At 41.0% G+C, this 56382-nt stretch carries 61 protein-coding genes; 4 read left to right on the top strand and 57 right to left on the bottom strand.

Going from position 1 to position 56382, the window contains the following annotated elements; translation table 11 throughout:
* The 7 genes from DL92_RS21340 to DL92_RS0116825 form a co-directional block, all read right to left on the bottom strand.
* The coding region (locus DL92_RS21340; protein ID WP_026668365.1) for a hypothetical protein at positions 1 to 282 on the bottom strand (282 nt) is incomplete at its 3' end.
* 548 nt (positions 283 to 830) lie between these two features.
* Complete coding sequence (locus DL92_RS0116850) at positions 831 to 2402, bottom strand: GH25 family lysozyme (protein ID WP_034469616.1); 1572 nt, start codon at positions 2400 to 2402, stop codon at positions 831 to 833.
* A 45-nt stretch (positions 2403 to 2447) separates the two neighbouring features.
* Positions 2448 to 2954: an O-acetyl-ADP-ribose deacetylase gene (locus tag DL92_RS0116845; RefSeq protein ID WP_026668363.1), complete on the bottom strand. Its 507-nt coding sequence runs from the start codon at positions 2952 to 2954 to the stop codon at positions 2448 to 2450.
* 28 nt (positions 2955 to 2982) lie between these two features.
* Positions 2983 to 3768 carry a formate/nitrite transporter family protein gene (locus DL92_RS0116840; RefSeq protein ID WP_026655533.1) on the bottom strand — a complete coding sequence of 262 codons (786 nt, stop codon included), beginning with the start codon at positions 3766 to 3768 and terminating at the stop codon, positions 2983 to 2985.
* Positions 3769 to 3882: 114 nt separating this feature from the next.
* Positions 3883 to 4656, bottom strand: coding sequence for a type III pantothenate kinase (locus DL92_RS0116835; RefSeq protein ID WP_026668362.1), 774 nt, complete (start codon positions 4654 to 4656; stop codon positions 3883 to 3885).
* 16 nt (positions 4657 to 4672) lie between these two features.
* Entirely contained in the window at positions 4673 to 5320 is a 648-nt protein-coding gene (locus tag DL92_RS0116830) for an ECF transporter S component (protein WP_026668361.1), read from the bottom strand.
* A 264-nt stretch (positions 5321 to 5584) separates the two neighbouring features.
* Entirely contained in the window at positions 5585 to 6127 is a 543-nt protein-coding gene (locus DL92_RS0116825) for a glutathione peroxidase (RefSeq protein ID WP_026655536.1), read from the bottom strand.
* 166 nt (positions 6128 to 6293) lie between these two features.
* Between DL92_RS0116825 and coaBC the strand changes: the two genes are divergently transcribed.
* Positions 6294 to 7493, top strand: a complete 1200-nt coding sequence (gene coaBC, locus DL92_RS0116820; RefSeq protein WP_026668360.1) for a bifunctional phosphopantothenoylcysteine decarboxylase/phosphopantothenate--cysteine ligase CoaBC — start codon at positions 6294 to 6296, stop codon at positions 7491 to 7493.
* Between the two features lies 1 nt (position 7494).
* Here the strand turns inward: coaBC and DL92_RS0116815 are convergent, their stop codons facing one another.
* The gene (locus DL92_RS0116815; protein ID WP_026668359.1) at positions 7495 to 8022 is read right to left on the bottom strand and encodes a hypothetical protein; all 528 of its coding nucleotides are present in this window, start codon (positions 8020 to 8022) and stop codon (positions 7495 to 7497) included.
* Positions 8023 to 8548: 526 nt separating this feature from the next.
* Positions 8549 to 9529 carry a helix-turn-helix domain-containing protein gene (locus DL92_RS0116810; RefSeq protein WP_026668358.1) on the bottom strand — a complete coding sequence of 327 codons (981 nt, stop codon included), beginning with the start codon at positions 9527 to 9529 and terminating at the stop codon, positions 8549 to 8551.
* A 294-nt stretch (positions 9530 to 9823) separates the two neighbouring features.
* Between DL92_RS0116810 and DL92_RS0116805 the strand changes: the two genes are divergently transcribed.
* Positions 9824 to 11578, top strand: a complete 1755-nt coding sequence (locus DL92_RS0116805) for a methyl-accepting chemotaxis protein (RefSeq protein ID WP_026668357.1) — start codon at positions 9824 to 9826, stop codon at positions 11576 to 11578.
* A gap of 49 nt (positions 11579 to 11627) precedes the next feature.
* Here DL92_RS0116805 and DL92_RS0116800 read toward each other — a convergent pair whose 3' ends face one another.
* The 25 genes from DL92_RS0116800 to DL92_RS0116670 all read right to left on the bottom strand — a co-directional run bounded on the left by DL92_RS0116800 (position 11628) and on the right by DL92_RS0116670 (position 35144).
* The gene (locus DL92_RS0116800; protein ID WP_026655542.1) at positions 11628 to 12224 is read right to left on the bottom strand and encodes a hypothetical protein; all 597 of its coding nucleotides are present in this window, start codon (positions 12222 to 12224) and stop codon (positions 11628 to 11630) included.
* Positions 12225 to 12252: 28 nt separating this feature from the next.
* A complete protein-coding gene (locus DL92_RS0116795) occupies positions 12253 to 13455 on the bottom strand; it encodes a glycosyltransferase (protein ID WP_026655543.1) in 1203 nt (400 codons plus the stop codon).
* Positions 13456 to 13628: 173 nt separating this feature from the next.
* Positions 13629 to 13943, bottom strand: coding sequence for a hypothetical protein (locus DL92_RS0116790; protein WP_026668356.1), 315 nt, complete (start codon positions 13941 to 13943; stop codon positions 13629 to 13631).
* A gap of 78 nt (positions 13944 to 14021) precedes the next feature.
* Positions 14022 to 14789 carry a response regulator transcription factor gene (locus DL92_RS0116785; protein WP_034469613.1) on the bottom strand — a complete coding sequence of 256 codons (768 nt, stop codon included), beginning with the start codon at positions 14787 to 14789 and terminating at the stop codon, positions 14022 to 14024.
* A gap of 710 nt (positions 14790 to 15499) precedes the next feature.
* A complete protein-coding gene (locus DL92_RS0116780) occupies positions 15500 to 16261 on the bottom strand; it encodes a MerR family transcriptional regulator (protein ID WP_026668354.1) in 762 nt (253 codons plus the stop codon).
* 105 nt (positions 16262 to 16366) lie between these two features.
* Entirely contained in the window at positions 16367 to 16672 is a 306-nt protein-coding gene (locus DL92_RS0116775; RefSeq protein ID WP_026655548.1) for a type II toxin-antitoxin system PemK/MazF family toxin, read from the bottom strand.
* Entirely contained in the window at positions 16672 to 16914 is a 243-nt protein-coding gene (locus DL92_RS0116770; RefSeq protein WP_026655549.1) for an AbrB/MazE/SpoVT family DNA-binding domain-containing protein, read from the bottom strand. The genes DL92_RS0116775 and DL92_RS0116770 overlap by 1 nt, the downstream gene beginning before the upstream one ends.
* 140 nt (positions 16915 to 17054) lie before the next feature.
* Positions 17055 to 18176 carry a hypothetical protein gene (locus DL92_RS0116765; RefSeq protein WP_026655550.1) on the bottom strand — a complete coding sequence of 374 codons (1122 nt, stop codon included), beginning with the start codon at positions 18174 to 18176 and terminating at the stop codon, positions 17055 to 17057.
* A gap of 75 nt (positions 18177 to 18251) precedes the next feature.
* The gene (locus tag DL92_RS0116760) at positions 18252 to 19409 is read right to left on the bottom strand and encodes an MFS transporter (protein ID WP_026668353.1); all 1158 of its coding nucleotides are present in this window, start codon (positions 19407 to 19409) and stop codon (positions 18252 to 18254) included.
* Between the two features lie 194 nt (positions 19410 to 19603).
* Positions 19604 to 20740, bottom strand: coding sequence for a hypothetical protein (locus DL92_RS0116755; protein ID WP_026668352.1), 1137 nt, complete (start codon positions 20738 to 20740; stop codon positions 19604 to 19606).
* A gap of 92 nt (positions 20741 to 20832) precedes the next feature.
* Positions 20833 to 21675, bottom strand: a complete 843-nt coding sequence (locus DL92_RS19810; RefSeq protein ID WP_051199041.1) for a DUF3431 domain-containing protein — start codon at positions 21673 to 21675, stop codon at positions 20833 to 20835.
* A 300-nt stretch (positions 21676 to 21975) separates the two neighbouring features.
* Complete coding sequence (locus DL92_RS0116740) at positions 21976 to 23271, bottom strand: erythromycin esterase family protein (RefSeq protein WP_026668351.1); 1296 nt, start codon at positions 23269 to 23271, stop codon at positions 21976 to 21978.
* A complete protein-coding gene (locus DL92_RS0116735) occupies positions 23192 to 25270 on the bottom strand; it encodes an FtsX-like permease family protein (RefSeq protein ID WP_026668350.1) in 2079 nt (692 codons plus the stop codon). The genes DL92_RS0116740 and DL92_RS0116735 overlap by 80 nt, the downstream gene beginning before the upstream one ends.
* Complete coding sequence (locus DL92_RS0116730; protein WP_026655557.1) at positions 25263 to 26030, bottom strand: ABC transporter ATP-binding protein; 768 nt, start codon at positions 26028 to 26030, stop codon at positions 25263 to 25265. Before DL92_RS0116730 ends, DL92_RS0116735 begins: the two co-directional genes overlap by 8 nt.
* Before the next feature lie 306 nt (positions 26031 to 26336).
* Positions 26337 to 27257 carry a sensor histidine kinase gene (locus tag DL92_RS0116725; RefSeq protein ID WP_242845879.1) on the bottom strand — a complete coding sequence of 307 codons (921 nt, stop codon included), beginning with the start codon at positions 27255 to 27257 and terminating at the stop codon, positions 26337 to 26339.
* Positions 27247 to 27921 carry a response regulator transcription factor gene (locus tag DL92_RS0116720; protein ID WP_026655559.1) on the bottom strand — a complete coding sequence of 225 codons (675 nt, stop codon included), beginning with the start codon at positions 27919 to 27921 and terminating at the stop codon, positions 27247 to 27249. The genes DL92_RS0116725 and DL92_RS0116720 overlap by 11 nt, the downstream gene beginning before the upstream one ends.
* On the bottom strand, positions 27918 to 28175 hold the full coding sequence (locus tag DL92_RS0116715; RefSeq protein WP_026655561.1) for a hypothetical protein: 258 nt from the start codon (positions 28173 to 28175) through the stop codon (positions 27918 to 27920). Before DL92_RS0116715 ends, DL92_RS0116720 begins: the two co-directional genes overlap by 4 nt.
* A 175-nt stretch (positions 28176 to 28350) precedes the next feature.
* The gene (locus DL92_RS0116705; protein WP_026655562.1) at positions 28351 to 29493 is read right to left on the bottom strand and encodes a tyramine oxidase subunit B; all 1143 of its coding nucleotides are present in this window, start codon (positions 29491 to 29493) and stop codon (positions 28351 to 28353) included.
* Entirely contained in the window at positions 29490 to 30929 is a 1440-nt protein-coding gene (locus DL92_RS19805; protein WP_051594130.1) for an APC family permease, read from the bottom strand. The genes DL92_RS0116705 and DL92_RS19805 overlap by 4 nt, the downstream gene beginning before the upstream one ends.
* 19 nt (positions 30930 to 30948) lie before the next feature.
* Positions 30949 to 31326, bottom strand: coding sequence for a P-II family nitrogen regulator (locus DL92_RS0116695; RefSeq protein WP_081670574.1), 378 nt, complete (start codon positions 31324 to 31326; stop codon positions 30949 to 30951).
* A 23-nt stretch (positions 31327 to 31349) separates the two neighbouring features.
* A complete protein-coding gene (locus DL92_RS0116690) occupies positions 31350 to 32492 on the bottom strand; it encodes an NAD(P)/FAD-dependent oxidoreductase (RefSeq protein ID WP_330365429.1) in 1143 nt (380 codons plus the stop codon).
* Positions 32493 to 32495: 3 nt separating this feature from the next.
* A complete protein-coding gene (locus DL92_RS0116685; RefSeq protein ID WP_026515551.1) occupies positions 32496 to 32816 on the bottom strand; it encodes a (2Fe-2S)-binding protein in 321 nt (106 codons plus the stop codon).
* Positions 32817 to 32839: 23 nt separating this feature from the next.
* Positions 32840 to 34417: an FAD-dependent oxidoreductase gene (locus DL92_RS0116680; RefSeq protein WP_026668348.1), complete on the bottom strand. Its 1578-nt coding sequence runs from the start codon at positions 34415 to 34417 to the stop codon at positions 32840 to 32842.
* Between the two features lie 13 nt (positions 34418 to 34430).
* Positions 34431 to 34745, bottom strand: coding sequence for a (2Fe-2S)-binding protein (locus DL92_RS0116675; protein ID WP_026668347.1), 315 nt, complete (start codon positions 34743 to 34745; stop codon positions 34431 to 34433).
* Positions 34746 to 34757: 12 nt separating this feature from the next.
* Entirely contained in the window at positions 34758 to 35144 is a 387-nt protein-coding gene (locus tag DL92_RS0116670; protein ID WP_330365430.1) for a Rid family hydrolase, read from the bottom strand.
* A 374-nt stretch (positions 35145 to 35518) separates the two neighbouring features.
* Here DL92_RS0116670 and DL92_RS0116665 point away from each other — a divergent pair, with 374 nt between their 5' ends.
* Positions 35519 to 36406, top strand: a complete 888-nt coding sequence (locus DL92_RS0116665) for a LysR family transcriptional regulator (protein WP_026668346.1) — start codon at positions 35519 to 35521, stop codon at positions 36404 to 36406.
* A gap of 57 nt (positions 36407 to 36463) precedes the next feature.
* Here the strand turns inward: DL92_RS0116665 and DL92_RS0116660 are convergent, their stop codons facing one another.
* The 21 genes from DL92_RS0116660 to DL92_RS0116550 form a co-directional block, all read right to left on the bottom strand.
* The gene (locus DL92_RS0116660) at positions 36464 to 37054 is read right to left on the bottom strand and encodes an HD domain-containing protein (RefSeq protein ID WP_026668345.1); all 591 of its coding nucleotides are present in this window, start codon (positions 37052 to 37054) and stop codon (positions 36464 to 36466) included.
* Positions 37055 to 37203: 149 nt separating this feature from the next.
* Complete coding sequence (locus DL92_RS0116655; protein WP_242838943.1) at positions 37204 to 37542, bottom strand: DUF3784 domain-containing protein; 339 nt, start codon at positions 37540 to 37542, stop codon at positions 37204 to 37206.
* 103 nt (positions 37543 to 37645) lie between these two features.
* The gene (gene ltrA / locus DL92_RS0116650; RefSeq protein WP_026668344.1) at positions 37646 to 38947 is read right to left on the bottom strand and encodes a group II intron reverse transcriptase/maturase; all 1302 of its coding nucleotides are present in this window, start codon (positions 38945 to 38947) and stop codon (positions 37646 to 37648) included.
* Between the two features lie 829 nt (positions 38948 to 39776).
* Positions 39777 to 39935 carry a hypothetical protein gene (locus tag DL92_RS21175; protein ID WP_155841213.1) on the bottom strand — a complete coding sequence of 53 codons (159 nt, stop codon included), beginning with the start codon at positions 39933 to 39935 and terminating at the stop codon, positions 39777 to 39779.
* Between the two features lie 127 nt (positions 39936 to 40062).
* The gene (locus DL92_RS0116630) at positions 40063 to 40593 is read right to left on the bottom strand and encodes a GNAT family N-acetyltransferase (protein WP_081811874.1); all 531 of its coding nucleotides are present in this window, start codon (positions 40591 to 40593) and stop codon (positions 40063 to 40065) included.
* A 655-nt stretch (positions 40594 to 41248) separates the two neighbouring features.
* Positions 41249 to 41683, bottom strand: a complete 435-nt coding sequence (locus DL92_RS0116625) for a helix-turn-helix domain-containing protein (protein WP_026655571.1) — start codon at positions 41681 to 41683, stop codon at positions 41249 to 41251.
* 10 nt (positions 41684 to 41693) lie between these two features.
* A complete protein-coding gene (locus tag DL92_RS0116620) occupies positions 41694 to 42761 on the bottom strand; it encodes an acyltransferase family protein (RefSeq protein ID WP_034469609.1) in 1068 nt (355 codons plus the stop codon).
* A 125-nt stretch (positions 42762 to 42886) separates the two neighbouring features.
* Positions 42887 to 44278 carry an FtsW/RodA/SpoVE family cell cycle protein gene (locus tag DL92_RS0116615; protein ID WP_026668342.1) on the bottom strand — a complete coding sequence of 464 codons (1392 nt, stop codon included), beginning with the start codon at positions 44276 to 44278 and terminating at the stop codon, positions 42887 to 42889.
* A gap of 61 nt (positions 44279 to 44339) precedes the next feature.
* Positions 44340 to 44672 carry a PadR family transcriptional regulator gene (locus tag DL92_RS0116610; protein ID WP_026655574.1) on the bottom strand — a complete coding sequence of 111 codons (333 nt, stop codon included), beginning with the start codon at positions 44670 to 44672 and terminating at the stop codon, positions 44340 to 44342.
* Positions 44673 to 44801: 129 nt separating this feature from the next.
* The gene (locus DL92_RS0116605; protein WP_034469606.1) at positions 44802 to 45659 is read right to left on the bottom strand and encodes an AAA family ATPase; all 858 of its coding nucleotides are present in this window, start codon (positions 45657 to 45659) and stop codon (positions 44802 to 44804) included.
* A 198-nt stretch (positions 45660 to 45857) separates the two neighbouring features.
* Positions 45858 to 46484 carry a methylated-DNA--[protein]-cysteine S-methyltransferase gene (locus DL92_RS0116600; protein WP_026668340.1) on the bottom strand — a complete coding sequence of 209 codons (627 nt, stop codon included), beginning with the start codon at positions 46482 to 46484 and terminating at the stop codon, positions 45858 to 45860.
* Positions 46485 to 46663: 179 nt separating this feature from the next.
* Entirely contained in the window at positions 46664 to 47692 is a 1029-nt protein-coding gene (locus DL92_RS0116595) for an NAD-dependent epimerase/dehydratase family protein (protein ID WP_026668339.1), read from the bottom strand.
* Between the two features lie 46 nt (positions 47693 to 47738).
* Positions 47739 to 48419 carry a RhuM family protein gene (gene rhuM, locus DL92_RS19800; RefSeq protein WP_081816940.1) on the bottom strand — a complete coding sequence of 227 codons (681 nt, stop codon included), beginning with the start codon at positions 48417 to 48419 and terminating at the stop codon, positions 47739 to 47741.
* Positions 48420 to 48578: 159 nt separating this feature from the next.
* A complete protein-coding gene (locus DL92_RS0116585) occupies positions 48579 to 49331 on the bottom strand; it encodes an N-acetyltransferase (RefSeq protein WP_026668338.1) in 753 nt (250 codons plus the stop codon).
* Positions 49332 to 49333: 2 nt separating this feature from the next.
* Positions 49334 to 49969 carry a GyrI-like domain-containing protein gene (locus DL92_RS0116580; protein ID WP_026668337.1) on the bottom strand — a complete coding sequence of 212 codons (636 nt, stop codon included), beginning with the start codon at positions 49967 to 49969 and terminating at the stop codon, positions 49334 to 49336.
* Positions 49970 to 49973: 4 nt separating this feature from the next.
* The gene (locus tag DL92_RS0116575; RefSeq protein WP_026668336.1) at positions 49974 to 50393 is read right to left on the bottom strand and encodes a VOC family protein; all 420 of its coding nucleotides are present in this window, start codon (positions 50391 to 50393) and stop codon (positions 49974 to 49976) included.
* A 5-nt stretch (positions 50394 to 50398) separates the two neighbouring features.
* A complete protein-coding gene (locus tag DL92_RS0116570; protein ID WP_026668335.1) occupies positions 50399 to 51310 on the bottom strand; it encodes a helix-turn-helix transcriptional regulator in 912 nt (303 codons plus the stop codon).
* Positions 51311 to 51604: 294 nt separating this feature from the next.
* Positions 51605 to 52216, bottom strand: coding sequence for a cyclophilin-like fold protein (locus DL92_RS20540; RefSeq protein WP_051625400.1), 612 nt, complete (start codon positions 52214 to 52216; stop codon positions 51605 to 51607).
* Positions 52197 to 52739: a flavodoxin family protein gene (locus DL92_RS0116560; RefSeq protein ID WP_026655585.1), complete on the bottom strand. Its 543-nt coding sequence runs from the start codon at positions 52737 to 52739 to the stop codon at positions 52197 to 52199. The genes DL92_RS20540 and DL92_RS0116560 overlap by 20 nt, the downstream gene beginning before the upstream one ends.
* Before the next feature lie 12 nt (positions 52740 to 52751).
* The gene (locus DL92_RS0116555; protein ID WP_026655586.1) at positions 52752 to 53753 is read right to left on the bottom strand and encodes an alpha/beta hydrolase; all 1002 of its coding nucleotides are present in this window, start codon (positions 53751 to 53753) and stop codon (positions 52752 to 52754) included.
* 15 nt (positions 53754 to 53768) lie between these two features.
* A complete protein-coding gene (locus DL92_RS0116550) occupies positions 53769 to 53993 on the bottom strand; it encodes a hypothetical protein (RefSeq protein ID WP_026655588.1) in 225 nt (74 codons plus the stop codon).
* 146 nt (positions 53994 to 54139) lie between these two features.
* Between DL92_RS0116550 and DL92_RS0116545 the strand changes: the two genes are divergently transcribed.
* Positions 54140 to 55015: a LysR family transcriptional regulator gene (locus tag DL92_RS0116545; protein WP_026668334.1), complete on the top strand. Its 876-nt coding sequence runs from the start codon at positions 54140 to 54142 to the stop codon at positions 55013 to 55015.
* 232 nt (positions 55016 to 55247) lie between these two features.
* Here DL92_RS0116545 and DL92_RS0116540 read toward each other — a convergent pair whose 3' ends face one another.
* Together DL92_RS0116540 and DL92_RS0116535 are read right to left on the bottom strand one after the other, a co-directional pair.
* Positions 55248 to 55805 (bottom strand): ATPase, encoded by a 558-nt coding sequence (locus DL92_RS0116540; protein WP_026668333.1) that lies wholly within the window; start codon positions 55803 to 55805, stop codon positions 55248 to 55250.
* A 4-nt stretch (positions 55806 to 55809) separates the two neighbouring features.
* A complete protein-coding gene (locus DL92_RS0116535) occupies positions 55810 to 55989 on the bottom strand; it encodes a hypothetical protein (RefSeq protein ID WP_022754341.1) in 180 nt (59 codons plus the stop codon).
* Positions 55990 to 56382 lie beyond the last annotated feature (393 nt).

The raw sequence follows: 56382 nt of genomic DNA, 5'->3' as shown, positions 1-56382 counted from the left end.
CTCGGCTTCTCTTATCATCTTATCTATGGCACTTCTAAGCCGCGTACACTCGCCCTTTGCTCCGTCCATTCTAAAAACGCAGACGTTCTTAGCCTTAACTGCGTTCTGCTCGTTAACGCCAATCCACTCGCCTGCTCTGCTTAAATCTATTCCATCAAGTGTATCTTTCTGGGTCTCAATCTGTCTGATATATCCGTCGATAACTGTCTGTTTCTCCCTCATTGCTCTGATATCTTCTCTGATTTTTTCAATCTTTCTTCTGCAATCCCCGATTCTGCTCACTATAACCTCCAATACGTTATTGTTACATATTTTTTACATAGCAAATGCGCCACATGCTAACTTTTTCCATTTTTGTGAATATTAATTTATTATAGTTTAATAAATATTCACAAACATTATTGCATAATCCGGATAAGATGTAAATCAAAAATAGTAAGACCTTCAAGTACATCATATTGTAACACAATATTCAATTTTTTGTAGACAGCCCTGCTCCAAAGCCATCCATTTAGAAGTGTAGATATTTCACTGTGAGGCAATAAGGCGGTTTTTCGCAGTATTTAAGTATGTTGCTATATTCAAGAGCAATAAAAAGACTTAAGTTTTCATTCTGTTCTCGCTCCAACTGTTTGAGCCCATTTATGGGCGAGTTTTGGAGCGAAGAATGAAAGCTTAAGTCTTTTTATGCCTTGAATATCAACATACGTGGCAACAAGAAAAACCGCCTTATTGCCTCATGGTGAAAAACAACAACCTCCAAACGGATGGCTTTGAGATAGGGCGTGAAAAAGGCTGTAACACTGACTTGTGCTACAGCCTTTTCTATTTTATTCCACCACTTTAAGCAAGCTGCTTACGCAGTAAAGTGTCTGTCCGTTATACTCAACCCTTGACCAGCCGACATCATTATTGATACCTGTTCGGGTAGCGTTCTCACCTGCTTTGAGCGTTGCTGCAACAGTTGCATCGGGATCGGTAACGCTGGGCTTCGTTCTGAGGTTAGCCTCTTCTTTGGCTGTTACCGTCTCGTTGCAAGAAGCAAACTTAGTCTTAAGACCCGAGTTATCTTCTACAGGTGCAGCTGCCGACTGCTGCTTAGGTGCACTTAAGTCGGTCGTCAAAAAGCTTGATACCGCGTAAAGATTCCTGCCGTTATAAGTAACCCTTGACCAGCCGCTCGAACTTACTCCCGTGCGCTGCGCTGTCTGGCCGTTCTGAAGCGTCTCAGCAACATTACTGTCTGCTCCCTGGCTCGGCTTATCTCTTAAATTCGTCACGCTCTTAGCTGTGACTGTTTCATCCACAGGATCAAACTTCATAAGTGCTTCAACATCGGCAGAAGCAACTTCTCTCTCAGAAGTATCTTTTGCGGTCTCAGTTCCGTCATATCCAAAATATGCTACGTCTACGTCAACCTTCTTGCTGATTCCGTCAACGTCACCCTGATTGGTGTACTGCCACATTGCGCACTGACCGCCGTAAGCAGGTCCCTTTGCAATATTTGAAGTATCCTGGTTGTACCATGCCATCCAGATCTTATAAGACTTCTCAATCTGTGATGTATTCCACTTCGCATCCTCGGCAAGTTCTCCCTTTGATGCGTAGAAAATAGGCGTATATCCTGACTTATGTATCTGCTCAAGGAATGCAATCGCAATATTACTTCTATCGTCCTTGGTAAGATTAAACTGTCTGCTCGTCTCTTTTTCAAAGCCCTCGCAGTTATATCCTACGGGATATGTGATCGAATATTTTGCGATATAATCTTTTACCCAGTTAGCTTCTTCTATCGCTTCGTCCTTGGTTACAGCTGTGGAAAAAAAGTATGCTCCGACCTTAATACCGTTTTTCTCAGCTTCCTGCATGTTGAACTTTGCGTTGGTATCCGGCTTGATCTCCCCCGATGCAGAATCTCTGTAACCGACTCTTACCATGGCAAAATCAATTCCTGTTCCCGCAACCTTGGCCCAGTCGATAGTTCCCTGGAACTTTGATACGTCTATTCCGTAAGTCACCTTGGAATTCTCACCGACACTGCTTGCACTCACAAGCTCTTTGATATTGACATTTGCTCCCGTCTCCTTTGGTGCCGTAGTCTGAGGATCCGTTGCAGCCGGTTCTTCCGAAGATGCTTCTGTTGCTGCTTCTTCCTCTTCAGAAGCTTCCGTAGTAGCCTCAGCAGCAACCTCCTCTTCGGGAACTGATTCCTCGACCTCTGCTATATCAAGTTCTTCCTCTTCATCCTTTGAACCCTTAGACAACAAAGAGCCAAGTAAAATACCTACAATAAGTAAAAGAATCGCTCCGCCCGCGATATAGATCTTTATAAGATCCTCTTTTCTAAGACCTCTTCCCCTGCGATTTTTTCTGCCCCCTGCACTTTCAAAACTGTTCTTCATATATGCTCCTATACTTTCAGCGTGATGTTAGAATAAAAAGTTACATCAGTTACCGATTACCGATTGATAAACTTCATAGTCGTGTTCCGAGAAGTTTACTATCGTTATCTTCATATCATACTCCGGATTTTCCGAAAGCCATGTCGTTATCGCATTAAGCGCCGTTTTTGCGGCAGCTTCTTTGGGATAACCGTAAACTCCCGTAGAGATTCCGGGAAAAGCGATGCTGTGAACATCATTTTCTTTTGCCAGCGAAAGCGAATTATAGTAGCAATTATACAGGTCAGTCTCGTCGCTCTCTGCACCTGAATAAATCGGTCCGACCGTGTGAATAACATATTTGGCGGGAAGATTGTATCCCTTCGTAATCTTCGCTTCGCCAGTTCTGCATCCGTTAAGCCCTCTGCACTCGTTAAGAAGCCCGGGGCCTGCCGCTCTGTGAATCGCACCGTCTACTCCACCGCCACCAAGAAGGCTTGAATTGGCGGCATTTACAATGGCATCAACTTTAAGTTTTGTGATATCTCCAACGTAAAATTCAATATTTTTCATTTTCAATGTCCCTCAGTGAAACAAAAGGTCAATCCTTCTTAAGATAGATCAAATGGTAAGCCGCACCTACGCAGATACCTCCGCCTACGATATTTCCGAGCGTTACGGGTATAAGGTTGGTGACAAAAAATCCCAAAACAGACAGTCCGTCTGCAGGAATACCATGAACGTATGATGCAAGAAATCCTGCAGGAATAAAGTACATATTGGCAACGCAGTGCTCAAATCCGCAAATAATAAAGAGCATAACGGGAAGCCAGAGCGCAAACACCTTGCCGGCAAGCTCATCTGCTGCAAAAGAGCACCAAACAGCCATGCATACAAGAACGTTGCAAAGGATTCCGCGTAAAAAAGCATCTCCAAATGAAATAGTTGATTTTGTGACAGCTGTTTTTACCACCTGAGTTGCAAGATTGCCGTCATTAAATGAATATATATGGCTAAATGCAGCAAGTGCCGCGATCAAAAAACCTCCGACCATATTTCCGATATATACGATTATCCAGTTTCTGATCATTCCTTTAGCTGTAGCTTTCTTTGATAAAACAGGGATTGTAATAAGACAGTTTCCTGTAAAAAGTTCAGCTCCTCCAACAAGCACCATAAAAAGACCGATTGGGAATACAACAGAGCTGATAACCCTTGCGCTTGACGGATCTGCTGCGCAGCTTGATGCAATCTGACTTCCGAGACCGCCGAGTGCTATAAAAGAGCCCGCAAGAATGGCAAGCATAAAAGTTTGCAAAAATTTTCCTTCTGTCTTTCCCTTTCCGACTACTTCATACTTTGCTGCTATCTCTGCAGGTGATTTCATTATAATTTTCCTCCAAAAAAACTTTTCTTCATAATTCGACTATCTGATTATAGACCTCTTTTGCCATATTGAAAAGAAGCCGCACCCTGTTTTTTTCAAGGTACGGCTTCTTAATTATCTGTTCCTATTATATACCGTCAAAAGCCCGCGCATCAGTAGATCCGGATCTCTTATAACTTCCGCGTCCATCCACTCTGCTACAGCTTCTGACCATCCCCCTGTTATGACAACCTTTAAGTCATCAAAACCATGCTCATTAATGACTTTTTTTATCAGCCCCGTGAGCATTATTCCTGTTCCTGCCACGGCTCCCGATATCATATTCGATTCGGTATCCGTTCCAAGAAGCTTATCTGTCTTACGTGCAGTAAGTTGTGGGAGTTTCGAAGTTCTCTGTGCCTCTGCATCAAGCGACAACTGAACTCCGGGACATATCATCCCCCCTACGAGTCTTGCTTTCTCATCAGCAACCGTTACTGTCGTACATGTTCCCAGATCACATACCATTACAGGGCATCCATACTCTGAAACTGCAGCCGCAAGATCTGCAACCCGATCAAATCCCAAGCAGGAAGTGTCATATCTTGATACGTCTATTCCTGTGTTCATTGTGGTGTTTGGAATCATTGCATCTTTACCTGTTATCTTCTTCAGTGCCCCTGCTGCCTTATCCGTCATCTCAGTGACAACGCTTGATAAAACTGAGCCGTCAAATGATCTGTCTTTTAATCCTGCCTTACTTATCAGGTCTGCAAATCCTTCCGCAATCTCATCTTCAGAAAAATCCCTGTCAGACTTAAGTCTTCCAAGTTCTCTATATTCAGATCCGTCAAAAAAACCTATGACAATATTTGAGTTACCGATATCTACAGCCAAAACTCCGCTCATGAAAATCGCCTTTTAATTAACCCCTGTGAAGTGCCTTGGAAAGTACCATTGCAAGAGTGCCTCCCAAAACGCATCCGACAACAGCCTCAATTGCTGCCTGAACGCCTACCATCCCGATAACGAATGCCATAGGTGTTGTAGCATTGTAATTGGCTGCAAGTCCCTGTACAAATTCAGTATTAAAGAAGAACAGGCAAAGTGAGCCCATGAAGAATGCCGTATTAAGAAGAGGCATAAGGGCGCCTGTTATATAGTAGGAAGCTGTCTTGAGCTTGCCCTTGTGTATAAGCTTATAAACAAATGATGTAACCGCTGCATCAAGAAATCTTGCAACAACCGCTGTCACAAACACTCCGAAAGGATTGATGTTAAAGAGTGTTGAAAGAAGTCCGCTTGATCCGTTGAGCGCACCGATAAAACTGTTGATACCAAATGCAAGACCACAGATAATGCCTGCAACAGGTCCAATCAGCATAGATGCAAGTGCAACCGGAACGGTTACGATTGAAACTTTCAATAAAGGTGTGGGAATTGTGCCTAAAAAAGTGTTACCCATGATGATGGTAACGGCAACAAGAAGTGCAGTCTCTACCATGTACTGCGTCTTTTTGCTCAGTCCGCCTAACTCCTCAGTCTTGCGGCTAAGTGATGATGTACTATCCATTTTTAATTCTCCTTAAATAATGCTGCAGTTTCAGTTCCTACTAAATACCGCGCACCATAAATATATCACAGAAAAGTTTTTTTGCAAGCAGAAAAAAATGTACCGAATTTTAATACAAAAAATCTCATCGGACGGGAGATATGTAATCCGATGAGATTTTTTATGAGATTGTAATGAGATAATATATTATAAAAAGCCTGTAAAAGCTTCTTATAAGCTGTTTTGTTTCTTTTATATTATATACTTTTCTTTACATTAGTCGCTTCAGATGAGCTTCTCTACATAAGCCGCTACATCTTCCATCTTCTGTGTAGGCTCAAAGCGGGCAACGACATTGCCGTCTCTGTCAATGACAAACTTAGTGAAATTCCACTTTATATCAGGATTATTCTTGTAATCCTTATCAATTTTCTTAAGCATTACATTCATAGCCAGTGCAGCTGCGCCCTTACCGAATCCTTCAAAGCCTTTCTGCTCCTTTAGGAACTTGTAGAGTTCAAGCTGGTTTTCGCCGTTTACATCAGATTTTTTCATCTGCGGGAACTTTGTATTGTAGTGAAGCTGGCAGAATTCATGGATTTCCTCATCGGTTCCGGGTGTCTGTCCCGCAAACTGGTTGCAAGGAATATCGAGAACTTCAAATCCGTTATCGTGAAACTTCTCATACATAGCCTCAATATCCTTGTAATGAGGTGTGAATCCACATCCTGTAGCGGTATTAACAACAAGAACAACTTTTCCTTTATATGCATCAAGCTTAACTTCATTGCCCTGAGCATCGGTTACCGAATAATCATAAAATCCCATGATATTACCTCCGTTTTGAAACAATGTTAATGGTTTTTTGTTTTGATTTAATAAAATTATATTGTATGCAATCTAAAATGTCAACAACTTTTTTCCATACTTTACATTCCTCACAAAATCGCGGTATACTCAAAGCGAATTTACTGATATTGTGATTGGAGAAACGATGTTAAAGGGAAAAAATGTAGTTCTGGGTGTTACGGGCGGAATTGCCGCATATAAATCAGCAGATCTTGCTTCAAAGCTCATAAAAACACATGCAAATGTAGATGTTATCATGACAGAGAATGCGACAGAGTTTATAACTCCGCTTACATTCGAAGCACTTACTCATACAAGGTGCATCACGGGCACTTTTGAAAGAAATCATCCTATGGAAGTTGAGCACATCGCACTTGCGGACAAAGCAGACGTACTTGTAATTGCTCCCGCAACTGCCAATTGCATCGCAAAGCTTGCAAACGGAATCGCAGATGACATGCTGACAACAACAGCTCTTGCATGCACCTGTAAGAAGATCATCGCTCCTGCCATGAACACCAAGATGTTCGAAAATCCCATAACACAAAAGAATATAGAAACTCTTAAAAGCTACGGCTATATTATAGTAACTCCGGGCGAAGGTTTCCTTGCCTGCGGTACTGTCGGAAAAGGCCGCATGGAAGAACCTGCAAAGATCCTTGATGAGATAATATATGAAATAGCCTGTCCCAAAGACATGGAAGGCATAAACCTCCTTGTTACAGCAGGTCCCACAAGAGAAGCACTCGATCCCGTCCGCTATATCACCAATCACTCTTCCGGCAAGATGGGCTACGCCATTGCTACCGCTGCCGCACGCAGAGGTGCAAATGTAACTCTCGTATCGGGAAAGACCAATCTGGAAGTGCCTTCTCACCTTAATTTCGTGAGCATCACTTCCGCAAAAGACATGTATGAAGCCGTTACACAAAGAGCAAACGATCAGGATATCATCATCAAAGCCGCTGCAGTTGCTGACTACACTCCCGCCAACTACGTAGATGACAAAATAAAAAAGAGTGCTCAAAAAGGCGACTTTGCGATTCCGCTTAAGCCCACCGACGATATACTTGCGTATCTTGGAAAAAACAAAAAGAAAGGCCAGATATTATGCGGCTTTTCAATGGAGACAAAAGACCTTCTTGAAAACTCAAGAAAAAAACTTGAAAAAAAGAACCTTGATATGATCTGCGCCAACAACTTAAAAGTCGAAGGCGCAGGCTTTGAAGTAGATACAAACGTACTTACTCTTATAACATCGTCCGATGAAAAAGAACTCGGAATCATGAGCAAAACAGACGCAGCAAATGTTCTTTTATCGGAACTTTTAAAAATGCGATCATGATTTAATTTACAAATATATTTTCTCTGTTCTTGAAATAGATATTATTTACAAAGATCATGATCACACCGACAACCGTACTTGCAACCATAGTTGTAATTTCACCATTCGATGAAAGCGCAAACGCGATAGCAATCAGATTAACCACCACAACCAGTGAATATGCGATAAGCACAAACTTTCTTGCATCTCTTTTTCTCTTAATAATCTTGATTGCTGCAATAAAGTCGATGGCGCCTGTTATTAAGAAGAGAATCGCAAGCACCATATATGCAGAAGACACTCCGGTCAGCGCAAAACAGCCAAGTCCTGAAACAACATTGGCAAGTCCTCCAAGCCACAACGCAAAATATCCAAGGAAATCTGCCCACTTAGTTCCAAGTCTTGGCTCTGCCTGAACATTCTGATAAGCACCATTCTCCATCATTGGCTGCGAAACCACCTGCTCATTCCCCTTAAGCGGCGTCTGACAACTCGGACATATAGCAATCCCATCTTCAACCATCGCTCCACATCTGTTACATACTCTCATACGAATCCTCCTCATGTAAGTTTAAGTTGTTATACGAGAAGCCCCTCAGATAGCCATAGCATCCTGCCCGCCCCCCGCATTTTCAATCATAACTCTCGCATTTATGATAATTATTCTACGTTATATTAATATGCTACCATACCTATTTCCCTCAGAAAAGCAATTCTTACAACATTCCGCATCTTTTTGCATTTTTATTCATATCCATAGCAAAGCTTTTTTCTATATAAGAAAAGCAACTACCCATTATTGCACTCAGAAGAAGTACTGCCGTATCCTGCGTAGGCTGGGAGGGTATATTGCCGATTTTTTAGTATGTGAGTATTTTGCCATATTCATGAGTGTAAAAAAGTAGAACTGCTTGTTCCGCTTTCGCTCCACCTGTCTGAGCCCATTTATGGGCGAGTTTGGAGCGAGGAACAAACAGTTCTGCTTTTTTATGCCATGAATATCAAAATACGAAACCACTAAAAAATCAGCAATATACCCTTCCAGCCTGCGCAGGATACGGCAGTACTTCCCCCTTTTACTTATCACGCACAGCCTTGATGATCCCTGCGATAGCTCCAAAGAGTACGGCTGCAACAGGCCAGATGATCCATGTTGTTTCCCACTTATCGGTCAAAAAGCTTACTCCAAGGAATACAGCTACGATTATAGGCCAGTATATTGATGCAACCTTACCTGTAATCTTATTAAGTCTTTTTCCGCTCGGAGTATAGTCCTCTTCCTGAAGCACCTTATTGCATGCATCAACAACCGCATTTCCCCTGATTATCATATTTACACCGACAGATACCATGATAAGAAGCACGCCTACCATAAGACTTGTAAGCTCTCCGCCGGAATTCATCATACTTGTTGCAAGAAGCGGCACACAACTAAGGATGCACATAATAACACCAACTGCGATAAAGCTGCTCTTTCTCTTTTCAAGGCGGGATTTCTTTTCCCTGAGCATGCCGTCTACGCCGTATGCAGTGTCAATCTCCTCTTTTTCAATATACTCAAAAGGCTTAAGGTCTTTGTCTGTTGTAATAAATATAAATACACCTGCCGCTACCATGAACAAAAGAATCACTATTCCGCCGACACTTGCGATATTATCGGAACACCTTCCATACTGACTAAGAGTTGAAAGTGCCATCATTACCGCAGGAGATGCTATACAAAGAGATACGCCAAGCGCTATGAACGGATTGGTTCTTTCCACCGCATCTATATATGATGTTGCGGTTTCCATTGTCACAAGCTTTTTGGGGCTGTAATCTCCCTCATATTCCGTAAGTTCGCCGTCGCCTGCCTGCTCAATCTCATCTTTTAATAAGTAATCCGTGCTGACGCCAAAAATCTTGGACATCATAAGTATTCTGTTAAGATCGGGTGTCGACTGTGCACTTTCCCATTTTGAAACAGCCTGTCTTGATACTTCAAGTTTATCTGCAAGTTCTTCCTGAGATAATCCAAGTTTTTTTCTTTCATTGATAATCTTATCCGCTAGAATCATTTTCTTTTCCTCCAAAATTTTTTTCGGTTGTTTGTTATGGGTAAAGATTACAAAAAACCACGGTTGCAATCTATAAAGTCTACTTTGAAATTTGTCAACCGGCAGTTGCATATAGCGCAAATAGTGGTGTAGGGGCATCTTTCTCTTTTCCGGAATCTGTCCCAAATCTGTATAAATGATAAAACAATTAAAAAAAACAAAAATTACTTTTACATCTATTGATATCATAAAAAAACGATGATAATGTGAAATTATAACAACATAAAATCTCATCCCCCTTTAAGGAGGCACCATATGATGAAAAGTCTCAGAACCAAAATTCTTTCTTGTTTCTTCCTTTTAGCCTTAGTTATGGTAATAGGCGTAGTTCTTATTGCAATAAGTTTCCAGGACGCCGTCAATGCGGCAAACACCATGTCAGGCACATATCTGTCCATCGAAAGAGACTTTGGAGACGCCAATACCAATCTGCAGAACCTGGTAAAAAGATTCTTTCTTGTCCAGGCAATGGCTCCGACAGGCGCCATGGATACAGATGACGGTGTCGCAACAATGGTAGACCCCGGCAAGCCCGAACAGGAAGCATTGAAAGCTGCACTCGACGATCTGGGTGTTCAGGTTCAAAAAGTAAACGATCCGGATTTTTCTGCAGAATACGAAACAATGAATTCAGCAGGAAATCTTTTCCTTTCCACATATAAAGAAATGGAAACAATGTTCTATGCAAAAAAATTCTCAGAATCCTATGACCTTTATTTTGCAAACTGCCACGAAGCAATACTTACATACGAGGACAATGTCACTCTTATGAAAGAACAGCTTCAGGCTCTCGTAGATAAAAACACCGCAACCTTAAAGGCGGCTGAGAAAAGCGTTCACAAATCTATTATAATAGGTTCCATCCTTTCCACAATTGTAGCTGTGATCGGAGTTTATGTAGTAAACAAGACAATTTCTCCTTTGCGTGCAGCTTCAATAGAACTTGACGAAATACTTTCCGCTATGAATGCAGGAAATGCAAATCTTTCACGTCGTATCAAAAATAGCTCAACAGACGAAGTCGGAGTACTTGTTTCAGGAATAAACAATTTCCTTACGACCCTTCAGGATATTATCGTAAAGATAAAATCCGAGTCGGGACATATTTATTCATCTGTTGAAAATACCGTCGGTCTGGTAAACACTTCCAAAGAAGATGTCAGCAATGTATCCGCAGTTATGGAAGAACTTACGGCAAGTATGGAGACCGCAAACAATACGCTTATTTCTCTTAATAACGGAGCAAAAGATGTAAATACCGCTGTCGGACAGGTTTCCGATCAGGTAGCAGCCGGTAACCAGCGCGTATCGGATATCAAAGATCATGCAACAGTCATCCGCGAAAACACCGAAAAGAAGAGAAATTCCACAAACGAGATGGTTTCTTCCATAAAAGACGGGCTTGAAAGCTCTATCGAAGACAGTAAGAACGTTGCACAAATCCAGACTCTTACAGAAGATATCCTCTCCATCGCTTCGCAGACCAATCTCCTTGCTCTCAACGCATCCATAGAAGCCGCAAGAGCAGGCGATGCAGGAAAAGGATTTGCGGTTGTTGCAGATGAGATCAGACAACTTGCCGAGCACAGTAAAGATACCGCAAACTCCATTCAGGAAATCAGTAATCAGGTTATTTCCGCAGTTGAATCACTTGCAAAAGATTCAAACGAGATGCTCACATATGTAAGCGAATCGGTACTTGCGGACTACGATGAATTTGAAGATGTTGCACAGCAGTACTATCAGGACGCAGAGGATATCAACCAGGTACTTAAGTCAGTAAACGAAAACACTGTTGTCCTCAACAACACAATCGGTGAAATGGCAGAACAGATTGACAACATCTCACACGTTATCAGCGACTGTACAACCGGAGTTTCAGATGCAACAGAAAGCACTACCGGAATCCTTGCTTCCATCACTACGATTCACGATGATTCCGAGAGTAACAGAGAAGTATCTGAACGTCTTCAGGAAGAAGTTAACCGCTTCTCTTCCTCCGAAGAATAATAAGAAGACTTATAGAAAAGACAAGGTTTTTTGGACCTTGTCTTTTTTCTTAATTACTAATATATTCTCCATCCGGCGTAACATCATTTCCCATATCCGGAAGTTCACCCGTATGCGATACGTACATTGAACTGCCAACTTTATGGAATGCCACATATGCTTCCGAAGCCTCATCAACACATGCTATCGCCGTATCCTCCGATACAAAATACGCTGTACCTGAACAATCTCCGGTATTTACGGTATAGATAAAAAATCCTTCAAATGAAAAACCTTCTTTGGTCTGATCACTTATCTCAATATCACCTGCGGAATTCTCAATTTCTATTCTCTGCCAATCACCTTCAAAATTCTTGGCCTTGGAGACGGATTTTCTTTTGGCATACAAAGAAGGAATATCTTTTTCTACAATGTAATCCGATGACAGGCTGCCACCTTTACCTGTTCCGTTAAGATCTCGCTGCGAAACCACTCTGACTGAAGAGTCTTCCTCCGCTTCCTCTGTTTCTTCTGTTTCCTCTTCCCCAACTACCAATGCATTCTCAAATGAATACATATCGTCGTCCGAAGAATCGGATTTACCCGCGCATCCACAAACTAGCATCGCGGAAATAACTGATGTCAAAATTACTTTACTACATTTCATTCCGACCCCCTAGAAACAAATCGGCCCATCAGTGCAAAACATCTTTTATACGTCGTACAGCGTCATCCAAGCCATTCTCGGCTCTGACTTTCTTAGAAATCTCCTCTGCTCTTTCTTTTTTGAAATAATATGAAGAATTCATTTCGTCAAGCACATCCATTATTGCTCTCTTGCTGACTTTGCTAACTTTTACCATCTTGGTCGCTATTCCGAGATCGTTTAACTTGATCGCGTACTTAACATGCTCCGCCATGTACGGAATAGGTATCGACGGAACCCCATAAACCATTGAAGCAGCACAAGTGCCAAAGCCGCAATGATGAATAACATATCTTGAACGACTAAATAACCAGCTATGCGGAACATCTCCGCATGACATAATACTGTCAGGAAGCTTGTAATTGGTCGCTATACTCTTCTGGAATCCCTGAATGATCACCTTTGTATCAGTTGCTTCGAATGCCTTAATGAATTTATCAAGCTTATCAGCAACAACATCATCCTCATAGGACATTGAACCAAATGACAGGACTACAGGCTTATCACCTGTTTCCATAAAGTTCTTAAGCTTCTCATCGGGAACAAAATCAACATCATCTTCATACCAAAAACCTGTAACAACGTTCTTGGCTTCCCAGTAAGGATTTCTGTCATTAACAGTCCTGCTGATCGGCATAAGATTGAGCCTGTCTGAAAAGAGCTCATCTACAGATTTAATTGGTCTGAGACCATATATTTTTCTCAGATTATTAAAGGGTTTTATTGCCCTGTTAGATCCAAAATTCTCCAAAACCTTCTCTGATACGGTCTGCTGTCTGAGTTTCTCGGGAATTGATTCTTTCTGAAGCGTTACATTTATCGTGGGAATACCTAAAGCCTCGGCTTCTACAGCACCGATCATAGTGTGGCCTACAATAACCATATCTCTTCCCTTGCAAGCATTCAAAATATCATGAGTTGCATTCTGGAAGAAATCAGCAACAAATTCCTGCTCCCTCATTGCACTCATGGGATTGGTACCGTTGCCTCTTATCGCAGCCATTTCTCTCTCAATATTTATATTGGAACCTATGGGAACAAAGTTAACTCCTGCCTTTTCGACAAGATCCTCCCAGTAAGGATGTGTTCCAATAGTTGTATCGATTCCCTCATCTATCAGCTTCCTTGCCAAATAGATATACAGCTGTACATCCCCACGCGTTCCCATTGTAAAAATCGCGATTTTGCTCATTTCAGTTTCCTTTATAAATTTTTTTATCCAATGTTTTTACACCGGATAGCTCAAAACAACAGATTCCGGCAAACCTATTATCAGAGCTTAACATGTATAATTATGATACCCGTCTTCTTCCAGTAAATCAAATACTTTATCGCTGATTTCCTTACTTTTTTCAGTTACAACGCTCAAATCGCATGAAATATTCGCTTTTTGGGTTCATTTTCGGCATTTTCGCATAAAATAAGGATTTTTGCGCATAGACAGCAAATCATTTCTTTGGGAATGAGTTTATAAATATACTCATTTTTATCATACCCCACAAAATCACTCACTTCAACTACCGGATAATTTTCGTCCGGAAAACCATCGTAAAAAAGTTTTTCATCTATTATTTTATCATCAAAAATGAAATTTGTCAGATTATTGGCACATAGTGAAAATATCAATGTGCCTGCAAAACCTAGAAGTATTAAGTTTCGGAAATCTTTGTTTTTTAGCATGTTTTTGGTCTCTTGGGGACGGGGGTTGCGGTCCATTAAGCATGGTTTGGTCGCTTTGGGGACGGAGTTTGTGGTCCATTACATCACAATATATCCAAGTCCGCGAACAGTTTTAATGATCTGCGGATTTGCCGGATCTTCTTCTATCTTGTCGCGGAGTCTCTTTATGTAAACCGTGAGTGTGTTGTCGTTCACGAAATCGCCGCTGACATCCCACATATCTTCCAAAAGTGTTTTCCTTGAAAGAACTATTCCTCTGTTATTGCAAAAAGCAAGAAGGAGTCTGTATTCGAGCGCTGTGAGCTCGATTGTTTCTTCGGTTTCGGTGCCACTTTTTAGTCTTGTGACTTTTGCTTCATTTGTATATATGGTGATGTTGGCAAGTTTTATTGCGGCCATGGTGGTTGCTGTTCCCATCGCCGGATTGCTGTTTTGTGCGTTATCGCTTTGGCCGCTGTCACCTTGATTATTGGCATTCGCAGCACTGCTTCTTCGAAGAACCGCTCTGATCCTCGCCATAAGCTCATTTATCCTAAACGGCTTACATATATAGTCATCCGCGCCAAGTTCAAGTCCCATGACTACGTTTACTTCCGCATCGGATGCAGTCAGGAAAATAACGGGAACATCGCCGCTTTTCTTTATCATCTTGCAAATATCATAGCCGTTTCCATCAGGCAGGTTTATATCAAGGATGGCGAGTCCATACTCATCGGGCTTCCAGTTATTTCGCGCTTCTTCGCAAGTTGTTGCATGCGCAACCACGTAGCCTTCCTTCTCAAGCGAATACTTAAGCCCCATACCTATGGCATCATCGTCTTCCAGCAAAAAAATCGTTGTATTCATGTTCATTTCTCCTACCCACTACTTTATCACAATACCGATGCAGGCGGAAGTTCTTTGCACCGTACAGTATCTTCACTATGATTCTATACGGTACAAGTTCTCATCTTCGCACCATACAGTTCTTCTACGATGATTCTGTACTGTACACATTCTCTTTTTCGTACCGTACAACTTATCTACGATAATTCTGTGCGGTGCATATTCTTTTTTTCACACCGTACAGCTTCTCCACAATAATTCTGTGCGGTGCATATTCTTTTTTTCACACCGTACAACTTCTCCACAATAATTCTGTGCGGTGCATATTCTTTTTTTCACACCGTACAGCTTCTCCAAAATAATTCTGTGCGGTGCATATTCTTTTTTTCACACCGTACAGCTTCTCCAAAATAACTCTGTGCGGTGCATATTCTTTTTTTCATACCGTACAGCTTCTCCAAAATAACTCTGTGTGGTGTATATTTAGCCTGCGTGACCTTACAAAGGATGATTTGCATAATAATGTGCCATACATGAAGCTATCATGCCAAAAATCGCCTGCTCATATAAGCATTTTAAAAAGAATGGTCAGTATAAACTTTTTCATTTGACCTTTTTTCATTTGCCCCCATCTGACATCATTAGCCTCATTATCTCCTGGCTACCAGCTTTTTATTGTTCTCAATTATAACGAAACGTACTATCTAGGCAATTCCCCAGGTCTCTTGCTCTCAATCCCCAAGTATATTCAAAAATACTACAAAGAGAACCAGCACCACAGCGAAAGAGCACATTGCCAAAAGCATGTATCCGTTCCTTTTCCGCGCTATCTTGGGATGTTTTTTTCCAAGGAAGTATATCGGGATCATAAAAACTGATTCAAATATAATCATGCCGATTATGAATCTGACAGCTTCCTTCAAATTGCCAATGCCCCAATTTCCGCTAAACAAGCCAAACACCGTGCCGATCAGTACGATAGCGCAGACAGTTCCTATAACACACTGTTTCAGATCATATATATTACCGTCTCTGTCAATTCCCCAGCCAAGATGGCTTGCAATTATCTTCTTCTCTTCATGCGCAAGTTCTATTGCGATATCGATAAACGCATTGCCCTTCTTCTCTTCTTCCTCAATATAGTTCCAGTAAACTTCTGAGTTAAAAGAATCTATTTCGGGCGAATCTTCTTTTATCTTCTTGCAAAGGTTTATTGAGCCTTTCAGCTCTTCCATCTGCTTATTAAGGTTTTCTAGGTTTTCTTCGAGAACCGCATCAATCTGCTTTGCTCCGTCAAAAAGATCTGCAATATCACTTACAGATAAGCCTGCCTTACGAAATATGATTATCTTCTTAAGTTGCTCAACATCTTCTGCTGAATAATCTCTGTATCTGTTCCCTTCTCTCTGAGGATTTATGAGTCCTTCTTTTTCATAGAATCTTACAGTAGCTCTCGGAACCTCCAGTAATTTCTCGACTTCTTTAATTGTCATCAGTGCAGCCTCCTTAGAATTTATGCCATAACTCTAAGCTGTAAAGAAGGTTTACAGTCAAGTTTTTTTTGCAAAAGCACATATTTGACATATGTTTTCATCGAATTAGATGTAATCAAAGATTCCCTGAATAGCATCTGTAATATTTATGATATCAGAATAATGTATCGTATCGATTTTTGAATATCCTCTAATTCCCATATCCAACAATGCCATTTTTTCACATTGTACATATCCTTCAACATCGTTTGTACTTATGTGTATGTGTAAAGGTCCTGCTTCTCCTTTTTCATATATAGGGCAACCAATTATCTCATGCGTCTGATTAAAGAAATCCTTACTAACAACAAGAACCGGTTGTTTGATTCGTTCAATCTTGAGTATATCTCCCTGATGTAGTTCTTCTTTCATTACCAAATCTCTCTTCCTACCGGTTCACCCCAGTCAAATTCTCCATCAAGATTGAGTTTTCCGCCAAATTCAGCAGCACGCTCTTCCAATGTTTTATGTCTAAAAGGCTTAACAAGCATTATCATTCCATTTGAAACCTTAACATCCAAAACATCATCTACAGAAATAGCTGCTTCTTGAAGCACCTCTTTTGATATTCTAATTCCTTGACTGTTGCCCCATGCTTTAACTTGAGCCTGCATAAACAACACCTCCTTTATGTGTATACATTGTATATCCATCTTCAGAAAAAATCAAATTATCATCTATTCTCAATAACTATGCATTGACTTGGTATCAACATTTATATATTCAACGAAATCTTCCATAAGCTATAGAAGTATCAATCATTAAGATATTTCTCAAAAGTATCAAGGTTGATGTAAGCAAATGATACTATATCTCCATCTTTAGAATTGCGATGGAACGCGATCTCATATTGTCCAAATTTGTAGCACATAGAAAAATCATTTTTGTCGGTAGGTGGAAGCGGATCGCCATAAGCAGCCAAAACATCTGCTGTTGTGCATCCAACTCCAATACCTTTATTTGTTTTTATGGTCTTATCATTTATAAATAGGGATTTGGTAAGCTCTTCACCGTTATATGTGTACGTTTCTAACCTGATATGTTCTGTTTCGGAACCAAAATAATATAAAAAGACACCTTCCGGACTAAGGTCATCTATTCGAAAAGGTGCGCCAAGATTGGGAATTACCTTTTCATGAGGTTTATCTAATACTGATATTTCCTTTCCATTATATAAAAACTCTTCACCTGCCAATCCATTGGCAGAATCTCCTGAAGCAGGGACTGTATCTACATCGCTGCTCAATCTCTTTTTGGAATCAAAATTGTATTTTGACCTGGTATCAACATTTATAAATTCAATGCTCTTTACCTCATCGACAGGGTCCATTTCAGCGCCAATCATGAATGAAAGCTCATATTTTTCATTTTCATAGCACATAAAATATGCAGCTTCTGTATAGGTCTTGCTTGGTTCACCATATGCTGCTTTTACTTCCTCTTCCGTACATCCGATATGAACTCCTTTAGGTAATTTCACGTTTTCATCACTGATACGAATATAAAAAGGAAGCTCCTCACCGTCAACTTCGACAGTATTTAATTCAATCTTCTCTGAGTCAAAATAATAAGAAAATCTGCCTGACTGATATTCCGGCTGGAAAGGTTCTTTTTTATCAGGTGTTCCAAACTTTTCCAATATGCTTGGCACATCATTTAAAACAGAAATTGTTTTTCCGTTATATTCAAATTCATCAATTGCAAGGGAATTTTCAGAACCGGATGTAGCCGATGTGCTTGCTTCCTCCTCTGAAGAATCCACCACATCAGCCGTAGAAGAATCAGTAGACACCGATTGATAATCACTTGGAATCGGAGTGCACCCAGTCAAGACAACAACAGTTAACACCACACAAAAATTCATCTTTTTCACCATAAGCCCGCTCCTCAAGTAGTATTTACTTTAAATATAGCAAATAAGCATGAAAAAAGTGTGTAATAAATCTACAGATTATTTTCCCGTAACTTTGTAGGAATATTCCAAAAGTCCGATATTGAGGCATGCGAAGATCAAAAGATACCAAGGCATGATACCGATCCCAATATGCTGCTGGATGATTCCGAAAACGGTGGGCATGAAGGTGCTGCCGACGTAGGCGGATGACATCTGAAGACCGATGACGGCAGCGCTGTATTCTTTGCCGAATTTCTCGGGAGCCATGTGCTGTATCGAAGGATAGACGGGCCCCATGCCGGTTCCGATTATCACAAAGCCTGCTGCCGCGAGAACATATCCGCTGACAGGGAGCATAATAATTATTATTCCCAGGATTTCTATTGCGATTCCGACTCTGATAAGCAGCTTGTCACCCAGCCTGTCAGACACAAAGCCTGAGATCAGTCTTCCAAGCATGAGGCCTGCGAAGATCAGTGACCCGAAAGATGCGATCATTCCGTCGGAAAGCCCCTCTTTTGTCCCCGCAAAATAACTTGATGTCCAGAGAAAGCATGTACACTCCCCCGAACAGTATGCATAAAATGCGATAAGCGTGGGGATTACCCCCGGAACAAAAATTGTCTTTCTGATACCTACTGATTGCACACTATCTTCGCCTGTCTTGCTATCATTTTTTGCCCACAAAGGCAAAGACAGCACTACCACGATCATTATCGCCGTCTGAATATACGCCGTCCATCTGTAGCCCTGATTCCACTTTGCATGCTTCAAGGCAAGCGCCATGATGTTGGGGCTTATAACGGCTCCGACTCCGTAGAAGCAGTGTAAAAAATTCATCACGGACGACGGGTAATTATTTGCAACATAATGGTTTATTGAAGCGTCGATCGCGCCGGCTCCAAGGCCGTACGGTATCGCAAACAGAAACAATATCGCATATGAGTTTGCAAAAGAAAATCCAAAGAGTCCCACGATCGAAAGAAAAATCGAGAACACCACTATGTTTTTTGTATGAAACTTCCTGATAAATCTGGGGCTGAACAGTGCAGAGATTATGGTCAAAAAAGAAATCGACATTGAAACATATCCCGCATAAGATGAGGGCACGCCAAAAGCGACCTGCATAGTCGGCCAGCCCGAACCAAGGAGTGAATCGGGAAGTCCCAGACTTACAAATATAAGATAAATTACAGCCAATAATAATGAATACATAAAAACTCCACCTCATTAAATTCGATATATGTATCATATTATAAAAAGAACATTTTTCCCAATATATTAAAAACTTTTATTCTCCATAGCGAAGCGTTTTTATATTATAAGAAAGCAATTTCTATAATATAAAAAACTCCCAAGCATAGGCTTTTTGCCTTACTTGGGAGAATCCAAACATTCATTTTTTCTTTTTATACCTGGTTATCAACAGCGCTTCCCTTTATATCATCCGTAACAAGAAAGTTACTGTTAAGGATATTGGTAATTGCCGAATTTACCGCACTCTGCGCATTTTCAAGTGAAGTTGCATCCGGAATCACTATCTTCTGCGACACATTATCGGGATCCAGCAAAAGAGCTTCCGTCCGCTCTCTTCTTGCGATAGCTTTTTTCACATCAGCGCTTGTCTTCTCGCTCAATTCAGCATGTTCTCTTATATTGGCGATCATCTCCTGTTGCATTGCTTCTTTTTCAAGCTTTCTGGCTTCTTCCTTCTTCTCTTCTTTCTTTTCTTCCGCAGCTTTCTTTGCCTCTTCTTCGCGCTCTTTTTCTTCTTCTTCAAGGTGGTTTACGGCTTCATTTGCAAGAATTTCGATTACTTCTCTTGTGGAAGTATTCATAATTTTCTCGGCCTCCTTCTGTGCTTTCAGCATATTGAGAGACTCTGCGCGTTTAATCTTTATAGCCTTATGAGTCAGAACATTCTGTGTAATTTCATCATTAAGATTCTTAATTGCTCCAACCACTGTTTCAAGGCTATCTACCACTGCTTTCTGGAATTCGGTCAGATCGGATACCACCTCTGCATCGACTTTATTTATAACAATTTCATCGTAGCTCTGTTCCTGTTCCTGCTCCTGTTCCTGTTCCGCTTCCTCTACTTCAACAATTTTCGGAAACTTATATTTCATATATTCTTCGGGATGTGCCATGACTTCATCCGCAATATCCATTGCCTTTTTGGCTTCTTCGCTCTCGGGATCGACGCCAAATCCTATCATCATGGACTTTATTCTGTCTCGCGCATTTTCTTTAACTTCGGCCAGCTCGTCTTTTAAACTGTGTATTTTGTCTCTGATGCTTTTTAGCTGTGCATCGATTCCGAGCTCGCCTTTAAAAGCATCCGCTACAACTTTAAGCGCCTGCTTTCTGGCAATTTTTCTTCTCTGTACGACAAGACTTTCCCCTGTAAGATCTGCCCCTGATATCGACTGAGTATTATCTTTTTCTTTCCCTTTTCCTTTTGGAGTTTCTGCGTTATTTTTTGAAAAATAATCTTGGTTCTGAACATTACTCATCTGAACATCCGTGTTCTGCTGAACTTTCATAACCTACCTCCATATGATATTTGATCGGTGTTAAAAGAAATAGTAACCCGTTTCCATATATATCGGCAGAATTCCAAAAATCTTTATTATTCTCAATCTTCAAGGAACACCGGCTCTTTTGTACCAAGAAGGAGTCTGAATCTCTTAAGTCTCAGATTGTTCCACAAGCGGTGCTTCTCTACGCTCTTTTCACACTTCTCAAGCATATTCGCAAATTCTTCTTCGTCTTCCATCCAGGAATTTACTTCGTATCTTGATGTAAATATCCAGGGCATCAGTCTCTCAACGAGGTATGCTTCTGCCGGGAAGTTTACTTCTTTTCGGTACTCCATAAGGTTGTTCAGATTCTTGTAGAAAGTCTTGGAATTCTTTAGAATCTGCTCCCTGTTTATTATGTAGCAGCCTCCGGGACTGAAATTGCAGTATCTCGGGATAACGGGATCCTTGTAAACAAATCTGTAGAAGTCGTCCATGTCATAGAAGTACCTGTATGAATGACTTTGATTCATGTACCAGGAGCTGTCGAGCTCAATATAGCCTTCCTCCGAAAGAAGCGAAGCGATTGAATTCTCATCGCCGCCTTTTTTGTACCTCTCCCACATTTTCTTGTCCTGATAGAGATACGTAAACCATTTGTTGTTGTAAACTCGGTCAAAAAACTCTTTTGAAACATGTCTTCCTATAATATTGCCCTTCAAAAGAGCCACAAACTCAGGAAGATTATCGTAGTTATCTATAAAATAATGAAAATAACTTGTAAGGTTGTGTCCGGTATTCTCAACATGAATGAAATTGTAGCCTGCAGCCTTAAGCTTATCAGGTGTCATTCCGTCATCCGAACAATCGATTATAAGATGATCGTTGCAATATTCGATCAGTTCCCCCGGCACAGTATTATAATTGTGCACAAGAAAAAAAGTGTCCGTCCTGTTCAAAATATTTCTATCCTTCCTTTTAAAGCACGGTCGATTTCCCCTCTTTTTATCAACCCGATAATACATCATGTAACGTCTTGCATTTCATATCTTCATCACTATGAAATATTATTTGTAAATTATAATTTATAGTTAACTTTTAGTCAATATTCGTTAACATTACAACAATCTTTCCCACATTCGCATCGCTCGCATCCATAGCGTAGCGATTCTTATTTGGTAGGAATTTCCTATATAAAAAAAGAAGCAATGCACCGTTAAGCACATTGCTCCTCCTTGATATATTCGGAAACAACAAATTTAATATTGTGGATCTATCGCTCCCACTTCATAGTAGAATATCATTCCGTCATAAAGATCTGTAGGCGCCATCTCAACACGATAACTTGAATGCATAAGATAATATATTCCTGAAAAGCCTTCTCCGAGAGAACCCATTGAAACTTTAGAGTTCACAATAGAATGGAGCTTAGCGTTGTTTTCAGGTGAAAGAGATCCAAAGTCAATGAAGAATCGCTTTCCGTCAACATACTTGGCCTGATAAGCAATAGGATCCGCTGTTGTCACATAATAGTCCTTACGCTTATATTCACCGGGGCCTCCAAGATAAACTCTGATATTGGATTTTCCTTTAAAGAAATCTGTTCCGAGGCTGTAATATGCATCACCGTATTTTTCCTTAAGAACACCGCCCATTGTGACCTTCATAAACATGCTCTGTCCCTTCTTTGCAATGTGGCCGTCGTGTCCCGCTAGCATTATCTTGCCCGATCCGATTTCTTTTTCAAGATCAAGGATCCAGCTTACATTCTCAGCCATTGCTGCGTCTCTGAAATTGTTCATTTCCTGAGTATCCTGCATTCCGTAGTCCATTGCGGTACATACATTGTCAGTAATCTTAAGAGCGCATATTGTATCAAAATCGCGTTCGCTTCCGGCAACACCTTCAATAGCCGACTTAAGTTCAGCCATTTCGCTCTTAACCTTATTGCGCTGGTCATCTGATAAGGGTTCTGTACTGTTCTCATCAATAAGAAGGTTTGTAGCGGAAAGATCTACGCCTGTTATTGTGCTCTTTGCAATGTAGTCCAAAAGGAATTGTATGCCCTGCTCGGGATTCTGCATATCAAAGCCGTAAAATCTAAGTTTCTTATCCTCAGGTACCGATGCGTTGTACTGCTTCATCCAATCTAGGATATCCGCCATCTCCTTGGTGTGATAGATTGTAAAACTCATGTTGTTTACGATTTCCCTTGCATCGCCGTCGCCGCCCTGAACATAGGCATTTGCGGCAAGACAATCACCAAAATCCGCTTCAACCACGATCGCACGATAGTCTTTCTTTTCCACAAGCATCTTGAGCATCTCAAGCTTAGACTCCTGAAACTCTTTGCTTCCGTGACTTGCTTCTCCAAGACCAACGATCTGAACGTTATCCGGAATCTCGATTTCTTCAACGGGAACCGCCGCATCAACAACTTCCTTGATCTTGTGACTTGCAAATACTGTCTTGTAGTTAAGCCCTATTACCAGAGCCACACTCACCGTAACTATAATTACCAACAAAACTTTCGCGATTTTCTTTAATACTTTCATTATACTTATTCTCCCCGTAAACTATGTTGTAGTATTGCTTTGAAGTAATTCTGTAAACAAGGGTATAAATTAACAAAAACACCAGACAGACTATCGCAATCGCACAGCAAAAAGTAGACATTTTGACATATAGGATCATACCCATAAACAATTTTAAGATTTTGCTTGCGAACATCATATGCACGATTGCAGTGCATACCGGCAAAAAGAACATGAGCATTACCTGACTCTTTATTACTCCTCTTGCCTCTTTATCTGAAAGTCCTGCATTTGACAGGATCTCAAATCTCTTTTTATCCTCCATGCCTTCAGACATCTGCTTGTAAAAAATGAGCATAACTGTCGCGATAAGGAAAAGTATCGTGAGGAATATTCCAACGAAGAAAACTCCACCGTAAAGACTGTAGAACAATTCTCTTTCCTCGTTTTTATAAGAAAAGGTGCTAAATCCGTATTTTCCGTTTATCTCATCTTTTAAAATCTGTATCTGTTCATCAGTAGTTTTTTCGTCTACATCAAACGAGATTGTAAGTGTATTGGACAACTGAGGAACATCGGGATTATTTTGAATTATCAAATCTTTTTCTGCTTCATTTGCAATAACTATATATTCAACGTCACAAAAATTGGCATAAGAATCATCATCCCCTATAACGTTTCCATCTATGCTCTTTTTTACATAAAACTCTGTTCCGAATATTGAAAAGTTCTCACCCTCTTTTACTTTATTATCTGTACTGTATCGTAAAATCTCTCCGGGACTAAGAGTTTCTTTCTCTCCGGTATATAGATAATAATCATCCAAAGTCACTATATATAAGCAACATGTATTGCTTAAATCTTCACGCGGAAAGCAATCCGGTTCTACCCCTTTTTCTGTTATTTCACCAAAAGAAATACTATATCTTCTACCAATCCTGTTTTCGGCCTCAATACCTGATTTATCAAGTGCTTCATCAACTGACTTTCCTACTTCCTCCAAGGATAAACCATCATCAGATGCCAGACTTATAGCAACATCGTGGGGATACATGATATCAATATTCTGCTCACCAAGCATCATAAGTGATGAAGTACAAGCAAGTAACAGAATCACTCCCGTCGAAAGAATACATATAGACGCAAGTCCCGCAGCATTATGTTTCATCCTGAACATAAGATTTGAAACACTTATAAAATGCTTTGTTTTGTAATAATAATCCTTATTCTTTTTAAGCATTTTCAGAACAAAAATACTTCCGGATATAAAAAGTGCATATGTTCCCACAGATACAAGTACTATCGCTTTAAAAAGACTTGTCATTGCAACCAGGGTGCTCTTAGCTGTAAGAGCCATATAGTAACCGTAAGTAATTGCGACAACACCGATAATAAGCAATATAATCTTTACTTTAGGCTCTTTTTCTCCGACATTCTCACTCTTCAGAACTGATATCGGATTTGCCATATTAACAGTAAGAATATTGTAGATAAGACATACCGCAAAAATAACCATAAAAAATACAAGTGTGATCAGCGTTGCTTTAAGCGAAAAATCCAGTCCTTTCACAAATGGTTGCTTTACAATCTTGAAAAGAAAAAGGACTGAAATCTTATTCAAAAAAGCTCCTGCAAAAATACCACCCCCTATTGAACATGTACTCTGAACAAGACTCTCGATTAACATGACAAAAGTAACATTCTTTTTACTAAGTCCAAGTACGCCGTAAAGACCAATTTCCTTTCTGCGACCTTTCATTACAAAACTGTTTCCGTAGAAAACAAAGATTACCGCAAATATTCCAACAGCTATACAGCCTATCGTCATGCAGAAACGAAGAAAATCTGCTCCATAAAATGCCGGATTTCCATTTTGTATAAGAAACTTACTGTTCACCAATGACAACAATATATGAAAAACAGTAATTGTAACGGAACACAAGGCAATATAAGGAATTACTGTCTTCTTATTATTCTTAAGTCCCGTAAACGCCAGTCTTGTAAGCAAGTTGTTATTCACTGTCCTCTCCTCCTCTCATCAGTACTGTAACTGCATCGCAGATCTTATCAAGCATTTCGCTTCTCTTGAGGTTTCCTCTGTAGATCTGGTGGAACACTTCGCCGTCTCTTATAAACATAACTCTGTCTGCATAGCTTGCCGCAACATTACTGTGAGTTACCATAAGGATTGTCTGTCCGCTCTTGTGGATGTCACGAAGCTGGTGCATTAGGTTTGTAGCTGCCTTTGAATCAAGCGCTCCTGTGGGTTCATCTGCAAGAAGTATCTGAGGTTTGGTAATAAGTGCTCTTGCAACTGCTGTTCTCTGCTTCTGTCCGCCTGAAACTTCATAAGGATATTTGTGAATTAGATCCGCAATTCCAAGCTCTTTTACAAGAGGTGCAACCTTATCGTCCATTGTTCTGTGGTCTTCGCCTGCAAGAACAAGCGGAAGCTTTATATTGTCCTCGATTGTGAAATTATCAAGGAGATTGAAATCCTGGAAGATAAATCCAAGGTTGTTTCTTCTCATAATCGCTCTCTCGTTGTCTTTAAGAGCCGAGAAGTCTTTGCCGTTAACCAGTACTTTGCCGGCTGTAGGAACATCAAGGCTTGCAAGGATATTCAAAAGAGTTGTCTTACCGCTTCCGGACTCGCCCATGATTGCAACGAACTCGCCCTTCTCTACGCTAAAGTGAACATCCTTAAGTGCTGTAACTGAATCTATTCCCATTTTTGTCTTGTATATCTTTTTTACGTGCTCAACTTCAAGTACTGCCATTTTATCTTCCTCCGTAGTTGTATTTATTCCCATCCAATTGCTTTATTATGATATACGAATTGCTCCATGACTATCGTCATTCCCGCAATTCTACAAACATTCGGAAACCGCGAATTTACTACGTAAATTGCTTATTCCTCATGTTTGTTCGGTTTCACAAGTCAAAACGCTTAACATGCAAGCATGTACGCATTTGTGACTTTTGAAACCTATATCATAATAACAAAAAGGGAAATGCAATACCCTTTCTTTGGCTTACATTTCCCACTGCTAATCTTACATTTATGTAAGTTAAGCGATATTTCCTTAGATATACTTAGAATCCCGCTCATTTACCGCTTCTTTGCGGACCGTAATTATGACATCGCATCCCTTGCCAAGTTCCGACTCTATGCGTATGCCGTGTCCAAGCTTGTTACACACGCCCTTGCACAGATAAAGGCCAATCCCGCTTGCCTTCTTATCTACACGGCCGTTGTAGCCGGTATAGCCTTTTTCAAAGACTCTCGGAAGATCATCGCTCTTTATTCCGACGCCGCTGTCGCTTACAACGATCTCTTTTCCCTCATCCGTATCACGGGAAAAGATCTTGATGCCGCCCTCCTTGGTATATTTGAGTGCGTTTGACAATACCTGCTCGAGGACAAAAGAAAACCACTTATCGTCCGTAAGTATATCGCAGTCAAGGTTATTAAGCTCAACCGAAAGATGACGGAAGATAAAGACTGTCGAAAACTTTTTTACCGTCTGCTTTACAAGCGGCTCAAGACTGCACTTCTCAAGAACAAGGTCACCCGACATCTCTTCGAACCTCAGGTAATTAAGCGCCATCTCCACGTAAGTTTCTATTTTAAAGAGCTCGCTCTTACATTCGTACGTGTTTGGATCGGCATCCTCAAAAAGGAGCTTGAGCGCCGCAATGGGAGTCTTTATCTGATGTGCCCAGAGTGCAAAGAAATCCTCTTTTTCCCTGAGCTTCTCCCACATAACCTTGTCTGATCCATCTTCGCTTTCATTATTATATTCCGGAATCTGAGCTCTGTTATGTATGGAATTATTATTTATAAAAGCGGCAATTACCGTAATTATCAGCATAAAAGATATCACATAAAAGATAAACTCACTCTCAATGTGATACAGAGCACTTACAGCCCAGAAAATAAGTATAAATACTGCATTTGCCGTAAGGTATATTCGGTTATTTTTCCAAAATCCGTTATTCCCCAACAATGTAGCCTAGCCCTCTCTTAGTTGTGATGAATCCATATTCACCCGCTGCTTCGAGCTTCTTGCGGATTCTTGTGATATTGACGGTCAGAGTGTTGTCATCAACAAACTCTTCCGCGCCCCAAAGTCTCTCCATTATGCTCTCTCTCGATACGACTTTGCCCGGCTGTTCCATGAGTGTCTTTAAGATCAGATACTCGTTCTTTGTAAGCTCAAGCCTGCTATTTCCTGCTGTAACGGAAGTATCATCAAGGTTGAGGCGCACATTTTTTACCTCAAGCTCATGTACCGAAATGCTCTCTCCGTAGCTCCTTCTAAGAACTGCCTGAATCTTGGCTGTAAGAACCTGGAGATCGAAGGGCTTTGATATAAAGTCGTCGGCTCCCATATTCATAGCCATCACGATGTTCATATTCTCATCGGCAGATGATACGAATACGATAGGGACCTGCGAAACCTTCCTGATCTCACCGCACCAGTAGAATCCGTTGTAGGCAGGAAGCTTTAAGTCCATAAGCACAATGTCCGGCTTAAATTCCTCAAATTCTGCCATGATATTCTGAAAATCCTCTGCTGCCTTTGCTTTCATCTGCCAGGTCTCAAGGTGTTTTGCCACCTGACTTGCTATTATCTCATCATCCTCAACGATAAAAACTTTTTTCATAATTCTTTTTTCCTTCTCATGAACATTAGATATCCAAAGCACAATACTATCTGAACTATCGTAGAACAAGGCGTTGCGAGTCCGATACGAAACAGAGTTACGGGCTCTATCTTACTCATAATAAATGAGAACGGAACACGGATCGCAAATGCGCCTAGGATTCCCTGCAAAAACAGAGCCATCAGAACGGGGCCTGCAAATTTTAAAAGGGGTGCTACTATTTTCCCTTCGGTAAAATCAATATTCTTTTCCATATTTATCCTTATCTTTGTATATAAAATCTAAACTCAAAACACATATATTATATTTAATTGCCACAGGCGATTCAACAAACGCGCAGTTCACATTTACGGAAAAAAGAGCCATCCCTGTAAATAGGATGACTCTTCGTGTACCGGATTATTTTGTTATTTATTATTGCAATTATTATCAGAAAAGATAAGGCTGCTCCCACAAGTTAAGCTTTGTTCCGATACCGAGTTCAAGTGCCTTTTCATAGCACTTTTTGCCCCAGGCAACGTCCTCTACAGGCATTCCGCCTACAGAATAGATAATAACCTCATCGTCCGATTTTCTTCCTTCTTCCTTTCCTGCAAGGATAGCTCCGAGGTTTATAATCTTGTCTTTGGAGAGCTTGCCGTCGTGAACAAGGTCAAGCCACAGACAACCGGGAATATAGATTTGGTTGTATGTCGGGTAAGGATATTCCTCTGCCCAGGCTTCATAGAGCTTAATGTTGTCACATACAAGTTTTGCTTTGCCGCTGCAGATATATTCATCGGAGAAGTCGCAGGAACCGGGAACGCAGAACAGTGCACCAGGCTTGATCCACTCTTCTTCTACGAAAGGATACTGACTTCTGTCCATGCCCATTGATGTTGAAGTCGCAAAGCTGAGGATATCAGAATCTCTTACGCACTCCTCAAGAGTATCCACTACTTTGATCGTTGTGAACTGAGGCAGGTGTTCTTTTACAAAAGCTATACATCTGTCAATCGAAGCTTTGCCCCTACCTTTTATCTTGAGTGTATCAAGTGTGGGGCGTAACGCCGCGAATGTCTCTATAGCCGTGATGTTGATAACGCCGGGACCTACAATTCCAAGTACTTTGGCATCCTTGACCGCAAGGTTTTTTACACCTGCTCCGGGAATACCGGATGTACGATAGGCTGAGAGAAGGTTTGCAGACATAAGAGACAACGGAGCGCCGGTATCCTTGTCATTAAGCATTACCATAAGGATAGACCTCGGAAGTCCTTTTTCTCTGTTCTCAACGTTTGAGCCATACCACTTCATTCCTGCCATGGCCGTCTCACCGCCTACATAAGCCGGCATCGCCATGAATCTTCTGTCGGGGCCGCTCTTTGGCATGTTGGGGAAAATAGGATTGTCAGGGAAAGTAATCATTGTTCCGTGAGAGTTTCCGTTTTCTCCACCCATCAGATAATCTCCTTTGTCGAGAGTTATCAGAAGTTCCTCCATACATGATGTACAACTTACCACATCATTAACACCTGCCTTGATCATGTCAGGCTCACTTAAATATAAAAGATCTAATTTTGTATCACTCATACTGCTTTCCTCCTATTTGCCTTTTTATCTATTTCATCAAGTCCTTTACGGCTATGAAATCTAAAGTACAATTCGTTCTCCATCGCCATTACTTCCTTTACCGGATATGGCTTAAAGAGCGGTCTGTTTATCTTGAATCTGACCCATGTGAATGAATAAACCGCAAGCGCCGCCATGGTTATCAGCACAACTCTGTAAAGTGAGAGCTTTACATCCCACGAAGGGTCAATGTTGTAGATCATATATGCAGATCCTGCAATTCCAAGGATCGGAACGAGATATCCGCAGGGCGTCTTAAAGTTTCTGGGCGCCGCGGGGAGTCTTTTTCTCAAAAGAATTACGTTTATATTTGAAACAATGTAGCTTATAAGCCAAAGCACCGCCAAAACCGAGATCATATATGAGATGGAATCGGTCGATGATAGGCCGGTTATATTAAGTACCAGGAATATCGCAGCCTCCAAAAGGATCCCTACATAAGGAGCGCCCTTTGAATTTTTCTTTTGAAAAAATTCGGGAAGAAGACCAATCTTGGACATTCCCATAAGAATATATGCAAGTGAGCCCATTATCGTATTTACGGAACTAACTGCTGCCAAAAGCGTAATGATCAGCATCCAGTATCTTCCCATCGGTCCCAAAAGAGCCATTCCGTACAGCATCTGCGGTGTCGTGCTTCCCGTCATATCTTCCCATTCGGTGTAATTCTTAAATCCGAGTGTCAAAAATGTCTGCATCGCCAAAATGATCAGCATACTGAGCACCATTCCGAGTGGAATATCTCTTTTTGCATTCTTACAACTCTTGTTAAGAGGGATTACATATTCACCTCCGACAAAAAGGAAAAATGCAAGTCCGCACAATCCGGTGACACTCTTAAAATCTGTTGCAAGGGCCGCGGGCTGTTCGATAACCTCTCCTGTTCCGATTCCAAGAGCTCCGAGAACACCCATTGCAGCCAGTGAAAAGATAAGTGCATAGGCCACAAAATCCTGAACCTTGATAAATACATCAACGCCGTTTAAATTCGTAATTGCCAAAAAAGCTATAAGCACCAGCGAGAACACCCATGCCGGAAGTCCCAGTCCCGCGAACATCTCCGCAAAAGTATTTCCGAAAACAGCTCCTTCAACGGATCCCGCAAGCGAGTTGCAGAGAAGATATCCGCCCACCATACAGATGATGGTGATAAAAGGTCCGACACATGCCAGCGAAAACTGTGCAAGTCCGCCCGTTAAATCGGGCATCATTGAGTTTAATTCGGCAATTGACAACAAAGTAAATATGTTTACACAACACGCGATTATCATAGTTATTATGAAAGGAGTTCCTATGCTGCCCGCACCAATGCCAAGGGTTAAAAGACAACTTGATGCCACCACGAGTCCTACTCCCGTTGCTATGACACTACCCAAACCAATCTTTTTATCATTCATAGGCAACAAGCCTCCTTTCTCAATCGAGTGCACCCTCTTTAAGTGCATCCATTCCTTCTTCACCGGTCCTTACCCTTACCGCATTCGTGACCGGGGTAACAAAAATCTTTCCGTCACCTATGTGACCTGTGTAAAGTGATTTCTCCACAAAATCCAAAAAGCCGTCAACTTCTCTTGAAGGGAGCACAACCATCACAACCTGCTTGGACAAAAGTTGAGGTGTTGTATTTTTTTCTGCTTCATATTCCTGTGTTCCAAGCTGGACACCGCATCCTTTGGCTTCGTAAATAGTCATTCCGGTAATACCGAACTTACCGAAGTTCTTTGTAAGCTCTGCAACCTTGGCTTCTTTTGTGATAATCTCAACTTTTGATAATTCTTCGATCGCAACTTTCATAACGTGTGCCTCCTTTTTACTACTTATATTTTGGCTTTGAATCTACCGTATCGTAGTCCCGATATATCCACTGCCGTCTTTCCTTCATCTATAAGCATTGCCAGCTGCTCTCCGACAGCCGGTGCTATTCCAAATCCATGTCCCGAAAAGGCACATGCTACAACGAGCCCCGGAACTTCATCGACAAATCCAAGTACCGGTACGCCGTCCTGACAGATATCAAGGTATCCTGCCCAGGTTCTTACGATCTTGGCATCCTCAAGTGCTGGGAAGTATTTCATGATTCCTCTGCATATGCACGGCGCCGTTATCGCCGCATTACTCGGTGAATTTACAGGTCCGCAGTCTTTGTTGTTAAGCTCAAGTCCCGACATTCCGCCAAATACGAATGATCCGTGATCTGCCTGATGTCCGTAGAAATCCGCCTCTGCTGTACCGAGCATCTGATTGAACATATGAGGTTCAGCCTCGGTCACAAGGCACTCACACAGTTCCTTGTGCATCGGAACGTCAACTCCTATCGTTCCGAGAATTTCTCTTGATTCGTAACCTGCAGCTACAACTACGAACTCTCCTTCATATTCGTTTTCTTTTGTATAAACTTTGCGAAGGCGTCCTTTAACTTTTCTTAGTCTCTCAACCTTTTCACCTGTGATAAATCTAACGCCCATCTCTCTTGCCTTTTTGTAAAAAGCAAGTGTTGTGACCATCGGGTTTGCATGTCCGTCTGTCGGACACCAGCTTGCTCCTATAACTTCGTCCGAAAGGTAAGGATTGATCTCTTTTACCTCATCAGAATCGATCATTCTGACATCAAGTCCGCAAGCTACCGCTCTATCTGTAAGTCCCTGCAAGATTTTGAGGTGCTCGGGTGTCTTGCCGAGACGAAGATTTCCTTCTTTGTGATATTCACAGTTAACTCCGAGCTCTTCCGAAAGTGTCGGCCACAGCTCTTTTATTCCGTACATCGCAAGCGGAAGTTCCCTTGGGTCTCTTCCTGACTGTCTTACACCACCGCCGTTTCTGGATGAGCCACCGTTACCGATATTATCGCTTCCCTCCAGAACAATTACGCTTTTTCCACGTTTACTCAGGTAATAACTAATGGCACAACCGATGATTCCGGCACCGACAATTACTACATCCGCTTTATTTTCCATTACCATAGCCTATACCTCCTCTGTGCCAAATATTCTCATTTCCGTAGGACGCATCGGAGATCTTGCAGTTGCAGGCTCAAGCTCTGCAGGAGATACACCAAGTTCTCTCGCAACAATACCTTTTACAAGTCTGGAGCAGGTCTGTCCCTGGCAAAGTCCCATTCCCGTTCGCAAATATCTTCTTATTTCCGTGAGCGTCCACATACCGTCATGTACGGCTTTTCTGATCTCACCTTTTGTAATTTCCTCACATCTGCAGATAAGCATGTCGTCATCCGGCTGTGCGATGAATTCACCTATATCTATTGATCTGTCAACTACAGTATTCATAACGATTGCTCCTTTTCACTTCTTTAACTACATTTGAAAAACCTTGCTTTCATCGCATATTCCTTCGGAACCTTCATGGTAAGAAGGTTTGTATGATCGAATGCTCCGACGCTCTTTACGGATACAACTTCTGCTTTGCAGAGCTTCTCGCCTTTTCTTGAAAGTCCGTATCCAACCGTTCCGACTTCGGGAAGCGGGAAGAATTCATATGGAAGGGTTACGGTTGCGCTTCCGTCGCCGCAATCTTCGTTTACAAGGAATATTGCCTGTCCCGAGCAGCTTGCTACGCACATTCCGCAGTTGATACATTCGCTGCCGTCCTTAACAAAAGGAAGGTATGTGATATTTTTTCCTGTCGAGATACAGCCTTTTTTGCATGCATCCTGACACGGGTTGCATGGGATATTCTGCGTACATTCGATCACGGGATGTACTCCCGACTTATGAACAACTCCGGGGAATCTTTCGATCTCATCATCTTTTACATATCCCTTTTTAAGCAGGTTCTTCGATATTTCAATTCCTTCTTCTGTACTCTCTATGATTTTTCCTCTGTTCTTGGGAGCAAACATTCCTTGTCTCAGGCTGTTTAGGTCCGCATCGAATACTTTAAGGAGACTGTCTTTTTCTTCCTCATCGATATATCCGAGGTACTCAGCAACGCACACGCCTGCCATTTTTCCTTCGATCATGGCTGATGAAGCTTCCTCGATTCCGGATACGTCACCAGCCGCAAATATACCTGAAACAGATGTCTCACCATATTCATCAACGATAGGTACCTGACCTCCGCGCTTTGGATTATCTTCCATAACACAACCTGCCATCTTAAGAAGCTGTGACATAGGAGATAAGCCAACCGCCATGCAGACTGTATCAACTTCAAAAAACTTCTCGGTATCCGGTATCGGTGCAAAATGGTCGTCAACCTCTGTGATTGTTACTCCTGTAACACAATCTTCTCCGTGAATCTGCTTGATCGTGTGTGAGAGGTAGAAAGGAACTCCCGTCCTTGAAACCTTTGATGCGTGAACTCCGTATCCTCCGATTCTCGGAGCCGCATCAACAATTGCTACCACTTCACATCCTGCCTGCAAGAGCTGGAAAGAAACTACAAGTCCTACGTTTCCTGAACCAAGCATCAGGATCTTTTTTCCGGGCTGTATGCCGTGCAGGTTCATCATTGTCTGCGCTGCTCCGGCTCCGATAACTCCGGGGAGCGTCCATCCCGGGAAAGTAACCATGTTCTCGGATGCTCCGGTTGCGATTATCACCGTGTCGCCCTTAAAGTGATGTATCTCATCATTGATCCTTACATTTACTTCTTTGTCGGGATATAAGCCTACGACCGTTGCGTTAAGAACAACTTCTACTCCGAGTTCACCTGCTTCTTTCAAGAGTTCTTCGCCGATCTTATATCCTCTTATCTTGGCGTGATGCTCTTTTGATCCGAAAAACTTATGAATCTGCTTAAAGAGCTGTCCGCCCGGTTTATCATTCTCGTCAAACACAACTACCTTCAGTCCTTTTTTTGCAGCCTCGATAGCTGCTGAAAGTCCTGCCGGGCCGGCACCGACGATTATTACCTCGTATCTTTTCATAGAACGTTACCTCCTACATGCCTACTGCTTTGACTCCGTCCTGCGTGTTGACTACCATTCCTTCTTTCAAAGGTGTTACACAGGTTCTGATATTTGGCTTTCCGTCCACAACCATTACGCAGTCGGTACATCTTCCTATTGCACAAAAGAGACCTCTCGGTTTGTGTTCTTTCTTTGTATATCTGTGGATCATCACTCCGTTTGCCTTTAGTGCTATCGCGATAGGCTCATTCTCAAAGCCTTTCATCTTCTGACCGTCAAAGGTAAATTCGACTTCTTTGCCTTTTTCTTTTTTCCCTAAAATAGGATGTTCCGATATTCTAGACATTCCCTTTTCCTCCTATTCTGAAAGCATTGCTTCAATTTCTATTTCCACAAACTGTGTAGGTCTGTTAAGTTTTGAGATCTCAACCATTGTGTTTAGCGGCTTTATATCGTGGAAGAACTCTGAATATGCTTCGCATATGCGTGCCCCCTGCGATATATCCGTCGTATAAATAAAAACTGAAAATACATCTTTGGCAGAGGCATTTGCCTGCTCCAACAGTTTGATCTGTTTTTCGAGTACGTATTTGGTCTGCTCGTAAGCATCTTCGCCGTAAACGGTTCCGTCAGGCTGAACAGATGTGGTTCCGCCGATTTTTATATACGGTCCTATTTTTACCATTCTGGAATATCCAACCTTTTCCTCAAGCGGAGCTCCCGAGCTGTAATTTGTTCTTTCCATTTTCATATCCTTGCCCTGCCTTTCGTAAATTCTTAGTTTGTAATAAACAATCTCAACCGGACTATACGCCAAAAGGGCGCTCACACTTTTTTGTGTGAACGCCCTTGTTCTTGCTGCGGTATGTGTTGCTTTTCGTATGTTATATCATTAAAATCCGCTCTTGCAAAACAGAAAAAGGATTTAGCTGTTAAACCAAATTGTTTAGGCAGAGTTAATATTTTGACTTTTGGAGCCGCTTGATATATCATATAAATCGAATTTGCAAAGGCGCACGTTTTTTTAGAACGCGCGCCTTTTTTGTACTAATTTTTATTTGATCGGTAATTATATGTATTGGTACATTGTGTAACGCAGTGCACCGCAGGGGGAATACAATGAATCAGCGCCAGTTACAATATTTTTTGGAAGTATACTCGCAGAACAGCATCACCAAGGCTGCGAACAATCTTTTTGTCACTCCACAGGGACTTAGTAAGACCATCTCAACTCTTGAAAAAGAGCTTGGAGTGCAATTGTTCAAACATAAAAGCAACAGGATCCTGCCGACCGCAGAAGCTGCGCGACTTGCGATCCACGCGAAATATATAATCGATGAATATGATGTGATAACAAACAGGCTTTTCCAGGAAAAATCCACAGTAAAGACCGTTACAATATACTGTTCTTACGATGTTCCGCAGCTTATATCAGCATCTTTTTTCAGGGAGTTTAATGAAGCTTTTCCGAACATAAGGATAAATATAAAAGAATATCCGGATGACTATGCTCTTAAAAAGGTTGAAAATAATGAAGTTGAACTGGCCATACTTCCCGGCCCGTTCAACCCTCACAAAATTTCTTATACTCATTTGTGTACGGAATCTTTTTGTATTGTGGTAAATAAAACTCATCCTTTGGCAGAATACGACTCCGTTCCTTTTTCAAAAATAGCAAACGAATCGCTCGTCATCAAGGATTCTTCATCCTTTACAAGCATCAATCAGATCTATACTTTTCTCGGTTCAAAGAACGCACCAAGCATCATTCTTGAAACTTCCGACGTTCATCTCATCCATCAGATGGCCGAGGATTCTCAGATTGTGGGCATCAGTCTCATGTATCTGGCCCGCAAGATTCGCTCAGACAAGATAAAGGTCATTCCTTTCGACGAAGACTGGCTCTCCAAGAAGCTGTTCATCGTCCACAACAAGAATAACATTCTCAGCAATGAGGCGCTGCTGTTTGAGGAAGCTATCACAAAATTCTTCAGATCAGGTAACTGATGTGATCACAGGATCTTTTTCAACCCGTATGTCCTGATATCTGTAGATTGATTCATACTACACAGTCTGGGAGGTTTCTGAATAATATTCTTCAAGAAACCCATGCATAAATTCATGTCTCTTTTGCGCCATATCAATTGCAGCATCAGTATTCAATTCATCCTTTAAAAGGAGGAGCTTATCGTAAAAATGCTTTATGGAATCTGACAATGGTCTTCCAACTTTCCCACCATAGGCAAATGTTCTGGCAATCCCTATAGCTCCGATAGCATCAAGTCTGTCGGCGTCCTGAACAATCATCCCCTCCAGTGTTTCAGGTCTTTTTCCTCTGTTGTGACTAAAAGACACAGAATTGATTGTTCTGCAAACCTCTTCTATCGTTTCTAATGTCAAGCCCTTTTGTTCCATAAATGACCTGGCATTCAAATTGTGTTCTGTATTGAAAAGCTTATGATCATCAGCGTCATGTAGTAATGCCGCCAGCAAAGAAACAAAGCTATCTGCGCCGGAATACTTTTCCAAAATCATCTGCGTATTGTGATATACACGCATCGTGTGATCTGCTCCATGACCATCCGAGTTTCCTGCAAACAGCTCTTTAACATAGTCGATTGCATCACTGATTATCGTATCTTGTCCCGTTACCATGATTTATCTCCATTTATAATAAGGATTCTATTTACCTCACCAGCGCAACAAAACTGGAAGTTATCGACAAGCCCATCTTCTTGAACTAGCGTTCAAGAAGCATCCCTCGCTCTAAATAGCTCGGCCAACTGGAAATTGTCTATAATTAATCATTTCAGCAAATACTTTTCAAATGCTTTATGGGCATCTATATGGGTATCTTTAAAAAACAAAAAACACCAAATAATGAAAGTTGGAATAGCCATATATGGTGATAAAACATATGAAAGAACTGTCCCTCCCAGCATTAAAGCTGACCATATAAAGCATTGATTTCTTATATCACGGGAAATAGCTGCTCTATCATACATAGCCTGTTCTTCATCCGAAAAAGTATTAAATCCTGCAACAAATTTAGTTGCCTTTTCTTTGAATATTCCAAATAACAATCCTACTATTGCAAATGGCATAACCAATACTCCACACATATAGGCTCCAATATTCATCATATCCTCCCTACAATCGAGTAGACAGATACCTTTCGATACCCGCCCCTCACAGATCCGTACGTGCGGCTTTCCCGCATACGGCTCCTCGCAAAATCTTTCACTTTCATTGAAACAGGGATACATAAACCTTCGGAGTAGCAAGCGGGTAGTATTTCAGCATGTCTACGAATTCAGCCCTTGTGTAGCTTCTGCGGTTGCTTCTCCTGTTAAGAATCTTAAAGAGAAGTTCCCGTGTTTGGAACCAGAAGTTCGCAATCCACCTGCTGTTGAAACTCACGCCGTAATAGCGGTAGTGACCAGCAAGCTTCATATTGACTGTCTTCATAATCAGCTTAAGCGGCGTGTCTCTGTGGCGGTACAGCCACTCTTTCATCGCCTTGACCTTCTTGCGGAACTTCTTCCCCGAGGTTTTGGGCATGATCCAAGGCTTGCCTGTTTTGGATTTACCGCAGTAGAATGAGAAACCCAGAAAGTCAAATGTTCCGAACTTCGTATTTTCTCCGCTTTTAACCCTCGCATTAGCTATGTATCTGCCCATCATTACCATGTGGCTTTTGCTTTCTTCCAGTTCCAGCCCAAACTTATACATTCGTGCTTTCAGCAGTTGGTAGTATTCTTCAGCCTCCCATTTATACTGAAATCCAGCAATGAAGTCATCAGCATAGTTCGCCAGAAAGTTGTCTCCTTCGCATCTCTTAGCGATAATCACCTTATACCAGAGCATCAGGACATTGTGCATGTAGATGTTTGCAAGTATTGGACTGACTATGGAGCCTTGGGCGGATCCTTCATCAGTTGCAAGCAGTTTCCCATCATCCATTACTCCGGCCTTAAGGAATTTCTTCACGAGCCAGATGATGTTTGGGTCTTTGATGTAGAGTTCGAGGAACTTCACCATCCATTCATGGTTCATGTGGTCGAAGAATCCTTTGATGTCTGCATCTACTACATAGCATATCCTGTCGTTGTTCAGTTTGCGGTACACCACCTTGATAGCGTCGTGACAGCCTCTACCCGATCGAAAGCCATACATGTTCTCCAGAAACCGCGGCTCATATATTGCTTCCAGTATCTTCTTGAGCGCCAACTGGACTATCTTGTCCTCATAGCACGCAATTGCCAATGGTCGCATCTTGCCGTTATCCTTCGGAATGTACACCCTCATCGCAGGCTGTGGCTTGTACGCTTTTCTCTTTAACCTTTCCACAAGGTCTGTTACATTTGCATCCAGGTTTCCGCCGTACTCTTCCTTCGTCACCTCGTCTATACCGACTGCTTTGTTGCCGTCCAGTTCTTTATGGCACTGTTTGAGCATCTCTGTGTCTATCAGATGAAACAACGATGTGAATTCCGGCTTCGGCATATGTGCCGATTTGTCCGCTATTCTTTCTAATTTCGTTTCCATCAGTTCCTCCGTTCCTGAGCACGGCTGATGTGTCCTCAGAAAGAGTGATTTTGTGTAGTCCCCTTCCCTCCGGCGGCATTGCCCGCTTTCTTCGGTACTATGAAGCTATCTGACTGCCTATAGCCCATTTGCCTTTCTCCCTGTTATGGTCGGCCGGCATACCACTTATACATTATTGCCTTTCGGCTGATATGGGAGCTACAGGCTCTCCCCAGTTGACTGAGTAATCACGACGTCAAGCATGATTGGTTCTATGACCCCGCAGCGTGAACAGCTACTCGCCTTATCGTTTCTGTTCCTGTTGCCTTCCGCTGAAATTAAGGCGTCGGCCAACTGGTTGGTAAAATATCGAGGCTCAATCACCATATAACCCTGCTTGCTCGCTGTCTACGCTTGTCAGATGCCGTTACCGGCATCATCCCAAGACTCGCTACTGGTGGGTGGCTAACCCTTGCCAGACTGGCTTCGCACCAGTTAGATTACTCGCCCTTCGTCTGGGCGCACAATTCCGATTTGTTGCTCTCTTTTTTAACCTGAGCATATAAAAAGAACTTTTTCAATCATTTTATATGTGTTTGGTTGAATCTAAATATTTGCCAGGCATATAAATCCTGACTATCCCTAGCATTTTATATGTATTTTTGCATTAACTCCACGGTCAAACAACATATAAAACACTCTCCAGCATCAATATTTATATGCTTTTGTCATAGAAAATGCCAGGAAAAAGCATATAAAATTGAACATTTTAAATCTTTTATAGCTAGAAAGCTCAAGATTTCTAAGCCATCCTTCATCATCTCCCCAAAGCCTCATCAGCTTTGATTTTTTAAACAAATTCCTTTGCGTAATAATGTATGCAAAGCCAATTTTCAAAAGTCTCACCTGTAAGTCCGGCAAACTTCTTGCCTGCTTCGTTCTCACAAATAATACCAATCGGAACATTCTCTGATTGCTCGCGATTACTAAGTTTATACTCCTTTAGCATTTCTAATATATCCCTAAAATATCAAGCTCATCTCCGTCTTTGGTAATTCTAAATTTCATGTCGTCATTCTTTTGCATTAGTTGCCTCTACTATCTCCTATCATCTTTAGTCCTCTATAAACCTGAAGTCATACGACTGTAGCCTCTCCACGAAAGATTACAGATACATGAGTAATCTTGTTTTCTGGATCTGGGTATTCCTTCTCGAAATGCATCCCTATAGATTCTGCAGTCTTATAAGAACCGACATTTGTATATTTGCAATATGAATAGAGTGCAGGATAATCCGTGTTAGCAAATGCCCAGTCTCGTACAGCAGCTGCTGCCTCCTTAGCATAGCCTTTACGCTGATGATCTGCGCGAATGTGATAACCAATCTCAGGGAGCATCTCACCTTCAATATTCTGAAGTGTCAATCCACAGTCACCAATCATATCCCTGGTATCTTTCAAACATACAGCCCACAGTCCAAAACCGTTATCACGATATCGGTTCATATTTCTTTCGATCCAATCGCTGACTCTTTTCTCGTCAAAAGTATATGGATAATGCAGCATGATGTCTCTATCAGCAAGGACTTTATATAATGCATCAAAATCATCAATGTTCATTTCCCTAAGAAACAATCTGTCTGTTTCCAATATAATTCGTTGTTCCATTTATGTCCCTCCTATTGTAGCCAAATTATTCTTCAAACACCGATTTGCATATATAAGCCTTACGCTATAACCAATAATTTAAAGTATACATATTCCCGCTATTCTCTTCAATTATAGATAAAAGAAAACCCCCTGATAAAATCTGGATTTTTAAATCTGCCCCTATCACAACTATTACGTATTTAGGCAGTATGTTTCCAGCTTCATAATCTGCCCAAAATGGCTCACTTCCAATTTTGGGCAGACATTTTCTGCATCTTTTGCCTGCCTATATCTCAAAGCTACTAAATATAGGCAGACATTTTAATGCAAATCTGTCTGCCCCAAATACCGAAAACCTCTATCTAGGCAGATATTTCCCTTCAAAAACATCTGCCTAGATCCAGCTTTCTTAGCATAGAGGCAGGCAAAATCAAATATAGCTCGTATTGGTTCGATGCCCCAGTCCCATAAATCAATTTAAGTAATAAAAAAGCAGGCAAAGAAAAAATCTTTGTCTGCTTTGACGTCCATATTTTGAAATTATAATAGATAAATTGCCTTGCATTTGGCTAAACTTATCTTGCTAAAGATATTAACACTCTATGGATTAATTTTGCAATGTATTTTATACAAAAATTTATTATTTTATTTGTTTTTTCTACAAACAATTATTCTATGCCTTATCTGAAGCATTTCGTGCACTCTTAATAAGATCAAGGAGCCCTTTTTCTTTGATAATGGCTATTCCCTCGCCTTCGCTTCCAAGTACGATAAGGTTGTCACCGGGATTTATGTCAAAAATCTTTCTGGCTTTCGCAGGAATCACAATCTGCCCCTTATCTCCCACTTTCACCATTCCAAATATATGCTTTCCCTTTGGCGGAACTTCTAATCCCATATTCTCTGTTTTTTCTTTGTCATAATTAAGAAGATCGTCGATACTTACAGAAAAAACATTGGCGATATTACTGCACTTTTCAATATCGGGAAGTGATTCTCCCGTTTCATATTTTGACAACGTCTGCCTTGATACTCCAATCTTTTCCGCAAGTTCTTCCTGCGACATATTATATAGTTTTCTAAGTTCTACAAGGTTATCTTTAAACATAAACTCCCCTTTACTTTTTAGCGCTGATTCCAAGTACCGCCCACCTAAAGAACGGAATCCTTGAAATAATCGCATATAATCCGTATCCACCCGCAAAACCTGCAATAAGGCTTAGGATATATGCTGCCAAAGGCGAGATCAACCCCGCTTTTGCCGGAAAAAGAGCTACAGCTGAAATGCCCAGATAATGAAAAACATACAAACCGAAACTATTCGTGCTCATCCATTTGGTAAACTTCGTTTCGCTGTCAAAAAATCTTGCAAATCCGCCAAGTATGGCAAGGCATGCAAAGTAGCTGTAAAACAAGAACAAAGGTGACCTGTTTACGGGCTTATCCGCATAATTTTGGCCAAAGTATTTTATACAAAACGCCGCACCAAGCGCTATAGCTACAGAGCAAAAAACCCCAAACCATTTCTTTAATATATCAATCACTTCGTCATGAGAAAAAACAAAATATCCCGTAATGAAAGCTGTAAAATAAAGGCCGAACCTGTAAACGCAGATAATAGGTGTGTTCAGTATCTGTCCCGCTCCGTAAAAGGCTAATGATAAAAGAATAAGCGCCGGAAGATTTGTCTTTTTACCTGTGTTCAGAAGACGGTTCTTTTCAATCTTTCTGATAAGAATAAGTACCATGGAAAAGAGCCACAACACCTGAATATACCAAAGCACTCCGATTCCCGATGCAAGCATTATCAGGTACTTGATAACCGCTGGAATATCCATGCTTCCCGCATCACCGAATGACATGTTGATATAGCCTTGAATAAACTGAAACGCGACAAGGCCTATTGTGCATGGAACAAGGAGCTTTGTTGTTCTGCTTCTAATAAACTCTTTGTCCGTATGTCTATCCAAATACAGTTTGGAGCTTATGCCTGAAACAGTGAACAGGATTGCCATGAACCACGGGAAAACGATGTACATATACACGTCATAATACTGCACCTCAAGGCTCGTAATCTTGCCAAGGGTCCCAGCGATGCCCTCACTGTTATACATGTAGAGAACATGAAAAAAAACAACCAATACAACTGTAACCCATCTTATGTTGTCCAAGTATGATTTCCTCATATTTATCCCACCTTTGCTAAATATTTTAACATTATATTAGATCCGGTAAATATGAAAAACCACCAACTTTTGTTGTCAAAAATTGATGGTTTGTGTTAAGGATAGTTGCAGAAGTTTTATTCTGATTATGCCAATAATGTGGTTACGGGCTCTTTTTCCACGCGGATGTCCTGGTATCTGTAAATTGACATGACAAGGCCGAGGAGGATGTAGCCGGCCATGATATCGTTGACGCCGAGACTGAAAAATGGAAGTGTAGTCGCCGCCAGCGGAAGAAAGCCGAATACGATCATAATGTTTGAAACAACCTGTACTGCTATTACAATACCACAACTGCATCCAACTATAGATCCAAGAATGTTTTTCTGCTTTATGGAAATACTGAATACGTAAACCGCAAGAGCGATCAAGCTGATTATTATCACTGCAACAGCCAATTTGCCACATGTTGCGGCTATTGTAGCCAGTATGTAATCAGCCAATGACTCCGACATGTTTTGTGCGACCTCAATCGCGCTTTCGCTTTTTCCTATGAAACGGCTTCTTAGAAAAATATTATCCAGGCATCTATTAATATAATTCATATACTCCACGTCAGTTGTATCAACACTGCCGAAAGTCAGTCCATAATGCAAAAGCCATATCTTTAAACGCATCTTTTGATAATCACTTGAATTCATAATACGCAGAATAAACAATGCCAAACTCGCAGCAAAGCCAATTCCCATTCCGGTCAATACTTTTAGATTATTAACTCTGTACCAGTTCTTATTAAGTGCAATCATAAAAAGTATACTCTCTGAAAACAGCATAAATATTGCAAAAGGCAATGTTATGTCACCGTATATCCTTGCTGAAACCACAGGTGCAATCATCCATAAAAAGATCTTGAACAGTGCGTCGACACCCTTGTTTCTATAGTCATACAATATTCCCGCAAACATAGGTAAATACATTAAAAACAAAGCCCGTGATGAAAAAGTCAAACCACGGATACAAAGAAACCATGTAACTCCATTAATTTGCCATCCAAAAAAATAAAAGGAAACTGTCATCAATATCAAAAACACTGCAGCGATCTTACAGCTTCTTCCTGCAAGAATTGTATAATCCAAGCGATAAACTATTACCATCACTACCAAACCCAATAAAACAGTAAATATCTTCCCAAATAAAAAAGGTCTGAAATAGTCACCATTTGTAATATTACCTGAATTCATCGCGAAATACATAGGATACATCACTCCCACACTGAGAATGCTTATGTAAATAACATACAGCAAAAACTTCCATTCCAAACGAGGTCTGTGTATGCGGTCAAGATCAACTCCCACGCTCACGGGATCGCCCATCTCTTTCACCGCCTGCAATACCGCACTATCATGATCCATGCCTTTCTTTTGTAAACCTTCGGCGCGATCCTCGATATGCGCCTTTAATTCATTACTTGCAAATTCTCTTGCTGTCTTATCACGGATCTGGTTCTTAATTTCAGCCAAGTACTCTTCAATTCCCATTATGTCTCCTCTCTCTCATGCTAGTGTACTGTCTTGTTGATAATTGTCGATCAATGTAACATCACACCGAAAGCGCAAGTACATTCGCAACCGCCGCCGTATAAGTGTCCCATTCTTCAAGTTTGCTTTTCAGAAACTTTTTTCCCTCACCTGTTATGGAGTAATATTTTCTTACTTTTCCATAGCCGGCTTTCTCATACGACACGAGATATTTCTTTGATTCCAGCGAATGCAAAAGAGGATAAAGCGTACCGACCTTAAGTTCAAAGACATTTTGCGATCTCTCGCTAAGTGTCTCGATCATTTCATATCCGTACATGTCTTTTTCCGAAAGCAATTTGAGCAACATCGTGCCCATGCTTCCGGATAATAACGTCTTATCTATAGTATTCATCGCAGCATTCCTCCTATATCGATTATCAATGTATATCGATAGTCAATATTCTATATCGATATTCGATATAAGTCAATATACTGCATCTGTTTGTTTTTATTGAATTGCTTCTTTTGAAAAAATTACTGATTATCTGAATTCATCCCTATGTTTATCAAAGAACCCGAAATAAGTCCTCACTCCTTCGAGCTCCGTCCACTTCTTAATATCAACAGGTCTTTCATCCAGATCGTAGATCCGTGCGCCTTTAAGCGCAAGCAGAAACGGTGAATGAGTCGCAATGATAAACTGGCAGCCGAAAAACCTCGCCGAGTTCTGAATGAACTCCAATAGTTCAAACTGCCTCTGCGGAGAAAGTGAGTTTTCAGGCTCGTCCAGCAAATACAAACCGTTGTCTTTGATCTTCTCAGCAAAGTATTGCAAAGCGCTTTCACCGTTGCTGTGTGTAATGACATTTTTACCGATTGTTTCCCTTACATATCTCGATTGAGTCTTTGAGCGGGCGTCTACTATTTTTTTGAGTTGCTCATAATCGTCAAGCGATTGCATCCGGAATGTGGAATTCTTATTCTCAATCCACTCATCAAAAACCCGTTCTCTCTTGCGGTCCACGCCCTCATTAAGCGCACGCAGATTGAGCATGAAATCAAACACATCATCGCTTGTGATCATTCTAATCTCTTCGGGCTTTTCTCCGGGAGTCATCTCAAACGAGCACATTTTCAGATAATCACCAAAAAAGCTGGTCTTATTAAACAGTGTATCCCGCTTAGCCCCTATTTTTTCCGCCATCAGATTAAGCGCCGTGCTTTTTCCGGAGCCGTTGTTTCCGTACAAAATCGTTATTTCCGAAAAAGATAAAGACTCCAGCATATTTTCTGCAAACACGCCAAAGGGATAAAAAGAGCTATAGCATGATCTTCTTATGTAGTTTACAAATTGTTCTTCCGCGTTAATTCCGGGGAACTTAAATGAATCGATGTACATCCGGTGTATGTTATGCCTTTCTTTTATTATGCCATTCTTGTTATGCCTCTTTATATTATGCACGGATATATATGTTCCGCACGCCGGCTATTTGTTTTGTTTTCTAAATGCTATTTATATCTTTGATCCCAGAGAGTATCTTAAAAGAAACCGGCCCATTTCTATCAATTTATCCGGTTATTTCGGTAATGCTGTTTATCAGTATTTGAACCGATACTTTTCAAGATTCACCTTACCTTCGGAAACCTCAACTCCCTCACTCTCCAGTATCTGTGCCTGTTTCCACGCTCCGCCGAATGCATATTCTCCGGCAAGTTCGCCCTTGGCATTAACAACGCGGTGACAGGAAATCGTACTTGGATCGGGATTTTTATGAAGCGCATTACCAACAGCCCTTGCCATCTTCCTGTCGCCGGCCATTTCCGCAACGTCTGCATATGTTGCAACTTTCCCTTTAGGAATCTTCTTTACCGCTTCATATATTCTTTTTGTCGGAGAGTCCGTAACAAGATCGTAGCTCTCAGCAATCATCCTCTTTATGACATCATCTGGAATTGAGCCATCAAGAACAATCGTGTTCCAATGCTCCTTGTTCTGATGATATGCGGGAAGTACTGATTTATATGTCTTTCGCCAAAGGTCGCGCCACTGCGGATCAACCTTGAGATTTAAATTGATATAGCCGTCCTTTTCATATGTCCACAAAAAGGCTTTCTTGGACTTTTTTACCCGAACAAGCTGCCAATTTGTATCACGAAACGGCGCCTCCCTGTAGGTGTCCGGAAAAGACAGACCGTAGTTTAGGGCTTCTTCTCTTGTTTTCATAGGTGTCTCCTTTTTGACACTTTGATGTGCTTATTCTGATGAGATAGTGCGATTTTCTGCTTTCTGCACCGTATAAATTCATTGAAGCTGTTCTGTGCGGTGCAGATTATTGTTTTCGCACCATACAGGTTCAATCTGCAATCGGATAAACAGCTCTTATATGCTGCCTTGTAGACCGTTTACTCTAAAACTTTTTTCTTTGCATCTTCCAATGCACTTATCACCTTGTCACAGAACTTGTCAAAATCCGGGTCTTCTTCATATTCTTCGGGATGCGAAAGAACATGATCAAGGGCCATACGGACACCCTTATGGAATGGAATATTAGTGGTCATATGAGGTACAATTCTTTTTAGCTTGGCATTGTCAAATACCACAGATACTGCCTTGTCTCCGAGAAGTTCTCCTCTAAAGTCATAGCCGTATTTTTCACCCACATCAGCAAGAAACTCAGATGAAACGTGGTATGCTTTAAGTTCTACAGAAAGGGCATCTGCAATAGTCTTATATATCTGATCCCATGTAAAGATCTCATCTCCTGTTATCTGGAAGGCCTCTCCAATAGCATGTCTGTTTCCCATAAGTCCTGTAAAACCTATGGCAAAATCCCTGTTAAATGTTACAGCCCACAAGGAAGATCCATCGCCCTGGATGATAACGGGCTTTCCTTCCTGCATCCTCTTTATCACCTGGTAAAAGCCCTTCTTGCCATGAACCCCCAGCGGAATATGTCTCTCGTCATAGGTATGACTTGGCCTTACTATCGTTATAGGAAATCCATTTTCACGGTACTTACGTAAAAGAAATTCCTCACAAGCTATCTTGTTCCTTGAGTATTCCCAGTAAGGATTTGCAAGTGTTGTCCCCTCTGTTATCACATAGGATGCGGCCGGTTTATGATAGGCAGAGGCTGAACTTATGAAAATATACTGATTTGTTTTCCCCTCAAAGAGTTTGTAATCACGCTCAACTGCACTGACATCAAAAGCAATAAAATCACTGACAACGTCAAATGTCATTCCATCAAGTTTCTTTTTCACATCCTCTTCATCATTTATATCTGCAATTATCTGTTTAACAGCCCCGGGAACTTCACTCATTCTATTTCCTCTGTTAAGAAGATACAGTTCCCACTGAGGATCCTCAGCAAGCCTTCTTACTATTCCCATACTTATTGTTCCGGTTCCGCCAATGAATAGTGCTTTCATCTCCCGCTCCTCCTTTTACACTTTTATGTGGATTACATCTATTTTTTCAAATAACTATATGGACAATAATATTAAATCTATGAGTAATTATATCTATAGTAAAAGCAGCATACAATCCGTAATCCGAATCATACGCTGCCAAATTATCCTCCATATGATCAACCATCTCTCTACAATCACTATATGTGATTCTGTATATTGGACTTGAGCCTTCAGGCTTCTCAAGAGACTGGTGATCATATTGATCCAAAAGTATAAGCGCCTGCGTGTATAGATTTACAGCCTTGAGCACATCCTGTTGTTCAATATCAAGCGTACCTGCAATCATCTTAGTTTGTATTTCAACGGTTTTCTGAAGTGCCTGTAGCCTGCGTTCATTTATTGCATAGCCATTTAAAGTATACTGTTTAAGCACCAAACTTGCCCATCGTCTGAAAGCTATACCTCTTTTTGAATTAACTCGATATCCAACAGAAAGTATCATATCAAGATTGTAAATCTTAGGTTTTCTTCCTCCGGAACTTTTATCGGAAAAACCGATAGAAGTCTCATCCAGCTCACCCGTATCGATAATATTATTTATATGCTCACTAAGAGTGGCTTGCTTAACACCAAATAATTCACCCATTTGTTTCTGTGTTAGCCAAACTGTTTCTTGCTCAGGACATATCTGCACCTCTATCTCTGTATTCCCGTCTGTAAATAAAACAATTTCATTCTTTGCCATTAAATTCCCCTCTATCCTTCATTATTTTCTCATATTCAAGCTGATAAGCGATCAGCCTCGGAATATACTCCGGAGGAGTCCTGCGCCCTGCTTCCCAATCCTCTAAAGTACGAACCGGTATACCAGTGCGAATCGAAAACTCTTTAAGTCATGATAATATCAAAGATTTGCATTGACCAGTTTTAAAAACTTCTTATCATTCATTTGCTCATTAGTTACATAATCCCCATCACAGAACAGTGCATATGTGGTAATTGGTGTTGGAGCATTCTGAGCCTGATCTCTGGTCTCTATTCTGATCGCTCTAAACGGTATTCCATTGTTCTTAGCAGTCTCTTCCAAAACAGGCACATACTTGGCATTAAATGGGCACTGATTCGTGTAATAAAGCACGTATCCTTTTTCATCGATACGAGGATGCTTTGCACATTCCTTGAAGCATGGTGTTTCAACACTTTTTTCAAAGGACAGATACCACAGCTGGATTCCATTATCGGCTTCATCACAAACTTGAAAGCCTTTGAATGCTAGAAACTTTGGATCAGAAAGGAATGGCTTTTTCTTAGCAGCAGATAATATGCAAATTCCCTTCTTCCCCTTTTCCTTACTGTCCTTTATGCACTCATTAAGAAGATCACTTGAATATCCATGTCCCTTTAAGGAACCTGAAACCCACAGACAATCGATATACATATATTCCGATGCATTTATCGGATTCCACGCATACTCTGCCGGGATATATTCAATAAAGCATTTACCGCGTTCGACACTCTTTAAGAAAACAAGCCCTTCATCAAATCTGTCAGCAAGCCAGGCTTTCTTGGATGAAACCTGTATATCTTTATTGTTTGATATAGCACAACAAATGTGTTCTTCTTCAAGATTATCCTTGGATACTCTTATATACTCCATCTTCAGCTCTCCTTTCTAATAGGATGTCTTATAACCGTCTTAAGCTTCTCTGGCACCACTTTCCTTGCATCGCTAAGGTAAATCTCATGGTGCAATCTTTTTTCTGTGATATCTAAAACATATCCCTGCTCTTCTGCAAACTTATGCATCAATTCCACTGTTGCAGGCTCGTTATCATAGGCACCAACATGCATACACTGGACACAAAGTCCCTCATCGTAAGAAAAGAATTCCACCTTGGAAAAATCTTCCTTTTTCTTGACTGTAGCTTCTGCAATAGCCCAATCAAAATCTTCCTTTGTCGCAAAATCCGGCAAACGTATTACAGATATCCAGTTAAAATCAGTTTTACGAGCATAATCTATTCCCTCTACTCCGTTCTGCCACCAAAAGCCTTCTAATGGAGGTACTACATAATCAAAATAGCCCTCGATTTGATGACTGCCTTTTTTACTCATCTTGATAGTGAATGCGATCGAGTACAAAAGACCTATGGTCTTCTTGTACTCGCCGTCCTCTTCGTTAGGATCACCACTGCCTCTCACGGCAATATAGTTCATCTTCGGAACCGTCACTATGGAAGGCGTATCTTTAGGCATGTAGAATTCTTTGTACTCCTTCTTGTAATCGAATGCCATGTCTTTATTCCTCCGAAATGTCTTTTGACTCGTAAGGCTTATTCCATGAACCAATCTCAATCAGGTTGCCTTCAGGATCTGCTATATAACAGGTTCTCTGCCCCCAGGGTTCTAGTTCAGGTGCAAGGACTGATGTTGCACCATTTTGTACAGCCTTATTATAAGCTTCATCCACTTCTTTAAATGTATCAACATAAAGCGCTATTTCGAAATGTCCGTTGAGACCTTTTATGTACTCATACCTGCGTCTTGTCATCTTCTCAAAGTCGTTCCTACCGTATAACAGAAAAAGGGTCCCATCCTTCACCAAATACACATTGGATGTATCCTCTGTCTCTTTTATTTTAAACCCCAGCACATCCCTGTAGAAGCGTACCATTTTGCCCATATCCTCAACAAACAATCCAAAACCATCAAGTCTCATTTTCATTAGTCCTCCTTGTAAATCGTCGCCATTTTCTGTACCATCTTTGAAATCTGCCTCCTGGCTTCTACCGGCTCAAGCACTTCTGCTTTATTTCCAAAGGTCATTATCCATGTGATCAAATTATCTAAGTCCGTGTAATCCGCAGTAAACATAAGTCTACCATCCTCTGTTTCCGTAAAACAGTTTGGTCCGAATTCCTCCACCAGGCGCCACTTTACATCCTTTGAAAACAGCGCTTTTACCTTGATTCCACCAGAAAATATCTTTTCTGTAGACAGATCAGGTAATGGAGCGTTTCTGCAGACAAATCCTTTATCCGTTTCAACCACTTTAACCATGCGGTTTAATTTAAATAGACGATAATCTTTGCGCTTTTGACACCATCCATAGACATACCAGCTGCTCCACTTAAACACTACATAATATGGCTCAATAGTTCGTTTTCCTTCTCCCGCCTGAGCATAATAGTGGAAGGTCAAAAGATGCCTGTTTTCTATCGCATCCTGAATAGTAGATATCTTTGGAGCCAGCGATGTCTTGTACCAAGAAGACAGGTCGATAAGGACAGAATCCCTACCGCTGATAAACTCCGAAGAACCTGCCTGGAGCTTCTCCATAAGCTGCCCATAATATCCGCTTCCACTAACACTATCAAGGCTTCGTAGTCCCGCCAGGATCATCTGCATGTCACGGGATGTCAAAAGAGTCCTATCCATCTTATAGCCATCCATGATGCTTATACCGCCTCCAACTCCCTGGGTCGTTTTGATTGGTATTCCTGCCTGACAAAGAGTCTCAATATCTCTGTTTATTGTTCTTCTAGACACCTCGAAATGCTCAGCCAGCTCCGGAGCTGTCGTCACCTCTTTTTGCAAAAGAATTGATAGTATGCCGATCAGTCTGTCTATCTTCATTTGATCACCTTCTATGATTATCATACAAGCACAAACATGTCATCTATATGTCATGTTTACATTCTACACTATTTTAGACAATAAAAAACCCACAACCAGATGGTTGTGGGTTTCTGAAATCTGCAACTGCAGATATTCTCATCTCTTTGAGAACGATTTTATGTGATGAAATGCCTTATTTAAGGCTTTTTCACATCAGGTTGCTGTTTACCTGCCTCGTACAGTAGAAAGCTCAGGCCTACTGTATAAGACTGGTGACATTTTTTCAATCATATTGCCTCACTTCTCATAAGCTTATTCAGTAATACTTATTGTTACGTTAACTTCCTCGGAACCAAGCCTTTTTTTCATTTCTTCCGCAGATGTATTATCAATATGCCCGAGCTTTGTATAAGCCCAGCTATTTGAACCGTAAAACACTACCAGCTGATTACCTGAATACAAAACAATGTCCCCTGCACTTGTAGTCATCTGCTTATCATTTCTTGGAATAGACTGACCAATTGAGCCAACCTGCTCAAAGTCGCCATACATAGACATATCAATGACGATAGGTTTATCTTCAGCCAGATTCTTCAGAGCTTCTACTGATTCATTTTCTTCCCAGCTTACCTGTATCTCTTCATCATTTATAAAAAGCTTAAGCATATTTTCCGTCGACCTTTCATCATTAGTAATTACGTCTTCCTCATCCTTTAAGTGATCTTCCGTTGCCGTATTACTGTTCGTTTTAGCATCAGCTTTAACCTGTGATTGTATTGTTTCTACATAATTGTCTTGAACAAAATCAACCTTCGAGTGAACATGTGCATTCTCATTATATCCACATCCAGTAAAGAGATTTACAGCCATCACACATAATGCTGTAAGCGTTTTACCTGTATTTTTACAAAAGAGATTTTCCAAACTCATAAGCCTCCCGCTTTTCCTCTTCTTTGCCTTCTGCTTCACCCATGTCATTTATTCCGCCACAGAACAGTGAACCTTTAAATGAAGCTTTCTCAAAACACTCTACCCAACCATTCAGACCACTGACAGCTTCCTCAGGAACAAATGTCTCATCTTCAGCAGCAGTCGAAAGCATATAGACATTACGAAATCTATAGTCAGAAGGATAAAGCGGATTAAGTCTGTCAAGGAGAGTCTTCATCTGTCCGCTCATCTCGTAATAGTAAATAGGGGTCGCAAATACAAGTGTATCTGCATTCTTTACTTTTTTCGCAATCTCTACAGCATCATCATTTATCACGCACATCTGCGTCTTTTGGCATGCAAGACATCCTTTGCAGAATCCAACTGTTTTGTCCTTGAGGCTGATGACTTCCACATCATGTCCCGCAGCTTTTGCTCCATCAGATACTTTATCTGCCAGAATATCAGAATTGCTCTTTGCTCTAAGACTTGTCTTTATTATCAAAACCTTACTCATTGTCATCTTTCCTTATTTAAGATATTCATTAAAGAAGCTCTCAAGTTTGTCAAACGGAATATAATCCTTATCTCCTCCATCATACAAATCTGTATGAACTGCATCTGGAATGATCATCAGTTCTTTATTATCAGCATATTTGCTGTCCTTTATCATGTCGGCATAAGCGTCTTTACTGAAGTAGCATGAATGGGCCTTCCCGCCATGTACAAGAAGCACTGCACTTCTGATTTCATTACTGTATTTAAGGATTGGCTGATTCACGAAGGATTCACAGCCTATCACATTCCATCCATCATTGGAATTAAGGGAACGGGCATGATATCCACGATCAGTTTTGTAGTAATCAAAATAGTCTTTTACAAAGAAAGGTGCATCTGCAGGTAGAGGATCTACAACACCTCCCGCACGCTTATATTCTCCATTCTTTAAATCTTCAAGACGCTGAGCGCACATAGCCTTCTTCGCTTCATATCTCTTGTCTTCACTGTCATCGGCATCAAAGTAACCTTTTGCATTAACTCTTGTCATGTCATACATGGTCATTGCAGCTGTAGCTTTGATTCTTGTGTCAAGAGCAGCTGTATTGATAGCCATTCCGCCCCATCCGCAGATTCCTATGATTCCTATTCTTTCCGGATCTACCTTTTCATTAAGTGAAAGAAAATCAACTGCAGCCATAAAATCCTCTGTATTGATATCAGGTGATGACATATATCTTACATTGCCGCCGGACTCTCCTGTAAAAGAGGGATCGAAGGCTATTGTAAGAAATCCTCTTTCTGCCATAGTCTGGGCATATAATCCTGAACACTGCTCCTTAACAGCTCCGAAAGGTCCTGATACTGCAATAGCCGGAAGCTTGCCATCTATATCCTTTGGTATATACATATCTGCCGCAAGAGTTATCCCGTAGCGATTTGCAAATACCACCTTGCAGTGTTCTACCTTCTCACTCTTTGGAAAGGTCTTATCCCACTCTGTTACTAAATTAAGTTCTTCTGTTCTGATCATCATTTAATACCTCCGTCATCTCTGCTTCATTTCGTTTTCGATTTTTCTTAGCATGAAATCCATACAGTCAACTTTTCTTCCGCATTTGTGATACTCGTCCATGGCACGGCATCTTTCTTTTTTCAGAAGCCTTACCATTTCATCAATACTGCCTGACTCAAATCTTTCCAGAATAGTGTCTGTTGCCTCATTACAACATCCCGCATCTGAAAGGCTTTGCTTTAGATATTCTTTATCCATGAGTATTCCTCATTTCCATGTAACTATTTCACTTACAATTCTATTGTATGAGCTTGTAAGATTTTTTACTAATAGTTATAATGAATATCATATTATTCCATTTCGGCATATCATTTAGCAATGATCAGTACAGGAAAGGAAGCACCATGGAAATCAGGACTTTAAGATATTTTTTAGCTGTAGCAAGAGAAGAAAACATGAGCAGAGCCGCTGAGATACTGCATGTGACTCAGCCAACTTTATCCAAACAATTAAAATCATTGGAAGAAGAATTGGGTAAGAAGCTATTTACAAGGCACAGTTTCAGTATAAAGCTGACAGAAGAAGGAATTCTTCTCAGAAACCGCGCAGAAGATCTTGTGAGCATGGCTGATAAAATCGAGCAGGAATTTGTTTCACTTGATGACATAAGCGGAGGCGATCTTTACCTGGGACTTGCAGAATCTTATCAGCTAAGATTCCTTGCAAGAGCAATCAAGACCTTTAAAGAAAGCTATCCCAATCTCCACTATCACATCACAAGTGGTGATACAGAGCAACTATCTGAAAAAATAGAAAAAGGACTTCTTGATTTTGTTGTTCTGGTTGAGCAGCCGGACATCAGAAAGTATGAATATATAGAATTTCCACAGGCTGATACCTGGGGACTTATCATTCCTGAAAATGACCCTCTGGCAAAAAAGAAATCCATTCGTTTGGATGACCTGATAGGATTACCTCTTTTCTGCTCAGATCAGGCTTGGAACGGGGATATAAAGAAATGGGCCGGGAGCAGATTTTCTGAACTTCAGCTTGAAGGATCTTTTCGTCTTTCCTACAACGGTTCTATTTTCACAATGGAAGGTCTTGGGTATCTTCTCACCTATGATCACCTTATTGATACATCAAAAGACAACGGCCTTGTATTCAGACCGCTGTCTCCTAAGCTTGAAAACAAAATATATTTCGCATGGAATCGCTATCAGACATTTACACCTATAGCAGAAAGATTTTTATCGCACCTGAAAGTTCTAGTGTTATAATCCATCGTTTTGGTCCACTAACCCCGTCCCCCAGGTCCACTTTCGGCACAAAAAAGACCCGGTACTTTCGTACCGAGCCTTTAAAATCTGCCATTGCAGAAAGATTATCTCTTTGAGAACTTTTTGATGTGATGAAGTGCCTTATTTAAGGCTTTTTCACCTCAAGTTGCTGTATACCTGCTGCGTACGGTAGAAAGCTCAGGGCTATTGTATGCGGCTGGTGGCAACATTACTATTCTTTTCTGGTAAACCAGCCAGGAGCTTTGTGTGACAATCTCACAAGGCTACCATCTTTGTAAATTGCAAATCTCCTAAAATCTTCTGTGTTATCATATACCGCAACAAGATTACAAAGAGGAAGGACTTTCCAGAAAACTTCTAATGAAGCGATATATCTTCTTTCGATATCTGCCTCAGCTACTCCATGTCCACCTTGTGATACTCTTTTTGCAACACGCTCTTTTGCAATCTCAACACTATCTAATCCAATGTAATGCATTTCAATTAAATAGCCATTCTCTTTTGCCCTTGTAATATTTCTAATCACTGAATTACCACACAATGTAGTTTCTTGGTTAAAGCTTACTCCATTTTCAATATATGAGTTAAGAAGCGAAACTGCTCTTTTCCCGGCTTTGAAAATATCAGCCAGACTCTTCCAATCTCCTCCAAATTCCTTAAGTATCTCATCCGCATTTACTCTGTTTTCACATTTAAGATCCGGATCAAGCTGATATAACGTAGATTTACCTGCGCCATTAACTCCCGCAACTATAGTAAACTTTTTCATCTACTCAAAAAAGATTCCTTTCAACAACTTCTTTTTGCCTTCTTTGTAGTAAAAAATCTCCTACCATCTCATAGAAATCTTTTTCTTCTTCAGTCTCACTCTCAAGAACAAGCTGTAAAGTATCCTTAGGATTTAATTTAGCTATTTCTTTATAGATATCACTATATTTTTTTACATCACACATAGACGTACCTCGTAAATCAATACAATAATTTTAAAAAAGAGAGTTCACGCATGAACTCTCCGGTCTATGGGCATCTCAAGATTCCATAGCGCATCCACTACATAAATCGCTCACTTATTAGGCTGTGCATCACCTTTAATAGAATAGCCAAGCTCCACGCTCGGCTAGGTCCCAAGTGTTATTCGCACCTGGCAACTCTGTTATTGATATAATAGCATATTTATAGGTTTTTTCAAGTTTGATCCATCATTTTCTCAATCAACAAAGTTGTAGAATTCTACACTTTTAGCGATTACTATAAATCGAGTAGAAGGCGGTGACTAACCGCCGTCCTCTCACAGCACCGTACGTACCGTTCGGTATACGGCGCTTTCAATAGTTGACGTGCACAGA

The sequence above is a fragment of the Butyrivibrio sp. AE2005 genome (assembly GCF_000686965.1).
Classification (GTDB): Bacteria; Bacillota; Clostridia; order Lachnospirales; family Lachnospiraceae; genus Butyrivibrio; species Butyrivibrio hungatei_A.
Note: the sequence above shows the minus strand (reverse complement) of the source record. Positions and strands in the feature narration are given on the sequence as shown.

What these genes read in the sequence shown, in the direction of transcription:
- DL92_RS0116850 (WP_034469616.1), bottom strand. Translation starts at nt 2,402, where the DNA reads ATGAAGAACAGTTTTGAAAGTGCAGGGGGCAGAAAAAATCGCAGGGGA.
- DL92_RS0116845 (WP_026668363.1), bottom strand. Translation starts at nt 2,954, where the DNA reads ATGAAAAATATTGAATTTTACGTTGGAGATATCACAAAACTTAAAGTT.
- DL92_RS0116840 (WP_026655533.1), bottom strand. Translation starts at nt 3,768, where the DNA reads ATGAAATCACCTGCAGAGATAGCAGCAAAGTATGAAGTAGTCGGAAAG.
- DL92_RS0116835 (WP_026668362.1), bottom strand. Translation starts at nt 4,656, where the DNA reads ATGAGCGGAGTTTTGGCTGTAGATATCGGTAACTCAAATATTGTCATA.
- DL92_RS0116830 (WP_026668361.1), bottom strand. Translation starts at nt 5,320, where the DNA reads ATGGATAGTACATCATCACTTAGCCGCAAGACTGAGGAGTTAGGCGGA.
- DL92_RS0116825 (WP_026655536.1), bottom strand. Translation starts at nt 6,127, where the DNA reads ATGGGATTTTATGATTATTCGGTAACCGATGCTCAGGGCAATGAAGTT.
- coaBC (WP_026668360.1), top strand. Translation starts at nt 6,294, where the DNA reads ATGTTAAAGGGAAAAAATGTAGTTCTGGGTGTTACGGGCGGAATTGCC.
- DL92_RS0116815 (WP_026668359.1), bottom strand. Translation starts at nt 8,022, where the DNA reads ATGAGAGTATGTAACAGATGTGGAGCGATGGTTGAAGATGGGATTGCT.
- DL92_RS0116810 (WP_026668358.1), bottom strand. Translation starts at nt 9,529, where the DNA reads ATGATTCTAGCGGATAAGATTATCAATGAAAGAAAAAAACTTGGATTA.
- DL92_RS0116805 (WP_026668357.1), top strand. Translation starts at nt 9,824, where the DNA reads ATGATGAAAAGTCTCAGAACCAAAATTCTTTCTTGTTTCTTCCTTTTA.
- DL92_RS0116800 (WP_026655542.1), bottom strand. Translation starts at nt 12,224, where the DNA reads ATGAAATGTAGTAAAGTAATTTTGACATCAGTTATTTCCGCGATGCTA.
- DL92_RS0116795 (WP_026655543.1), bottom strand. Translation starts at nt 13,455, where the DNA reads ATGAGCAAAATCGCGATTTTTACAATGGGAACGCGTGGGGATGTACAG.
- DL92_RS0116790 (WP_026668356.1), bottom strand. Translation starts at nt 13,943, where the DNA reads ATGCTAAAAAACAAAGATTTCCGAAACTTAATACTTCTAGGTTTTGCA.
- DL92_RS0116785 (WP_034469613.1), bottom strand. Translation starts at nt 14,789, where the DNA reads ATGAATACAACGATTTTTTTGCTGGAAGACGATGATGCCATAGGTATG.
- DL92_RS0116780 (WP_026668354.1), bottom strand. Translation starts at nt 16,261, where the DNA reads ATGACAATTAAAGAAGTCGAGAAATTACTGGAGGTTCCGAGAGCTACT.
- DL92_RS0116775 (WP_026655548.1), bottom strand. Translation starts at nt 16,672, where the DNA reads ATGAAAGAAGAACTACATCAGGGAGATATACTCAAGATTGAACGAATC.
- DL92_RS0116770 (WP_026655549.1), bottom strand. Translation starts at nt 16,914, where the DNA reads ATGCAGGCTCAAGTTAAAGCATGGGGCAACAGTCAAGGAATTAGAATA.
- DL92_RS0116765 (WP_026655550.1), bottom strand. Translation starts at nt 18,176, where the DNA reads ATGGTGAAAAAGATGAATTTTTGTGTGGTGTTAACTGTTGTTGTCTTG.
- DL92_RS0116760 (WP_026668353.1), bottom strand. Translation starts at nt 19,409, where the DNA reads ATGTATTCATTATTATTGGCTGTAATTTATCTTATATTTGTAAGTCTG.
- DL92_RS0116755 (WP_026668352.1), bottom strand. Translation starts at nt 20,740, where the DNA reads ATGAAAGTTCAGCAGAACACGGATGTTCAGATGAGTAATGTTCAGAAC.
- DL92_RS0116740 (WP_026668351.1), bottom strand. Translation starts at nt 23,271, where the DNA reads ATGAAAGTATTAAAGAAAATCGCGAAAGTTTTGTTGGTAATTATAGTT.
- DL92_RS0116730 (WP_026655557.1), bottom strand. Translation starts at nt 26,030, where the DNA reads ATGGCAGTACTTGAAGTTGAGCACGTAAAAAAGATATACAAGACAAAA.
- DL92_RS0116720 (WP_026655559.1), bottom strand. Translation starts at nt 27,921, where the DNA reads ATGAAAAAAGTTTTTATCGTTGAGGATGATGAGATAATAGCAAGTCAG.
- DL92_RS0116715 (WP_026655561.1), bottom strand. Translation starts at nt 28,175, where the DNA reads ATGGAAAAGAATATTGATTTTACCGAAGGGAAAATAGTAGCACCCCTT.
- DL92_RS0116705 (WP_026655562.1), bottom strand. Translation starts at nt 29,493, where the DNA reads ATGAGTGATACAAAATTAGATCTTTTATATTTAAGTGAGCCTGACATG.
- DL92_RS19805 (WP_051594130.1), bottom strand. Translation starts at nt 30,929, where the DNA reads ATGAATGATAAAAAGATTGGTTTGGGTAGTGTCATAGCAACGGGAGTA.
- DL92_RS0116695 (WP_081670574.1), bottom strand. Translation starts at nt 31,326, where the DNA reads ATGAAAGTTGCGATCGAAGAATTATCAAAAGTTGAGATTATCACAAAA.
- DL92_RS0116690 (WP_330365429.1), bottom strand. Translation starts at nt 32,492, where the DNA reads ATGGTAATGGAAAATAAAGCGGATGTAGTAATTGTCGGTGCCGGAATC.
- DL92_RS0116685 (WP_026515551.1), bottom strand. Translation starts at nt 32,816, where the DNA reads ATGAATACTGTAGTTGACAGATCAATAGATATAGGTGAATTCATCGCA.
- DL92_RS0116680 (WP_026668348.1), bottom strand. Translation starts at nt 34,417, where the DNA reads ATGAAAAGATACGAGGTAATAATCGTCGGTGCCGGCCCGGCAGGACTT.
- DL92_RS0116675 (WP_026668347.1), bottom strand. Translation starts at nt 34,745, where the DNA reads ATGTCTAGAATATCGGAACATCCTATTTTAGGGAAAAAAGAAAAAGGC.
- DL92_RS0116670 (WP_330365430.1), bottom strand. Translation starts at nt 35,144, where the DNA reads ATGGAAAGAACAAATTACAGCTCGGGAGCTCCGCTTGAGGAAAAGGTT.
- DL92_RS0116665 (WP_026668346.1), top strand. Translation starts at nt 35,519, where the DNA reads ATGAATCAGCGCCAGTTACAATATTTTTTGGAAGTATACTCGCAGAAC.
- DL92_RS0116660 (WP_026668345.1), bottom strand. Translation starts at nt 37,054, where the DNA reads ATGGTAACGGGACAAGATACGATAATCAGTGATGCAATCGACTATGTT.
- DL92_RS0116655 (WP_242838943.1), bottom strand. Translation starts at nt 37,542, where the DNA reads ATGATGAATATTGGAGCCTATATGTGTGGAGTATTGGTTATGCCATTT.
- ltrA (WP_026668344.1), bottom strand. Translation starts at nt 38,947, where the DNA reads ATGGAAACGAAATTAGAAAGAATAGCGGACAAATCGGCACATATGCCG.
- DL92_RS21175 (WP_155841213.1), bottom strand. Translation starts at nt 39,935, where the DNA reads ATGCTAAAGGAGTATAAACTTAGTAATCGCGAGCAATCAGAGAATGTT.
- DL92_RS0116630 (WP_081811874.1), bottom strand. Translation starts at nt 40,593, where the DNA reads ATGGAACAACGAATTATATTGGAAACAGACAGATTGTTTCTTAGGGAA.
- DL92_RS0116625 (WP_026655571.1), bottom strand. Translation starts at nt 41,683, where the DNA reads ATGTTTAAAGATAACCTTGTAGAACTTAGAAAACTATATAATATGTCG.
- DL92_RS0116620 (WP_034469609.1), bottom strand. Translation starts at nt 42,761, where the DNA reads ATGAGGAAATCATACTTGGACAACATAAGATGGGTTACAGTTGTATTG.
- DL92_RS0116615 (WP_026668342.1), bottom strand. Translation starts at nt 44,278, where the DNA reads ATGGGAATTGAAGAGTACTTGGCTGAAATTAAGAACCAGATCCGTGAT.
- DL92_RS0116610 (WP_026655574.1), bottom strand. Translation starts at nt 44,672, where the DNA reads ATGAATACTATAGATAAGACGTTATTATCCGGAAGCATGGGCACGATG.
- DL92_RS0116605 (WP_034469606.1), bottom strand. Translation starts at nt 45,659, where the DNA reads ATGTACATCGATTCATTTAAGTTCCCCGGAATTAACGCGGAAGAACAA.
- DL92_RS0116600 (WP_026668340.1), bottom strand. Translation starts at nt 46,484, where the DNA reads ATGAAAACAAGAGAAGAAGCCCTAAACTACGGTCTGTCTTTTCCGGAC.
- DL92_RS0116595 (WP_026668339.1), bottom strand. Translation starts at nt 47,692, where the DNA reads ATGAAAGCACTATTCATTGGCGGAACCGGAACAATAAGTATGGGAATA.
- rhuM (WP_081816940.1), bottom strand. Translation starts at nt 48,419, where the DNA reads ATGGCAAAGAATGAAATTGTTTTATTTACAGACGGGAATACAGAGATA.
- DL92_RS0116585 (WP_026668338.1), bottom strand. Translation starts at nt 49,331, where the DNA reads ATGGAGTATATAAGAGTATCCAAGGATAATCTTGAAGAAGAACACATT.
- DL92_RS0116580 (WP_026668337.1), bottom strand. Translation starts at nt 49,969, where the DNA reads ATGGCATTCGATTACAAGAAGGAGTACAAAGAATTCTACATGCCTAAA.
- DL92_RS0116575 (WP_026668336.1), bottom strand. Translation starts at nt 50,393, where the DNA reads ATGAGACTTGATGGTTTTGGATTGTTTGTTGAGGATATGGGCAAAATG.
- DL92_RS0116570 (WP_026668335.1), bottom strand. Translation starts at nt 51,310, where the DNA reads ATGAAGATAGACAGACTGATCGGCATACTATCAATTCTTTTGCAAAAA.
- DL92_RS0116560 (WP_026655585.1), bottom strand. Translation starts at nt 52,739, where the DNA reads ATGAGTAAGGTTTTGATAATAAAGACAAGTCTTAGAGCAAAGAGCAAT.
- DL92_RS0116555 (WP_026655586.1), bottom strand. Translation starts at nt 53,753, where the DNA reads ATGATCAGAACAGAAGAACTTAATTTAGTAACAGAGTGGGATAAGACC.
- DL92_RS0116550 (WP_026655588.1), bottom strand. Translation starts at nt 53,993, where the DNA reads ATGGATAAAGAATATCTAAAGCAAAGCCTTTCAGATGCGGGATGTTGT.
- DL92_RS0116545 (WP_026668334.1), top strand. Translation starts at nt 54,140, where the DNA reads ATGGAAATCAGGACTTTAAGATATTTTTTAGCTGTAGCAAGAGAAGAA.
- DL92_RS0116540 (WP_026668333.1), bottom strand. Translation starts at nt 55,805, where the DNA reads ATGAAAAAGTTTACTATAGTTGCGGGAGTTAATGGCGCAGGTAAATCT.
- DL92_RS0116535 (WP_022754341.1), bottom strand. Translation starts at nt 55,989, where the DNA reads ATGTGTGATGTAAAAAAATATAGTGATATCTATAAAGAAATAGCTAAA.